Genomic DNA, 55,686 nt, shown 5'->3' with positions numbered 1-55,686 from the left:
TCTGTGCCGCCTCGAAGTCCGTCTTGTCCTTGCGCAGCGAGTCGGGGTCGTCGACGATCTTCAGCAACTCGGCCAGCCGCCCCCCGTTGGCCGCGCTTTCCGCCTGCCGGCGCACCTCCTCCTGGTGGGGGCGGCTGTGGAAGCGGCGGAAGGCCGGCTCCAGCAGCGAGCGCATCCACTGGCAGAGGTGTGGCAGGGGCTCGGTGCCGGTGCGCGCCTGGACATCGGCCAGGATGGTCAGCATGGCGATGGTGCGGCGCATCGGTTCGGTGTTGGGCGCGATCTGCGTGTAGAGCAGATCCTCCGTGCGCCGGTGGCGGCAGGCGAAGAAGGCGGCGATGTGCCGGTCCATCGGCTCGCGCGCCCGGTCGCCGCCCGACCCCGCCCAGTCCAGCGCCCGCAGCACGTCCTGCGGCGTGATGGGGTACTGGCGGACCACCAGCGGGCTGACGCAGGGCATGGTCGGGTTCATCTCGTACAGCACGCGCTCGATGCCCAGGCTGGGGGTGCTGCGATCGAGGAAGCCGCGGAGCTGGTCGAAGGTGTGCACCAGCGGCACGAACTCCGGCTTGAAGTCGTGCTGCACGTTCACCCAGAACATCGGCAGCTGGTTGCCCAGGATCTCGGCGATGGACTGCGGCGACTCGTTGCGCAGGAACGCCTCCGCCAGCGCCGGGCCCAGCCCGTCGGGCATCACCGCGCGGCTGCGGTAGCGGATCGGGGCCGGCGGGTCGAGCGCCATGCACACCCGCGCCACCAGCCGGTCGGACGCGGTGCCGCCCTTGCCGGCCGCACTCGCCGTCTGCACGGCGGTGGCGACGGCGTCGGCGCGTGCGTCGTCACCCATGCTGCGGCGCAGCCACTTGTCCAGCTCGCCGCTCTCGATCACCGGGGCCGCGGCGGCCGGGTAGCGGCCGATGGCGCGGGCCAGGGTGCGGCAGTGCCAGTATTCCTGTCCCTGGAACTCCAACGGCCGGGCGGCGCGGCGCGGCACCTGCGGCTGCTTGGGGCTGAGACGGCGGCCCGACAGCCACAGGTCGAGGTCGTTCAGGGTCCAGCGCTGCTTGGGGTCGTCCACCAGCAGGCCGCGGATCACCTCGGTGATGCCGAGCGGCAGACGTGTCTGGCCGATCAGCGCCGGGTAGGAGCCGCGCTCGATCTTCGCCTGCAGGATCTGCTCGTCGTCATAGGCCGCCACCGGGTTGCGGCCCAGCAGCAGGAACACCAGCGAGACGCCCAGCGAATAGAGGTCGTCGGCGGTGGTGCCCTGGCCGCGCCCGCCGGGGGCCGCCATGCCGCGCTCCACCGTCTCCAGCACCGCCGGCTGGCCGTAGCCGGGGGTGCTGGAGACGCACTCGCCCAGCATCAGCACGCCCGACGTCAGGTCGCGGTAGAACATGTTGGTCGGCCGGATCGCCCCGTGCACCAGGCCGCGGCTCGCCATCTCCTTCAGCGCGCCGACGATGGGGTGGAGGATCTGCCGGGTCAGCGTGTCCTCCGGCATCGGATCCATGGTGTCGCTGAGCGAACTCATGATCCGGCGGCCGGCCGGCTTCTCGAAGATCAACGCGAAGCGCCGCATCCGGTCGGGCGCCCAGTCGATGACGCCGTAGTCGAGCAGCCGCATCACCGTGGTGTTGTCCATGTTGGACACGGTGGCGATGACGTCGGTGCGCGGCAGCACGGTGCCGGAGCAGATCAGCGCGAAAGGTTCGGTGCGCTTGTCGCGCAGGGCACGGGCGGTGAAGGCGGCGCCGGCGGCGGCGTTCAGGTGCGGCAGCGCGCCGCCCGGAAGCACCTCGTACCGCTCGCCGAGCCGCACCGGCTCGGATGAGGCCGACGCCCGATCCGTCGTGGCGGTCTGTGCATCGGACGGCATGGCGGTCGGTCTTCCCTTGCAGTGCACACGCGCACGAACCGTTCATGGCCGTGGAATGGCAAAGAAAGCCTTAATATCTCCCTCTCCCGCCTCCGGCGGGAGAGGGAAGGAACGTCAATCCGCGAACGGGTCGTGCATCAGGATGGTGTCGTCGCGCTCGGGGCTGGTGGACAAGAGCGCCACCGGGGCCTCGATCAGCTCCTCCACCCGGCGCACATACTTCACCGCGGTGGCCGGCAGCTGGGCCCAGGAGCGCGCACCCTGCGTGCTGTCCTTCCAACCTTCGAAGCTCTCGTAGATCGGCTCCACCCGCGCCTGCGCGCTGGCGGCCGCGGGCAGGTGGTGCAGCTCGCGGCCATCCAGCCGGTAACCGACGCAGACCTTGATCTCGTCGAAGCCGTCCAGCACGTCCAGCTTGGTCAGCGCGATGCCGTCGATGCCGCCGGTCTTGATGGCTTGGCGCACCATCACCGCGTCGAACCAGCCGCAGCGGCGCTTACGGCCGGTGACCACGCCGAACTCCTTGCCGCGCTGGCCGATCAGTTCGCCGATGTCGTCCTTCAGCTCGGTGGGGAAGGGGCCGGAGCCGACGCGCGTGGTGTAGGCCTTGCAGATGCCCAGCACATAGCCCACCGCCCGCGGCCCCATGCCGGACCCGGTGGCGGCGTTGCCGGCGATGGTGTTGGAGGAGGTGACGAAGGGATAAGTGCCGTGATCGACGTCGAGCATGGCGCCCTGCGCGCCCTCGAACAGGATGCGCTTGCCGGCGCGGCGCAGCTCGTCCAGCCGCTGCCAGACCACCGAGGCATAGGGCAGGATCTTCGGGGCCACCTCGCGCAGCGGCTCCAGCAGCTCGGCCGGCGTCACCTCGGCCGCACCCAGGCCGCGCAGCACCGCGTTGTGGTGGAACAGCAGGTCGTCGACCTTCTCCGCCAGCACCGCGGGGTCTGACAGGTCGCACAGCCGGATGGCGCGGCGCGCCACCTTGTCCTCGTAGGCGGGGCCGATGCCGCGGCCGGTGGTGCCGATCTTGGCGGCCCCGCGGGCCTCCTCCCGCGCGCGGTCCACCGCGCCGTGCACCGGCAGGATCAGCGGCACATTCTCCGCGATCAGCAGATTCTCCGGCGTGATCTCCACGCCCTTTTCGCGGATGCCCTCGACCTCCTTCAGGAAGGCCCAGGGGTCGAACACCACGCCGTTGCCCAGGATCGACAGCTTGCCCGGACGGACCACGCCGGACGGCAGCAGGCTCAGCTTGTAGGTGACGCCGCCGATGACCAGCGTGTGGCCGGCGTTGTGGCCGCCCTGGAAGCGCACCACCACGTCGGCCCGGCTGGACAGCCAGTCGACGATCTTGCCCTTGCCCTCGTCGCCCCACTGGGCGCCGACCACCGCAACGTTGGTCATCTCGACCTCTCCTCAGGGAAATCCCCGCCTTGTGGCGGGGGTGCAGCGTGAAACCGGAATTCAGGAAACCGCGTGGGTGGCGCCGCCGGCCAGCCGGTGGCCGCAGCGCAGGCGCCGGGCCTCAGCCGCCTCGTCGTCGGCGTGGGCGAGCCCGGCCACCGTCACCCAGCCCTCGCCGCGCAGCCGCGCGGCCACGTCCGTCGGGGTGCCGTGCGGCAGGAACAGCCGGCGCGGCGGCGGAGTCATCGGAACGGCGCGCAGCACCGTGTCCATGAACAGGGTGAAGCCGGTGGCCGGCTCCCCCGCGTCCTCGCCGCCGGTCCCGGTGCGGTAGCGCCCGCCCGCCCCCAGCTCACCGCGCACGCCGCGCGCGAACAGGGTGAAGGACAGGCCGCTGTGGTATTCGAAGCCGCGGTATTCCACGAGGTCGATGGTGACCGTAAGGTCCGGCTGCGCGGCGCGCAGCAGCGCCATCACGGCGCGCAGGCGGCGCCGGTCCTTCTCCGCGGCGTCCGGCAGCTCCAGTGCTTCCAGCGCCCGCATGGCACGTTCTGCAGGCCCGGAGGCGGCGATCAGCCGTTCCAGCAGCGGGGCGGCCGGGCCGCCGACCGCGGTCACCGCGGCGATGTCCTTGCGGTCGAGGGCCGCGCGCAGCGTGGCGGTGTCCTCGTCGGAGATGCCTAGCGCGCGGCAGATCAGTGGCACCATGGTCGGCACGCAGAGGTCGACCGTCGGCCGGCGCACCCCCACCACCTCCAGCGCGCGGGCCGCCAGCAGCACCACCTCGGCGTCGGCCTCCGGCTCCAGGGCGCCGATCAGCTCGACGCCGGCCTGGGCGAACTGCCGTTCGTGGCGGAGCTGGGTGCCCTTTACCCGCAGCACCTGCCCGGCGTAGCACAGGCGCAGGGGCCGCGGTGCCTTGGTCAGCCGGGAGGTGGCGATGCGCGCCACCTGCGGCGTGATGTCCGCCCGCACCGCCATGGTCTTCTGCGACAGCGGGTCCATCAGGCGGAAGGTCTGCTGCGTCATGGCGGCACCCGAGGCGGCCAGCAGGCTCTCCTCGAACTCGACCAGCGGCGGCTTGACCCGCTCGTAGCCGTGGCCGGCGAACTCGGCCATCAGCCGTTCGACGGCCGCCGCCTCGTGCGCCGCGTCGGGCGGCAGCACATCGTGCAGGCCGGCGGGCAGCAGGGCGGTGTTGGCGGGTTCCGGCATGGCGCGTCGATCCGTGGAGGCCGCCCGGACGGCGGCCATACGGTGCGGGTGTGTAGCCCAGCGGCCCCCACCATGCAAACGAAAAGGCCGCCGCCCTGCGGTCAGGCCGCCACGAAGGCCCCGTGGAAGCCGAGCGGAAGGGCCGAGTCCAGCCACGCCTGCGCCAACGGCCCGTCCGACGGCCGCCGTGCGTCGAGCACGGACAGGCCGGTGCGCCGCTTCGCCACATCAAGAACGGTGCCGACCAGCCAGCCGTCGCCCTCCACCGCGGATCCCGGCCGCGGCACGAAAACATGCTCCTCCGCCGCCGTCATGGAGCCGTAGTCGAAACGGTCCTCCGCACCGGATTCGAGATCGCGGCGCACCACCGCGGTCAGGCCGGGGGAGGTCCCGGGGTGGACGAGGTGGAACAGCGCGCGGTTGCGGCGGCCCACCACGCGCGGGTCGACCCGCGGGAACTCGGCCGCTTCCGGCCCCAGCAGGGCGGTCTCGACCCGCCCGTCGGGGCGCAGCGTCACCAGCGTCGCCCGCGGCGGCGGCACGTCCAGCCGGTCGCCGCGCATGATGGCGCGGAAGCCGTGCAGCACGATGCGGGCGTCGGCCGCCCAGGCGACGTCGAAACGGATGGTGCCGTCCGCCTCCTCCCACGCGTTGCCGGTGTGGAAGCCGAAACCGGCGGGCAACTCCCACACCCGCTGCCGGGCGAGGTCGGCCTTGTCCACCGCCACCACCCGTGTGGGTGCCGCGCCGTCCCAGCGGTGCGCGTCGAGGAAGGAGCCGCGCCCCCAGGCCGATGGCTCGATGGTCAGCGGCGGCAGCACGAAGACCAGATGCCGCTCGGTCACCGCGAAGTCGTGCAGCATCCCCCGGAACCGCTCGGCCAGGAAGGTGAGGTCGCGCATGGTGCCATCGGGGCCGAGGCGCCAGACCAGGAGCCGCCCGTCCTCGAAATTCGACCCGAAGTTCCACACCGTGCCGTCCGGCTCCACCTTCGGGTGGGCGGAGAAGGGCAGGCCGGCGAGGTCCGGGCGGAAGGCGTGCTCCCCCGCCGTGTCCAGCGTGAGGGGATCGAGCGCGTAGGGGGCGCCGCCCTCCCACAGCGCCAGCAGGCGGCCACCCAGCGGCAGCACACTGGTGTTGGCGACGTTCATGCCGCCGGCCGCCACCACCGGCGGCACGCCGTCCGGCACCGTGCCGAAGGCGGGGACCAGCGGCCGGCCGGCCCGCTCCTCCGCCACGAACTTGCGGGTCCGGACGAAGCGGCCGCGGTACGTCACCCCCTCCGCCGACAGACCCCAGCGGTGGACCATGCCGTCGCCGTCGAACCAGTGGTGGTAGCGCTGGCCGCCAACCACCTGCCGGGCCGGCCCGTTGCGGTAGAGGCTGCCGGCCAGCCCGGCGGGGATGCGGCCGGTGACGGTGAGGGGCGGGGCGTCGCGCTCCACCCCGTCGCCCTTCCAGCCGAGCAGCCAGGGGTCATCGGCCAACGCGGCGTCGAAGGCGGCGGCCCAGTCGTCGGGCGGGGCGGGGCGGGTGTCGGCCAGGGCGGTCGCATGCGGCAGGGTGGCGGCGGCGAGCGCGCCGGCCGATGCGGTCAGGAAGGCACGGCGTTGCATGGCGGCCCTCACGGCGTCAGGGTGATGACGGTGGCGACGGGGGCGGCGCCCAGCTCCAGCGCCATCTCCTCGAAGGCCGGCGGGCCGAAGCGCGCGACCGCGTCGCGGCTGAAGCCGTAGGGCTCGGTCGGCATGCCTAGGATGGACCGGTCCAGCGACTCGTTTCCGTTCAAATCCTGGTAGACGGCGACGACGTAGCGCCCGGCTGGCAGGTCGGTGAAGACGGCGGTCACCTCCGCCGCCGCGGGCACCAGCATCTGCCCGACCAGACGACGGTCCTTCCGGAAGCCGTCGGCGGTGTCGAACACGCCCACCATCACGCGCCCCTGTTCGGGCTTGACGTTGCGGACGGTTGCGCGAAGCTCCCCCGCGGATGCCGGAGCGGCTGTGCCGAACAGGACGAGCGCCACCATCAGGGATACGGTCTTCATCGATGCCTCCTTGCAGGAAACCGCCGAGCGGCTCGCTTCCTGATTGCCGTACGCGTTCCCGTACGCTCCAGCGCCCGTACGCGGAGTGCGGGCGCCGGCTTCGTGAATCGACGGACGGGGCGTTTCACGATGCGTGAAGCGTCGCACGTGGCCGCACCCGGCAGGCCTGCGGCGCCTTTCCGCCGGCGCCTGCTGCGGCAACGCTTGCCCGTGATCCTCGCGGCGGTGCTGGTGCTGACGGTGATCGGCCCCTTCGGCACCTTCCAGGACCTGCGGCCCCTGCCGCGTCTGGCCTATTGGGGCGGGTTGATCCTGGCCGGCTTCGCCGCCTTCGAGCTGCTGGTGTGGATCGCCCTGCGGGTCGCGCGCGGCGACGCGCGCCGCTGGGGGCGGGTGGTGGGTGCGGCGGCGCTCGGCGTGACGGCGCTGGAGACTGTGGCCGTCGCCGCCGTGGAATGGAGCGTGCGCGGCCACGATTTCTTCAGCGTGACCGGCCTGCTGGAGCTGGCGCTGTACGTCGGCACCATCACCGTGCTGGTCGCCGCGGTCCCCGTCCTGCTGGAGCTGCGCGAGCGGGGGCTGGTCGGAGTCGCACCGCCGCCGTCGCTGTCCACCGCCGCACCGCCTCCCGGACCGGCCGGTGAACCGCGGCTCCACGCCCGCATCCCCGCACGGCTCGGCCGCGACCTGCTGGCGCTGGCGATGGAGGACCATTACGTGCGCGTTCACACCGCGCTCGGCAGCGACCTGATCCTGATGCGGCTCCGCGACGCGGTGGCCGAGCTGGACGGGGTGCCGGGCCTGCAGGTGCACCGTTCCCACTGGGTCGCCGCGCACGCCGTCACCGCGGTGGAGCGCCGGCCGGACGGCAAGATGACGCTGCTGCTCATCAACGGCCTGCGCGTGCCCGTCAGCCGCTCCTACGCCGCGGATGTCCGGGCGGCCGGCTGGCTGGAGCGGGCCTGAGCGCCGTTCCCAAGCCGGCGGCTTTGCGGCACAATCCAAGCCCGAGCCGGTGAGGAGGAGGTCCATGGCCGAGCCTGCGGAGCGCATCGACCCCGTCAGCCTGGAGGAGTTCCAGGCCATGCATTTCGGCGACCGCCGGGCCGAACTGATCGACGGCGTGATCGTGGTGGCGCAGGCCTTCCCGACCGCGCGGCACGCCGACATCACCGGCGGCGTGCTGGTGGCGCTGGCCAACGCCATCCGTGCGCGGCGCCTTCCTTGCCGAGCCCAGACGGGGGCGGGCCTTCCGGTGCGTCTCGACCGCGATTTCGTGCTCGGTCCCGACGTGCTGGTCCATTGCGGCGGCACGCGCGAGCGGCCGGGCGATCCGCTGGTGGCGGTGGAGGTGCTCTCCCCGTCCAACCGCGCCACGGAGCTGATGCGCAAGCTGCACGCCTACCAGTCGGTGCCCAGCCTGACCGACATCCTGCTCATCGAACAGGACGCGTACAGAGTCGAACACTGGACGCGCACGGAGCGCGGTTCCTGGACGTTGTCCGACCCGCTGTCCGGGCCGGACGCGGTTCTGGCCTTGCCACGGCTTGGCGGCGCGTGGCGGCTGGAGGAGCTGTACGGGGATGATTGACGCGGCCACGGGGGCATCATGAGCGTGTGGATCGTCCGGCTGGGCACGCCGCGTCTGCCACGGGAGGGCACGCGGATCGGCACCGTGCGGCGACCGCCGCGTGGCGTTCGCAAGGAGCGCTACGCCGTGGACGACTGGTTCGACGTGTGGTTTCCGGAATTGGCACCCAGCGCCGATCTCATGGCCCGCGGCAAGGCGGCGGAAACGGAGGAGGAGTGGGCCGCCTTCGTCCGCGCCTACCGGGCGGAGATGGACGAGCCGCCGGTCCGCCGCACGCTCGACCTGTTGGCCGCCCTGTCCAAGGGGGCCGACTTTTCCGTCGGCTGTTATTGCGAGCGGGAGGAACGCTGCCACCGCTCGGTGCTGCGCAGCCTGCTCACCGAGCGTGGGGCGGCGGTCGGCTGACCGCCGCCTTCGTCGATCGAGCGGCGCCGTCCCCGCAGGAACGGCGCCCCGCCCGTCACGCCGCCAGATTGCGCAGCACGAAGGGCAGCACGCCACCGTGGCGGTAGTATTCCACCTCGTCCAGCGTGTCGATGCGGCAGAGCAGCGGCACCACCTGCGTTGACCCGTCGGCGCGGGTGATGGTGAGCGTCACGTCCATGCGGGGGCGGATGCCGGCCTCGACACCGGTCACGTCGAAGGTCTCGGACCCGTCGAGCTTCAGGTCCTGGCGGGTCATGCCGTCCTTGAACTGGAGAGGCAGCACGCCCATGCCGACGAGGTTGGACCGGTGGATGCGCTCGAAGCTCTCGGCGATCACCGCGCGGATGCCCAGCAGCATGGTGCCCTTGGCCGCCCAGTCGCGGGACGAGCCGGTGCCGTACTCCTTGCCGGCCACCACGATCAGCGGCACGCCCGCCGCCTTGTACTCCATGGCGGCGGTGTAGATCGGCATGCGCGTACCGTCCGGCATGTGCCTGGTCTCGCCGCCCTCCACGCCCGGCAGCAGCTCGTTCTTGATCCGGATATTGGCGAAGGTGCCGCGCATCATCACCTCGTGGTTGCCGCGGCGGGCGCCGTAGGAGTTGAAGTCCTGCGGGCGCACCTGCCAGCTCAGCAGATACTCGCCGGCCGGGCTGGTCTTCTTGATCGAGCCGGCGGGGGAGATGTGGTCGGTGGTGATGCTGTCGCCGAGGATGGCGAGCAGCCGCGCGCCCTTCACGTCGGTCACCGCGGCCGGGGTGCGCGGCATGCCGGTGAACAGCGGCGGCAGCTTGACGTAGGTGGAGTTGTCCGCCCAGGCGTAGGTCTGCCCCTCCGCCGTGGCGATGCCACGCCACTGCTCCGGCCCGTGGAAGACGTCGCCGTAGCGGCTGCGGAACATCTCCGGCGTCAGCGACGCCTCGATGGCCGCGTTCACCTCCTGGCTGGTCGGCCAGATGTCCTTCAGATACACGGGCTGGCCGTCGCTGTCGGTGCCGATCGGGTCCTTGGTCAGGTCGATCCGCATGTTGCCGGCCAGTGCATACGCGACGCACAGCGGTGGGCTGGCAAGGTAGTTGGCGCGGGTGTGCGGGTTCACCCGCCCCTCGAAGTTGCGATTGCCGGACAGCACGGCGGCGACCACCAGGTCGCCCTCCTCGACCGCCGCGGCGATGGAATCGGGCAGGGGGCCGGAATTGCCGATGCAGGTGGTGCAGCCGTAGCCCACCGTGTTGAAGCCGAGCTTGTCCAGATAGGGTGTCAGCCCCGCCTTGTTCAGATAGTCGGTGACCACCTGGGAGCCCGGCGCCAGCGAGGTCTTGACCCAGGGCTTGCTGCTCAGCCCCTTCTCCACCGCCTTCTTGGCCAGGAGGCCGGCGGCCACCAGCACCGCGGGGTTGGAGGTGTTGGTGCAGGACGTGATGGCGGCGATCACCACCGCCCCATGGGCGAGGTCGTAATCGCTGCCGGCCACCAGGATCTCCCGGCTCGGGTCGGCGGCCTTGAAGGTGCCGGTCAGGTCGGTGGTGAAGGACTGCGCGGCGCCGGAGAGCGGCACCCGGTCCTGCGGCCGCTTCGGCCCGGCCAGCGACGGCTCCACCGTGCCCATGTCCAGCTCCAGCACGTCGGTGAAGACCGGATCGGGGCTGTCGGCGTCGCGCCACATGCCCTGCGCCTTGGCGTAGGCCTCGACCAGGGCGATGCGCTCCGGATCGCGGCCGGAGAAGGTCAGGTAGCGGATGGTCTCGGCGTCGATCGGGAAGATGCCGCAGGTGGCGCCGTATTCGGGGGCCATGTTGCCGATGGTGGCGCGGTCGGCCAGCGTCATGCCGTCCAGCCCCGGCCCGAAGAACTCCACGAACTTGCCGACCACGCCCTTCTTGCGCAGCATCTGGGTGACGGTCAGCACGAGGTCGGTGGCGGTGGTGCCCTCGCGCATCTTGCCGGTCAGCTTGAAGCCGATGACCTCCGGGATCAGCATGGAGATGGGCTGGCCCAGCATGGCCGCCTCCGCCTCGATGCCGCCCACGCCCCAGCCGAGCACGGCCAGTCCGTTGACCATGGTGGTGTGGCTGTCGGTGCCGACCAGCGTGTCGGGGTAGGCGACGGTGGTGCCGTTGGGATCGGCGTCGGTCCACACGACCTGCGACAGGTATTCCAGATTGACCTGATGGCAGATGCCGGTGCCCGGCGGCACCACGCGGAAATTGTCGAAGGCCTTCTGCCCCCAGCGCAGGAAGGCGTAGCGTTCCAGGTTGCGCTGGAACTCCAGGTCGACATTCTTCTCGAAAGCGTTCGTGGTGCCGAAGAAATCCACCATCACCGAATGGTCGATGACCAGATCCACCGGCACCAGCGGGTTGATCTTCTTCGGATCACCACCCAGCTCGGCCATCGCCTCGCGCATTGCCGCGAGGTCGCAGACGGCCGGCACGCCGGTGAAGTCCTGCATCAGCACCCGCGCCGGGCGGTAGGCGATCTCGCGGTCGCTGCGCCGGTCGACCAGCCATTTGGCGACCGCCTTCACGTCGTCCACGGTCACCGTCCGGCCGTCCTCGAAGCGCAGCAGATTCTCCAGCAGCACCTTCATCGAGAAGGGCAACCGCGACAGATCGCCGAGCCCCGCCTCCTCCGCCGCCTTCAGGCTGAAATAGTCCACGGTGCGCCCGGTGGCGGTGAGCGGACGGCGGGTCTTGAGCGTGTCGTGTCCGGTGAAGGTGGTCACGGGGGTCTCCGCTTCTGTCGTTGGTCTCTTCGTGGAACATTGGATGGCGGCCCCGTGCTTCCAAGGCACAGCGCGGCATCGCGACACGGTGTTGCGCTTTCGGGGTCGCGGAACGCTCTTGATCATGGACATTCTTGCGCGCGCTGGCCAGGATTCGGCGACCCATCGAAACGCGCGACGAGTGACAACCCATGACCTTCGACAGCACCTGCGACCTCTACGACCGCTTCGAGGCGACCGCCCGCGTCACCGATCCCGTCTTCCGCGATTTCGGGGCGCGGATGAAGTTCTCCGGTGCCGCGGTGACCGTGAAGTGCTTCGAGGACAACTCCAAGGTCAAGGAGCTGCTGGCGACGCCCGGGGCCGGCAAGGTGCTGGTGGTGGATGGCGGCGGCAGCCTGCGCGGGGCGCTGATGGGCGACCTGATCGCCAAGAGCGCCGTGGACAACGGCTGGGAGGGCGTGGTCATCCACGGCTGCGTGCGCGACGCGGCGGTGCTCGCCACGCTCGACCTCGGCATCAAGGCGCTGGCCGCTACCCCCCGCAAGACCGTGCGCCGCGGCGAGGGGCAGACCGGCCTGTCCATCAGCCTTGCCGGCATCCGCGTCGCCCCCGGCGACCTCGTCTTCGCCGACGCCGACGGGGTGCTGGTGCTGGACGCCGGCGCGCTGGACGCATGACAGTCCGGCCGAACCGCCGCGGTCTGGCTGCCCTCGCGCTGGCCGTGCCGCTTCTGCTGCCGGCCGGCGGCGCGTTCGCCCAGTTCAAGGATCAGTACGACCATCTGGACGCGATCGGTCGCCAGGGGCGGACCGTGTTCGTTTCCGGCTTCACCGTCGCCGCGATCAGCGTCCAGGGTGCCTGCCGGACCTTCGACGGCGCCATGTGCGCCACGCAGGACGCGATCGTGCGCTGCTGGGAGGCGCTGTCGGCGGAGCCGGGATCGCGCTTCGTCGAGATGGGCGTGGCCCACCTTGAAGACCTGATCGGCCGTAAGGACTTCTCCATCCCGGTCGGCGCCGCGCTCATCGACACCTACGCGTCGGCCTGCCGCGGTGGGGCACCGTCCCGGTGACGCGCCCCCAACGTGGGATCGACCCGCGCCTTACTCCGGGACCTGGCCCCGGATCTTCCGCGTGGTGGTGTAGGTGCCACCCACGATGAAGCGGACGAGGTAGGTGGGGACCATCACCTCCACCATGGTCGGCTGCGCGACGCCCAGATCGGCCAGGCCGGGCAGGGTGCCGGACGGCACGTTGTCGCGGCGCAGCAGCTCCACCTGGTCACGGGTCAGCGGCGGGGCGATCAGCGGGATCTTCTCCAGCAGCCCGCCCAGCGACTCCGCCATGTTCCAGGGAACCGGCACCAGCCAGCGGTTGCGCCTGATCTCACGGAGCGTGATCCGCATCAGCTCCTCGAAGCTGTAGACCTTCGGTCCCCCCAGCTCGTAGGTGCGGCCCTTGCTGGCCGGATCGCCGGCGGCGTTGGCGATGGCCTCCGCCACGTCGCCGACATAGACGGGCTGGAAGCGCGTCTTGCCGCCGCCGATCAACGGCAGGAAGGGCGACACCTGCGCCATCGCGGCGAAGCGGTTGAAGAACTGGTCCTCCGGCCCGAAGACGATGCTGGGGCGCAGGATGGTCGCCTCGGGGAAGGCGTCCAGCACCGCCTGCTCGCCGGCGGCCTTGCTGCGCGCGTACTCCGCCGTGCCATTGGCGTCGGCACCGATCGCCGAGACGTGGATCAGCCGCTCCACCCCCTCGGCCTTGGCGACGAGGGCGATGCGCGCGGGGGCGTCCACATGGGCGGTGGCGAAATCCCAGCCGCCCTGCGGGTGCAGGATGCCGATCAGGTTGATGACCACGTCGGATTCGCGGATCACCCGGGCGACCGAATCGTCGCGTCGCACATCCACCGCCAGCGGCACGATCTGCCCGACGGCGCCGGCGGTCTTGAGGAAGGCGGCCTTGCTCGGATGGCGCGTGGCGATGCGGACAACGGCGCCGGAACGCGCCAGGCGCCGGATCAGATGGCGGCCGATGAAGCCCGACCCGCCGAACACCGTGATCACCCGATTGCGATAGGACATCGACCTTCTCCCGTGCCGTTCGCGAAACGCATGCGCCCCCGCCGGCCGCAGGACGGCCGGCTTCGGCGGTTGCTTATAGCGAAAGCCGCGCGCGGGGGCTAGGTCCGCCACGCCCGTGCGGCGTTTTCCCCCTTCGGAGGAGGGCATACGATTTTGTTGCAAGCCGATGAAAAAACCCGTTGACACGGCCCGGCCGCCTGAATAAAACACCGCTCACCAACACCGAGCCCAGGTGGCGGAATTGGTAGACGCGCAGGTTTCAGGTACCTGTGGCAGAAATGTCGTGGAAGTTCGAGTCTTCTCCTGGGCACCAAATTCTACCCGGCTTCGCCGCATGCTTCGGCCCTCCCGAAAGGGAGGGGACAAGCACTGCGGCGTTTGTCGTTTCCGGGGTATGAGTTGCGACAATCCCCCGGCCAACACTTGACCGGGGATCATCGGATACAACGCTGACGGCGCGGAGGCCGGCGATGCCCATCGATCTTCACGACGGCGATCTTCCCGACGGCCTCGACCTCAAGTCCATGGCGCGCGGCGGCTGCGTCGCCATCGACAGCGAGACGATGGGGCTGAACCCCGCCCGCGACCGCCTCTGCCTCGTGCAGCTCAGCGCTGGCGACGGCGCCAGCCACCTCGTGCAGTTCCGCCGCGACCGCTACGACGCGCCGAACCTGAAGCGCCTGCTCACCGATCCGGAGGTGACGAAGCTCTTCCACTTCGCGCGCTTCGACGTCGCCGTCTTCCAGGCCTATCTCGGCGTCACCTGCCAACCCATCTATTGCACCAAGATCGCGTCCAAGCTGGTGCGCACCTTCACCGACAAGCACGGGTTGAAGGATCTGTGCAAGGACCTGCTGGGTGTGGAGATGTCCAAGCAGCAGCAGTCGTCCGACTGGGGGGCGGAGGAGCTGTCGCCCGACCAGCTCCGCTACGCGGCCTCGGACGTGCTGCACCTGCACGATCTGAAGGAGCGGCTGGACGCGCTGCTGGCGCGCGAGGAGCGCACCGCCCTGGCCGAGGCCTGCTTCCGCTTCCTGCCGGCGCGCGCGGCCCTCGACCTCGGCGGCTGGGACGAGCCGGACATCCTCGCACACTGATGCGCCGGACCGAGAGGGGGCATGGCCCTCCGGTCGCGGGTTTGACCCGGTTCCGGTGCGTGGGCATACTGCCCGGCGAACATCCGGGCTCCCCCGGACCGCAGACCTGATGGGACGCGATTGCCCTTGAGCGACGTCATCGACCGTGATCCCGGCGCCACGGTGCCTGTGGGGACCACCCAACTGAGCACCGCCGCCGACGACCTGGACAGCGCGCGGCGCGTGCTGCGCATGGAGGCGGACGCGCTGCGGTCGCTGGCCGACGGGCTGGACGCCGCCTTCTGCGGCGCGCTCGACCTGCTGGCGCGGGCGACCGGCCGCGTCGTGGTGACCGGCATGGGCAAGAGCGGGCATGTCGGCTGCAAGATCGCGGCGACGCTGGCGTCCACCGGCACCCCGGCCCAGTTCGTCCACCCCGGCGAGGCCAGCCACGGCGACCTCGGTATGATCACGCGGGCGGACGCGGTGCTGGCCCTGTCGAACTCCGGCGAGACCAGCGAGCTGAGCGACATCGTCGCCCACACCCGGCGTTTCGGCATCCCGCTGGTCGGCGTCACCGGCCGCGCCGGGTCGACGCTCGCCGAGCAGTCCGATGTGGCGCTGGTGCTGCCCAAGGCGCCGGAGGCCTGTCCGCACGGGCTGGCGCCCACCACCTCCACCACCATGATGCTGGCGTTGGGCGATGCGCTCGCGATCGCGCTGCTGGAGCGGCGTGGCTTCTCCGAGTCCGATTTCCGGCAGCTCCATCCCGGTGGGCAACTCGGCCGCCGGCTGCTCTCGGTCAACGACCTGATGCATCATGGCGATGCGATGCCCATATGCCGCATCGACACGCCCATCGCCGACGTCATCCTGGAAATGACCGCCAAGCGGCTGGGATGCGTCGGCGTGGTGCAGGACGACGGGACGCTCGCCGGTATCATCACCGACGGCGACCTGCGGCGACATCTTAAGCCGGAGCTGCTGGCGGAGCGGGCGGAGCGCATCATGTCGCCGCGCCCCAAGACGATCCGGCCGAAGGCGCTGGCGGTGGAGGCTTTGCGCGTGATGAACGAGAAGCAGATCACCACCCTGTTCGTGGTGGAGGCGGGACGGCCGCTCGGTGTCGTGCACATCCACGACTGCCTGCGCGCCGGCGTGGCCTGAGGCGCCGATGGCCCGCAGCGAACCCATCCTCGTCGAGCGCCGGCCGGCCGAAGCCCGGCCCGCCGACCCTACAACCGCCGGTCCTTCGCCGGGCCTGCGGCCGCTGCCGGCCGAGCTGCCGGTGCTGCGCGTCCACCAGCGCCGGGCGACACGGCCGGTCAGCCGCGGCTACAGCCGCTTCGTGACGCTGCTGAAGTTCGTGCTGCCGGCGCTGGCACTCGCCATGCTGGCGCTGGTGGCGGCCTGGCCGACGCTGACCGAGCTGCCGAGCGCCCGCATCGCGGCGGACAAGGGCCAGCTCGAAATGATCAAGCCGCGCTATTTCAGCGCGGACGAGCAGAACCAGCCCTATTCCCTCACCGCCTCCCGCGCCGACCAGTCGGAGGAGCAGCCGGGCCTCGTGGCGCTCGACAAGCCGGAGGCGGAGATGACGGAGACGGGGGGCACCTGGGTGACGCTCCGTTCCGACCGCGGCTGGTACGACCGCACCACCGGCATCCTGCGCATGGTCGGCGGTGTCCGGGTGCTGCGCGACGACGGCAGCGAGTTCACCACCGACGAGGCCTATTCCGACGTGCGCGCCGGCACCGCCTGGGGCGACCACCATGTGGTGGGGCAGGGGCCGCAGGGGGAGATCGACGCCATCGGCTTCCGCATGTCCGACCGCGGCAAGACCATGGTGTTCCTGAACGACTCGAAGGCCAATGTGGCGCCCGGCGCGCAGGCGCCGGGGGTGACCCCGGCCGCGCCGCGTCCTGCCCTGTTGCCGCCGGTGGCACCCCCGCCACCGGCGCTGGCCGCGGCCCCGGTCACGCCCGCCCCCGCGGCCGGTCTGGCACCACCGGCCACCCCGGTGCCGCCGCTGCCCCGGGTGACGGTGCTGCAGTCGGCCGAGGTCCCGCCTGACGCGCCCGCCGGCGTTGCGCTGGTCAAGCCGCCCCCCCGCAAGCCAGCCGTTCCCGCCGCGAAAGGAGGCAAGCCATGAGCGTGCGAGCGCCGCGTGTCCCGCTTGCGTCCCTGCTGGTCGCCGTGGCCCTCGCGCTGGCCGTGCCGGCATGGGCGCAGCAGCAGCTTCCCGGCGGCTCCGACGGCCGGCCGGTGGAGATCAACGCCGACAACGCCATCGAGTGGCACCAGACCGAACGCGCCTACGTCGCCCGCGGCCACGCCTCGGCCAAGCGCGGCGAGACGACCGTCTTCGCCGACGTGCTGACCGCCTATTACCGCGAGGTGCCGGACAAGGGCACCGAGATCTTCCAGCTGGTGGCGCAAGGCAACGTGCACATCGTCAGCCCGCAGCAGGAGGTGTTCGGCGACCGAGCCGTCTACGACACCGACCGGCAACTCGGCGTGGTGACCGGCAAGGAGCTGCGGCTCGTCACCAAGAACGATCTGGTGACGGCGCGCGACACGCTGGAGTATTACGACGCGCAGAACTTCGCGGTCGCCCGCGGCGACGCGGTGGCGGTGCGCAACCAGGACCGGATGCGGGCCGACGTGCTGATCGGCACCTTCGTGAAGGGGCCGAACGGCGCGTCGGAGCTGACCCGCATCGACGGGTCGGGCAACGTGGTGGTCACCACCCCGACCGACGTCGCCACGTCGGACAAGCTGGTCTATTCGGTCAAGGACGAGGTGGCGGTGCTGATCGGCGACGTGAAGATCACCCGCGGTGACAACCAGATCGTCGGCGAGGCGGCGGAGATGAACACCCGCACCAAGGTCAACCGGGTGATCGCGGGCAAGGACGCGAGCGGGCGGGTGAGGGGGCTGCTGATCCCCGGATCCCAGCCGCCGGGCACCGCCCAGGCAACAGGCGCCGCAGCGCCGGCCGCAAGGTGACGACGGGCAGGATGGCGGTCGATTTGGACAGCGTTCACACACAGGGCGACGGTGCCGCACTGGCGCCGCCGGGACCAGAACAGGGGCTGATCGCCCGCAACCTCGGCAAGTCCTTCAAGAAGCGTCCGGTGGTGCGCGACGTGTCGGTGTCGGTGCAGCGCGGCGAGGCGGTGGGGCTGCTCGGCCCCAACGGCGCCGGCAAGACCACCTGCTTCTACATGATCACCGGGCTGATCGTGGCCGACGTGGGCACCATCCTGCTGGACGGGCAGGACATCACGGCGCTGCCGATGTACCGCCGCGCGCGACTCGGCATCGGCTACCTCCCGCAGGAGGCGTCGATCTTCCGCGGCATGAGCGTGGAGAACAACATCCGCTCGGTGCTGGAGGTGGTGGAGAGCGACCGCGACGCGCGCGAGCAGATGCTGGACGAGCTGCTGGCGGAGTTCTCGATCACCCATCTGCGCCGGGCCCCGGCCCTGGCGCTGTCGGGCGGCGAGCGGCGGCGTGTCGAGATCGCCCGCGCCCTGGCCTCGCAGCCGCACTTCATCCTGCTGGACGAGCCGCTGGCCGGCATCGACCCGATCGCCGTCAACGACATCCGCGAGCTGGTGGGGCATCTGCGCGACCGCGGCATCGGCGTGCTGATCACCGACCACAATGTGCGTGAAACTTTGGACCTCGTCGATCGGGCATATATTTTGCACGACGGTATGGTACTAATGGAGGGCGAGCCGGCGGAGATCGTGGCGCACGAAGATGTGCGTCGGGTCTACCTCGGCGATCGGTTCAGCCTCTAACGAATTCTTTCCCGGCCCATGGCGCTCACCCAACGTCTCGACCTACGGCAGACGCAATCCCTTGTGATGACGCCGCAGTTGCAGCAGGCGATCAAGCTGCTGCAGCTGTCGAACATGGAATTGTCGGACTTCATCGATCGCGAGATCGAGCAGAACCCGCTTCTGGAGCGGGACGAGAGCGACCGGGATGGCGGCGACCGCGAGCTGGGCGAGCGCGCCGCGGCCGCTAACAGCGAGGCGCCCGAGCCTCCGGGTGAGGATGGTCCTCCGCCGCCGATGGACACGCGGACCCGCGACACGGTGGACCTCACCACGTCCGACACCATGGGGTCGGAGACCCCGCTCGACACCGATTACGAGAACGTCTACGGCGACGACCGCTTCTCCGACGGGACGGAGGGCTCGTCCGACATCTATGGAGCCTATGGGGAGCGCGGCGGGCGCGGGTCGTTCGAGGACGACGACTCCAACCTGGAAGCGACGCTCTCCGGTGCCGTGTCCCTGCGCGACCACCTGATCGGCCAGCTCAATGTGGATCTTCCGGACGGTGGCGACCGGCTGATCGGGCTGGCGCTGATCGATATGGTGGACGAGGCCGGCTATCTCTCCGCCGATCTCGTTGGGCTTGCGGAACAATTGGCGTGCGGTCTTGATCGTATCGAAGCCGTTCTGGCCCGCGTCCAGCGCTTCGACCCGTCCGGCATCTTCGCCCGCTCCCTCAAGGAGTGCTTGGCGATCCAGCTCAGGGAGCGCAACCGGCTGGACCCGGCGATGGCGGCCCTGCTCGACAACCTGGATCTGCTGGCGGCCCGCAATCTGGCCGGGCTGATGAAGGTCTGCGGCGTCGATGCCGAGGACATCGCCGACATGGTGTCGGAGATTCGGACGCTGAATCCCAAACCGGCGCTCGCCTTCGACCACAGCCCGGCGCAGCTCGTCACCCCCGACATCCTGATGCGGCCCAGCCCGGGTGGCGGCTGGCTGATCGACCTGAACCCGGACACATTGCCGCGGGTGCTGGTCAACCAGCGCTATTTCGCCCGCATCTCCACCGAGGTGCGCTCCAAGGCGGAGAAGGAATACGTCAGTGAACGTTTCCAGTCCGCCAACTGGCTGGTCAAGTCCCTGCACCAGCGCGCCACCACGATCCTCAAGGTGGCGGGCGAAATCGTGCGCCAGCAGGATGCCTTCTTCATCCACGGCGTCTCGCATCTGCGCCCGCTCATCCTGCGCGACATCGCCGAGGCCATCGGCATGCACGAGAGCACGGTGAGCCGCGTCACCACCAACAAGTTCATCGCGACGCCGCGCGGGGTGTTCGAGCTGAAGTATTTCTTCACCTCCGCCATCCAGGGCGCCGATGGACAGGCCGCCCATTCCGCCGAAGCCGTGCGGCACCGCATCAAGACGATGATCGACCAGGAACCTCCCACCGATGTGCTTTCCGACGACAAAATTGTCGAAATTTTGCGTGGGGAGGGGATCGACATTGCGCGGCGGACGGTCGCGAAGTATCGTGAAGCGATGCGAATACCGTCATCGGTGCAGCGGCGTCGCGCGAAGACGTCCGGCATGTAGTGCGGTACTCGCGAACCGGGCGGTCGTTGACAGCCTTGACGGCCCCCACTAAGGTCCCCGCCCGCACGGTGTGGGCGGGCCCCGTCCACGAAAGTCCGTTGCGGGCCACTTTTGGAACCTTTTGAACATGCAGCTCACCGTCAAAGGCAAGCAGCTTGACGTCGGCGACGCTCTGCGCACCCACGTCGCGGACAGCCTGAACACCGTCGTCGGCAAGTACTTCACGAACTCGCTGGAGGCGAACGTCGTCTTCTCGCGCGAGGCCAGCCTGTTCAAGGCCGACATCCAGGTCCATGTGGGCCGCAACATCGTGTTGCAGAGCGTCGCGGAGGCCCACGAGCCTTACCCCGCTTTCGACACCGCCTGCGAAAAGCTCGGCAAGCGGCTGCGTCGGTACAAGCGCCGTCTGCGCGATCATCACAACGGTGATGCCCAGCATGAGCCGGTGCCGGCCCGCTACCAGATCCTGGAAGCCGAGCCCGACGACCACCATGTGGAGGCCGAAGATGCAGCGCCGGACGCTGCCCAGCCCATCGTGGTCGCCGAAATGCAGACCAGCATCGACACCCTGACGGTCAGCGAGGCGGTGATGCGGATGGAACTGGCCGAGCTGCCGGCGCTGATGTTCCGCAACCGCGCCCATGGCGGGTTGAATCTGGTCTACCGCCGCAAGGACGGCAATGTGGGCTGGGTCGATCCGACGGGCGTGCAGAACACCGCCGCCTGACCGGGCGGCGGTTTTCGCAACCATCCGAAGCGTCATGCTCGATCTCATCACCCCGCACGCCATCCTTCCGAACCTGAAGGCCGGCAGCAAGAAGCAGGCCCTTCAGGAGATCGCCCGCAGGGCGGCGGAGCTGACGGGCCAGCACGAGCGCGCCATCTTCGACGTCCTGCTGGAGCGCGAGCGGCTGGGGACCACCGGCGTCGGGCACGGCATCGCGATTCCGCACGGCAAGCTCGCCAGTCTGGATCGCGTGCACGGCCTGTTCGCCCGGTTGGAGCGACCCATCGACTTCGACGCCATCGACGAGCAGCCGGTCGACCTGATCTTCCTGCTGCTTGCCCCGGAGCACGCGGGCGCCGACCATCTGAAGGCGCTCGCCCGCGTGTCCCGCCTGCTGCGCGACCAGTCCATCTGCGAGAAGCTGCGCGGCTCGGAAAGCGCCGACGCCATCTACGCGCTGCTGACGCAGCACGAGGCCAATCAGGCGGCGTGAATCCACGCCACTCCGGCCGTCTTTAAACCGATCTTACCGTCTTGCCGGGCGGCCGACGTTGAGCCTGCGGCTTTGCCTGGGCCCAACGTCAGCGGCATCACGCGTCAATGCGCGGTGCCGCTGCCCTGACGCGCCGGCGGCGGGTCGAGCGGCACGTCGCGCAGGACCTGACCGACGGCACCCATGGGCGGGCCGTCCACCCCGTCGGTGACGACGATCAGGCCGCCGGCGTTGCCGGTGCGCACGCGGATGCCCGGCTTGTCGGGCACGCGGTAGACATCGCCCGGCCGCAGCACGCGGGTAAACAGCAGCTCGTTGGTGCTGGTGTCGCGCACCTGGATCCAGCTGTCCTGGGTGGCGCGGAGCTGGATTCGCGCCTGCGCCGTGGTGTTGCCGAAGACGCGGGTGGGCGCCGCGGCCGTCTCGGGCGGGCGGGCGGCCGGGGCTGCCGCGGGGGCTGGCGGGGTGAGCGGCGTCGGCTCCTGGGTCGCGGCGTCCGGCTCGTCGTCCTCGGGTGGGGGGAGGGTGGCCGTCTGCGGCTGTGCCGCCGGTGGGGCGACGGCCGGTGCCGGTGCCGGTGCGGGTGCGGGTGCCGGTGGGGCGGAGCGCGCGGGCGCGGCGGTGGTGGCCTGTGGCGGGACGGCTGGCGGCGGCGAGGCGGGTGCGGCCGGGGTCGCTGCGACGGGAGGTGGCGCGGTCGCTGCGACGGGAGGTGGCGCGGTCGCCGCTACGGGCGGCGGCACCGCCTTGGGGGCCGCGGCCGGCGGGGCCGTCGGCGCGGTGGCCGCGGGCGGCGGGGCGACCGGCACCGTCACCGACGGTGCCTCCGCCGTCTGTGTCGCGGCGTTCCCGGACCAGGGCAGGGCGTCGAGCAGCGACACCAGCCGGTCGGGCAGGGCGGGCACGTAATCCACCATCGAGCGGTCGGTGGCGGAGAGATAGTACCAGCCGCCATAGGCGATTCCGGCCAGCACCAGCGTGCCCAGCAGGATCGTCCCGCCCGGCATGCGCCCTTCCGGCACGGGGGTCGGGAAATACAGCTCCGGCCGGCGGCCGACTCCCGACGCCTCGTCCTTGAAGCGGCGCAGCACCATGTCGGCGTCGAGTTCCAGATGCTCCGCGTAGGAGCGCAGGAAGCCCGCGGCGTAGGCGTTGCCGGGAAGGTCGGAGAAGCGGCCGTCCTCGATCGCCTGCAGATAGACGAACCGGATCCGCAGGGTGTTCGCCACCGTCCGCAGATCCTCCCCGCGGCTGAGCCGCGCGTTGCGGAGAATCGTGCTGACGCCAGGACCGTCCGGCGCAACCGTCGCCTCGCGGTCGAAGGACTCGGATACCTTGCGCATGCGCTCGCCCATGGAAATCAACCGTCTCGTCGCCTGCGGCATCGGGGCTGCCGGCGTCCGCGCCGGCTCCCCCTAGGTACGCCGAACGCTTCGCCGGTGCAATCGGGGGGCTGCCGTCCGCCCTGTTTTATACGCACACGTGGCCGCACCGGGTGACAAAGCGTGGAGCGGCTCAGATGAGGATGCCATGGTCGAGCGCGAAGGCGCGCAGTTTCGGCCGTAGGCTGTGGTCCCCGCCCTGGGTGAGCTGGACCAGATATTTGCGCAGCGCCGCCACGTCCAGGCTACGCAGCATGGTCTTCACCGGGCCGACCGACTGCGGCGCCATGGACAGGGAGCGGAAGCCCAACCCGATCAGCGTCATGGCGTCCAGCGGCCGGCCGGCCATCTCGCCGCACACGCCGATCGGCTTGCCGGCATCGCGGCTGGCCTCGACCAGCCGGCGCAGCAGGGTGAGCATCGGCGGCGACAGCGGGTCGTATCGGTTGGCCGTGCGCGGGTTGCCGCGATCGCTGGCGAACACGTACTGCATCAGGTCGTTGGACCCGACCGACAGGAAATCAACCCGCTGCAGCAGCGCCGGAAGCTGCCACAGCAGCGACGGCACCTCGATCATGGTGCCGACCCGGACGCGCGACGGCGGCTCCGCCCCGCGCCGCTCCAGCCAGCGCAGCTCCAGATCCAGGATGGCACGGGCGGCGTCGAACTCCGCCACCTCGGCGATCATCGGGAACATCACCGACAGCGGCCGCCCGGCCGCCGCCCGCAGCAGGGCGCGGAGTTGCTGGCGCAGCAACGATGGGTGGTCCAGTCCGATGCGGATGGCGCGCCAGCCGAGCGCCGGATTCTCCTGCGCCCCGGCGGAGATGTAGGACAGCATCTTGTCGCCGCCGACGTCCAGGGTGCGGAACAGCACCGGCTTGTCGCCCGCCTCGTCGAGGACGCGGGCGTACAGCTCGGTCTGCTGCTGTACGTCGGGGTGGGTGTGGCGGACCATGAAGGGGATCTCGGTCCGGTACAGCCCGATCCCCTCCGCCCCGCTGGCCGCCAGATGCGGCAGGTCGATCAGCAGGCCACAGTTGAGCTGGATCGAGATCGGCACCCCGTCGCGCGTCACCGACGGCAGGGAGCGGGTGGCCGCGTATTCCTGCTCGCGCCGCGAGCGGGTCGCCATGCTCTCGGTGAAGGCCATCTGGATGTCTTCGGCCGGGCGCACGAAGACGGCGCCATGGTCGCCATCGACGATCAGATGGTCCAGCGGCTCGATGCGGGTCAGCGCGTCGGCGCATTGCACCACCGGGATGTCCAGCGCGCGGGCGACGATGCAGACATGGCTGGACGGCGATCCCTCCTCCAGGATCAGCGCACGCAGCCGCTTGCGGTCGTAGTCCAGCAGCTCCGCCGGTCCCATGGAGCGGGCGACCAGAACCAGATCCTCCGGCAGGGTGCCGCCGTCCGCCTCCGACCGCTTGCCGGCCAGATGCTGGAGCAGCCGGTTGGACAGATCCTCCAGATCCAGCAGCCGCTCGCGGATGTAGGGATCGGTCAGATGGCTCATGCGGGCGCGGGTGTCGTTCTGCACCTGCTGCACCGCGGCCTCCGCCGTCAGGCCCATGTGGATCGCCTCGCGGATGCGCGACAGCCAGCCGCGGTCCTCGGCGAACATCCGGTAGGTCTCCAGGATGTCGCGCGGCTCGCCCAGCCCGGCCAGGGCTGCGGCGGCCAGCAGATCGTCGATGGCGCTGTGCATGGCGCTGAGCGCCCCGGCCAGCCGCTCCAGCTCGCGTTCCGCATCGTCGGCGACCATCTGCCGGATGGTGAGCTGCGGCCGGTGCACCAGCGCGTGGCCCATCGCCAGCCCGGCGTTCAGCGGCACCCCCGACAGCCGTGCCGGCAGCAGGGCCGCGTCGCCAGTGGAGAACACCTCCTGCGGGTCGACCAGCTCGCCCTGCGCCACCAGCTCGGCGACGATCATGGCGATGGTCTGGAGGGTCTCGACCTCCTCCTCGGTGTAGTGGCGGCGGTCGGCGTGCTGGATGACGAGCACGCCGCGCACCTTGCCGCCGCGCAGGATCGGCACACCCGCCAGCGACTGGAAGGGGTCCTCCCCGGTTTCGGGGCGGTAGGCGAAGTTGGGGTGGGACGGCGCGTTGTCCAGCGCGATCGGCCGCGCGTGCGCCGCGATGTCGCCGACCAGACCCTCGCCGACGCGCAGCCGGGTCTTGTGCACCGCGTCCTTGTTCAGGCCGAGGGTGGAGAACAGCTCCAGCACCTCGCCCGCCCGCATGACGTAGCAGGAACAGACATCGGCCACCATCTCGGCCGCGATCAGCATGACGATCTTGTCGAGCCGGTCCTGCCCCGTGCCCGATCCCGCCATCACGTCGCGCAGCCGGGCCAGCAGCCTGCGCGAGGCCGCTCCGGTGCTGCTCAGGGTGGTGTGCATGCCTTCCATGAGCCCGGTCATTCCCATGGGGCGGGGGGAATTGCAAGGGGTGTTGTGCGGCGCGGCTTGGCCCTGGTTAGCGGCGTGTGCTAAACTGTCGTCATAACGGACGATTGGTGGTGCCAATGGAGCAGGTTCGACAGGTCGTAACCGCCCACACTCCCTATGGCGGTCTCCCCTACGCCGACCGCGTGCGCGAGGTGGAGGCGGCGCGGGTCTTCCACTGGCTGGCGGCGGGTTGGGCCGACATGCGGGCCGCCGGCTGGGTCAGCCCGGCCTATGGGCTGATGTTCGTGGCGATCGGACTGGGGCTGACCGCCGGTCTGGCCTGGGCGGAGATGTCGTACCTGATCGCGCCGATGATCGGCGCCTTCCTGCTGGTGGCGCCGCTTCTGGCGCTCGGCCTCTACCGCATCTCCTGGGACGTGGCGGAGGGGCGGCGGCCGGGCTTCGGGCGGGCGCTGACGGCGTGGCGCCGCAACCCCTACCACATCCTGACCGCCGGCCTGATCCTGATGCTGTACGTCATGATCTGGGCGCGGATGAACGTGATCGCCTTCGCGCTGTTCTTTCCCTACGTGTCGATGAGCCTCGCCAGCTTCCTGCAGCAGACGCTGACGCTGGACGGCATGGTGTTCACTCTGTTCGTGACGGTGCTCGGGCTCGGATTCGCCACGGTGGCCTTCATCAGCAACGTGACGGCGCTGCCGATGATGCTGGAGCGCAAGGTGGACATCTTCGCCGCCGTGCTCGCCTCCGCCATGGCGGTGGCGCGCAACCCGCGGACGATGGCGCTGTGGGCGGCGCTGATCGTGCTGGTGACCGGCGTCGGGCTGCTCAGCGTGGTCGGGCTGGCGGTCACCCTGCCGCTGATCGGCCACGCGAGCTGGCACGCCTACCGCGATCTGGTGAAGGCCGACGACGAACCCTGACCCGCCGCTACTCCTCCGACACCACGCGGCAGGGCTTGGCGGTGAATTTCCGGCAGGTTGCCAGCGCCGCGTCGCGCGCCTCGTTCAGGGTGCGCAGGCCGGAGCGCCAGCCGAAGGCGCCGTCCTCCGCGGTGGCGAAGGCCTTGTGCGGCACGCCGCGCTGAAAGGCCGGGAAGCTGTCCAGCGCCTTGCCCACCAGACCCGCCGGCACCGCCGCTGAGGGCCGGGGCGGGATGGGGGTGGCCCTCGCCTGCAGGCCGTTGGCGGCCAGGAACCGCTCGACCGTCGGCAGCCAAGCCGACGGTTCGCCGCGGGAGAACAGGAAATGGCCGTCCTCGCCGAAGGGCGGCATCATCACCAGCTCCGCCCGTCCACCCCCCGCGGTGAAGGCCGCGTGCAGGCGTCGCGCCAGCGCCGGCCCGAAGAAGCGGTCGTTCTCCGCATACATCCACAGCATCGGCACCCGCGCGCCGCGCGTGGCGTAGAACTCGAAGGCGTCGGCCAACCGGTCGGGCTGGCACACGTCGTCCGCCGCGCGCGAGCCGCGACCGCCGGCGAAGCTGATCACCGCCTTCAGCCCCGGCGGCGGCTCCATCGCCAGCGCCACGCTGGCGAAGCCCCCGGCCGACTGCCCCACCGCCACGACCCGCCGCGCGTCCACCGATGGCAGGGTCCCGGCGAAGCGCACGACCTCCCGCAGATCCTCCGCACTCTCCAGCCCGGCGCCGATGTATTCCCGCTGCTCGCACGGGCCGGAATACTCGGCGTACGCCCCCCCCGACAGACCATACCCCCGCCGCATGGGCACGATCACCGCCCAGCCCCGCCGCGCGAACTCCAGCGCCTGCGGCAGCATGCCCGTCGGCATCATGGTCTTGCGCGCGTCGGCCTCCCGCGGCGTTCCGTGGCTGAGGACCAGCAGCGGGAACGGCCCCCCCGAATCGGGCCGCGCGATGACCGCCTCCAGCGTGACGCCTACCACGCCCTTCGGCGTGGAAAACCGCGCGGGAATGTCGATGTGCTCCCACGTCACGGACTCGGCGTGTACGGGGAGGGCGAGGAGGAGTGAGAGCAGGAACAGCAGGGCGGGCATGGAGGTGTCCACGGTCGGCGAAGGGAGCCGGGCGGATGCCGGCGCCATACCCCGAAGGTATTACGCTGCGCCGCGCCGCTCCAGCGCCGTCACCGCCTGGGCCATCAGTTCGCCGATGATCTCCGCCACCGGCTGCTCCCGGGTGACCAGACCCACGCTCTGGCCGGCCATCAGGGAGCCGTTCTCGACGTCGCCGTCCACCACCGCGCGCCGCAGCGCGCCGGCCCAGTAATGCTCGATCTCGAGCTGGGCCTCCTCGCGGGTCATCTCGCCCAGGTCGACCTTGTTGATCAGGACGCGCTGGGCTTCCAGGAAGCGCTTGGTGCCCTCGTTGGTCAGCGCTCGCACGGGGATGACGGGGAAGCGCGGGTCGATCTGGACCGAGGGCTGGGCGTCGCGGGCGGCGGCGCGGATGAAGGCCTGCTTGAAGCGGGGGTGCGCGACGCACTCGGTGGCGCAGACGAAGCGGGTGCCGATCTGCACGCCCGCCGCCCCCAACTCCAGGAAGGACAGGATGGCCTCGCCCCGGCCGATGCCGCCGGCGACGAAGACCGGGACCTCCGTGATCTCCGGCAGGATCTCCTGGGCCAGCACCGAGGTGGTGACAGGGCCGATGTGGCCGCCGGCCTCCGCCCCCTCGATCACCAGCGCGTCCACGCCGTTGCGCAGCAGCCGCTTCGCGGCGACCAGCGCCGGGGCGAAGGCCATCACCTTCGCCCCATGGTCCTTGATGCGCTTGACGGTGGCGCCGGACGGCATGCCTCCGGCCACCACCACATGACCCACCGCGTGCCGGCCGCAGACATCGACCAGAGCGTCCAGATCCGGGTGCATGTTGATGAGGTTGACGCCGAAGGGGCGGTCGGTCAGCGCCCGCGTCGCCACGATCTCCGCCGCCAGCCGCTCCGGGTCCATGGAGCCGCAGGCGAGAACGCCGAAGCCGCCGGCGTTGGAGATGGCCGACACCAGATGCCGCTCCGACACCCAGGTCATCGCCCCGCCCATGATGGCGGTGGGGGTGCCCAGGAACGCGCACCCCCGCTGCCAGAGCCGGTCGAGCCGCGCCGCGCCGTCGCTCATGCCCGGCTCTCCCCTCAGTTCGGTCGGACCGCGGTCAGGCCGCGTCGAGCCCGTAGGCGGTGTGCAGCGCGCGCAGGGCCAGCTCGGCATACTCCTCGGCGATCAGCACGCTGATCTTGATCTCGGAAGTCGAGATGACCTGGATGTTGATGCCCTTGTCGGCCAGCGCCTTGAACATGCGCTGGGCGACGCCGGCGTGGCTGCGCATGCCCACACCGATCACCGACACCTTCACCACGTTGCTGTCCGACACCAGCCGGCGGTACTTCACCATGTCCTGCGCCTCCTCCAGCACCTTGACGGCGCGGGCGAGGTCGGCCTTGCCGACGGTGAAGGTCATGTCGGTGGACTTGCCGTCCTCCGACACGTTCTGGACGATCATGTCCACGTTGATGGCGCCGTCCGTCAGCGGGCCGAAGATGGCGGCGGCCACGCCCGGCCGGTCCTCGACGCCGATCAGCGTCACCTTCGCCTCGTCGCGGCTGTAGGCGATGCCGCTCACAACTTCCTTTTCCACGATCTCGTCCTCGTCGACCACAAGTGTTCCCGGAAGCTCGCTGCCCGCCGCCTTCTCGAAGGTGGAGAGCACCTGCACGCGCACCCGGTGGTTCATCGCCATTTCCACCGACCGGGTCTGCAGAACCTTGGCGCCCTGGGAGGCCAGCTCCAGCATCTCCTCGTAGGTGATCTTGGACAGCTTGCGCGCCTTGGTCACGATGCGCGGGTCGGTGGTGTAGACGCCGTCCACGTCGGTGTAGATGTCGCAGCGGTCGGCCTTCAGCGCCGCCGCCAGCGCCACCGCCGAGGTGTCGGAGCCGCCGCGGCCCAGCGTGCTGATGCGCCCGCGTTCCGACAGGCCCTGGAAGCCGGCGACCACGGCGACCTCGCCGGTGTTCATGCGCTTCTCGATCTCGGTCGTGTCGATGGACACGATGCGCGCCTTGGCATGGGTGTCGTCGGTGCGGATCGGAAGCTGCCACCCCTGCCAGGAGCGGGCCGGGATGCCGATCGACTGCAGCGCGATCGCCAGCAGGCCGGTGGTCACCTGCTCGCCGGTGGCGACGACGGCGTCGTATTCGCGCGCGTCGTGCAGCTTGTCGATCTCGGTGCAGTACTTCACGAGCTGGTTGGTCACGCCGGACATCGCCGACACCACGACCGCCACCTGGTGGCCGGCCTTGACCTCCTGCTCGATTTTGCGCGCCACGTTCTTGATCCGGTCGATGTCGCCGACCGACGTGCCGCCGAATTTCAGAACAATACGCGCCATTCCTTACACCATCCGTCTTGCGGCCGGTCCCTTGCCGGCCGTTTCCCATGCCTTTGGCGGTTGCCGCCGCAAGGCCGCGTATCCATACTTCCAAAGGTCGGGCGAGGCAAGGATGCCCGGATCCGGATCGTCATGCCCGCGTCACGGAACCACAAGAATCAACGGAACTCGGAACGCCCCCATGACCGCCGCCCACACCGCAGCCTCCGCTTCCGCAGCCCCCGCGTCCGGCGCCCATTCATCCGGGACCGTGGACCGCGACGAGGTCGCCCGTTTCTCCGCCATCGCCGCCGAGTGGTGGGACCCGGCCGGCAAGTTCAAGCCGCTGCACCGGCTGAACCCGCTGCGGCTGGGCTACATCCGCGACACCGCCTGCCGCCGGCTGGGCCGCGACCCGCTGTCGCGGGCGCCGCTGTCGGGGCTCAGCCTCGTCGATATCGGCTGCGGCGGCGGGCTCCTGTCGGAGCCGCTGGCCCGCATGGGGGCGGACGTGACCGGCGTCGATGCGGCGGAGCGCAACGTGAAGACCGCCGCGGCGCACGCGGCGGAGAGCGGCGTGCCGGTGGACTACAGCGCCACCACGGCCGAGGACCTCGCCGCGGCGGGGGAGCGTTTCGACATCGTGCTGGCCATGGAGGTGATCGAGCATGTGGCCGACGTGCCGCTGTTCGTGAAATCCTGCGCGGCGCTGCTGGCACCCGGCGGGGTGCTGTTCCTGTCCACCATCAACCGCACGCCCAAGGCCTTCGCGCTCGCCATCGTGGGCGCGGAGTATGTGCTGCGCTGGCTGCCCCGCGGCACCCACGACTGGCGCAAGTTCCTGCGCCCGTCGGAGGTGGGGGCCGCGTTGCGGGCCGAGGGACTGGCGTTCCGCGACGTGACCGGCGTGACCTACAACCCGCTGACCGACGAGTTCCGCGTCAACCCGCGCGACCTGGATGTGAACTACATGGGCTGGGCGGAGCGGGTGTGAGGCTCCACGCGGCCGCCATCCCTCACGGCGCCAGCGCGGCGACCGCCTCGGCGAACAGTTCCAGCTCGGCCTCGGTGTTGTAGTAGTGGGGGGAGGCGCGGACGACGGCGGCCAGACCGCGGGCGTCCATGTCGAAGCGGGTGCTTGACGCGCGGGAGACGGAGACGTTGAAGCCCTTCGCCCCGACCGCCGCCTTCACCGCGTCGGGGTCCACCCCGTCCAGGGTGAAGGTGACGATGCCGCAGCGCTCCGCTCCGAGGTCGCGCAGCGTGACACCGGGGACGGCGTCCAGCAACGTGCGCAGCCAGCCGCCCAGGCTCCACACCCGCTCGCGGATCGCCTCCAGCCCCCAGTCGAGCGCGTAGTCCACCGCCACGCCCAATCCGATGCGGGCGGCGACGTTGCTTTCCCAATACTCGAAGCGGCGGGCGTCGGGGCGGGGTTCGTAGCGGTCGGGGCCGGCCAGCGTGGCGCCATGCAGGTCGAGCACGCGCGGCTCCATCCCTTCCAGCCGCTCCCGCCGGACGTAGAGGAAGCCGGTGCCGCGCGGGCCGCGCAGGAACTTGCGGCCGGTGGCGGTCAGGAAATCGCAGCCCAGCTCGTTGACGTCCAGCGGCATCTGCCCGGCCGCCTGGCAGGCGTCGAGCAGGTAGGGGATGCCGTGCATCCGGGCGATCCCGCCCACCGACGCGGCGGGGTTGACCAGACCGCCATTGGTCGGGATGTGGGTCAGCGCGATCAGCTTCACCCGCCCGTCGATCATGGCGTCGAGCGCCATCACGTCGGTCTGCCCGTCCGCGTCGTCCGGGATCACCTCGATCTCCGCGCCGCTGCGCCGGGCGGCCTGCAGGAAGGCGATGACGTTGGATGCGTATTCCGCCGTGCCGGTCAGGATGCGGTCGCCCGGCTGGAACTCCAGCGTCTGGAAGGCGAGCGCCCAGGCCACCGTGGCGCTCTCAACCAGCGCCACCTCGTCGGTCCCGCAACCCAGAAGGCGGGCCACGGCGGCGTAGGTCCGCTCCACCCCTCCGGCGTTGCGCGCCGCCGCCTCGTAGCCGCCGATCTCCTCCTCCAGCGCCAGATGCGCGAAGACCGCCTCCGTCACCGGCTGCGGCGGCAGGGCGGAGCCGGCGTTGTTGAGGTGGACGACGTGGGCGGTGCCCGGTGTTTCGGCGCGTGCGCGGGCGACATCGATGCTCATGGTGCCTCGGGACCGGGAGGGAGATGGACGGCGAGCCAGATGGTGGCCGCCTCCCGATCCGTCCAGGCCACACGGTGTCGCACATGCGCGGGGATGTGCGCCCAGTCGCCGGGGTCCAGCCGGCGCACCGGTTCTCCCTCGATCTCCAGCCCGGCCGCACCGGACGTCACCAGCACGAACTCGTCCCAGCCCTGGTCGTACCAGAAGCCGGGCGGGCTGGCCTGCCCGGTGGAGACGATGCGCTCCACCCGCACCCCCTCCGCGGCGATCAGCGTGTCGAAGCGCTCGTCATGTTGCGGCAGGTCGGGGATGCCGGCGGACAGCCGGCCGAAACGGGCGCCCCTCATCCCCACAGCTCCGGTTCCGGCGGGTGGACCAGCGCACCGTCGTAGCGCAGCGCCGGCACCCGGTCCGCGGCCAGCAGCAGCGGCCCGTCGAGGTCGACATAACGCACGCCCTGCGCGGCGAGGCAGGCCGGCGCCATGGCGAGCGAGGTTGCCACCATGCAGCCGACCATCACGTCGAAGCCGGCCGCGCGCGCCGCCGCGGTCAGCGCCAGGGCACCGGTCAGTCCGCCGGTCTTGTCGAGCTTGACATTGACCACCTGGTACAGGCCCTTGAGCCGCTCCAGCGATTCCGGCCCGTGGCAGGACTCGTCGGCGCCCAGCGGCACCGGGCAGGCCACCCCGCGCAGCGCCTCGTCGGCGTCGGCGGGCAGCGGCTGCTCGATCATCTCCACCCCCAGATCCGCGAAGGCGGGGGCGAAGCGACGCAGGTGGTCCAGCGTCCAGCCCTCGTTGGCGTCGACGATCAGCCGCGCGTCCGGGGCGGCGGCGCGCACCGCGCCCACCCGCTCCAGATCGCCGTCGCCGGTCAGCTTCATCTTGAGCAGCGGGTGGCGGGCGGCGACTGAGCGGGCGGCCTCTGCCATCGCCGCCGGCTCATCGACGCTGAGGGTGTAGGCGGTGACCAGCGGCACCGGCGGTCCGGCCAGCCCGGCGAGGCGCCAGGCGGGGACGCCGCTGCGCTTGGCCTCCAGGTCCCACAGCGCGCAGTCCAGCGCGTTGCGGGCGGCCCCCGGTTCCATGGCCGATTGCAGCACCGCGCGGTCCAGCCCGGCGGCGACGGCGCCGGCCATCGCCTCCAGCGCCGCGACGACCGCCGGCACGCTCTCGCCGTAGCGGGCGTAGGGCACGCATTCGCCGCGCCCGCTGGCGCCGTCTTCCTCAATCACCGCGACCACGACCTCGGCCTCCGTCTTGGCGCCGCGGGCGATGCGGAAGGACCCGCGGATGGGAAAGCGCTCGGCGCGGACGGTCAGGTGGCGGCTCATGGTGAATCCGAAATGGGGGTGGACGATATCCGCGGTCTTGACGCGGTCGGGGGATGTGTCACGATGTCACATCGGGTTCAACAATGGAAAGGAGGTGATCCAATGTCTCATGGAGCCAAACCGGTGGCAGCCCTGCTGCTCGGTCTCGCCGTTCTCCTGAGTGCCGGGATCGCCAGCGCGTGCCCGGCCCACGAGAGCCATAGTGCCGAGGTGACGGGCCAGACCACGGCCTCGCCGCGCGGCTGACCTCCGGTCGCACCATGTTCCGGACGGGCCGTCCCCTCGTGGGGGCGGCCCGTTCCGCGTTTCAGGGGCCGCATTTCGGGGGAGGTGCTCAGGGGTATGGCGCCTCGCAGCCGGACACCGGGACCAGCTCCGCACCGAGTCCCAGCCGTTCCAGGGTGCCGGCGATCTCCGCCAGATACTCCGGGTTCATCACCAGCACCGTGTCCGGCGGTGACGCCGCCAGCGCCTCCGGCGGAAGCGTCCGCTGCCCGGTGCCGGGGATGTGGGTCCCCGCCTTGCGCGGGTTCACGTCCACCGCGACGTCCAGTCCCGACCCCGCCCGCAGCCCGAGCATGTTGAGGAAGGTGACGCCCTTCGACCCCGCCCCCCACAGAGCGAGCCGCAACCCCTGCCGCAGCCGCCGCTCCACGAACCCCCGCCACCCCTCCAGCATGGCACGGTGGCGCCGGGGGTAGGCGGCGAAGGCGTCCAGCAACTCGCCATCCGGCAGCACGGCGTCGGCGGGACCGGAGGTGGCCTCCGTCCACAGGAACTGCCCGCCGAACGCCGACCGCGGCGGCGTGCCCCGCAGCCCAGCCAGCGCCAGAGCCGTGGACAGCGAGGGCGGGGTGAACAGGGACACATGCTCGTAGACGAGGTCCCATATCCCCAGCCGCTCCACCGTGAAGCGGCCGTCGGGGACCTCCAGATAGAGGGCCGCATTGCGCCCTTCCCCGACCATCACCAGGAAGCCGACGGGGTCCGTCAGATGCTCCAGCACATGGCGGGCGCTGAGCAGCCGCGCCTCCGGCACGTCACCGGCCCGGAAGGCCCGGCCATGGACGGTCAGGGTGCCGGCCGCCACCGGCTCTCCCCGGATGTCCGGCCGGCCGGGGTCGAATCCGATGCCGTGGGCCACCCCCGCCTCGCACAGCCGCCGCAGGAATCCCGCCAGCCCGCAGCCGATGTCCACCACTGTGCCCCCGGCCAGCGCGTAGCGCTCCACCAGCCGCTCCACGGTGCGGTCCTGGTGTTCCCGGAAGCGGGGCGAGAAGTCCAGCGCGTTCTCGTACCGTTCGTCATAGCCGAGCCGGTCGGCCTCGAACGCGGCGTTGAACACATGGCCGCAGTCGCGGCAGGCCGTCAGCGCGATGTCGCCCCGCGGCACGCCCAGCGCCTCCGCCTCCGAGGCGGCCGGCACATTGCAGGCCAGCGGCAGGTCGCGCAGCCGTGCCAGCTCGGTCAGATCCGCCCCGCCGCAGACGAGGCAGCGCGGGGTGTCGGTGCGGGGGTCGGGCATGGTGTCTCGCCTCTCGCGGCAGTGTCCGCGGGCAGGATAGGCGGGCAATCCAGGGCATTCCCGCTGCCAACCGGGGCAGAGCCTCGGGCTCCCGGATTACCCGTTCCGCGGCGTTGCGGTGGCCCGCCGCCCGCCGCGACAGTGCGGTCATGCCGCCCATGGACCACCGCTACGACCGATCCGCCCATCCCGCCCGCACCGTCCGGGACGTGGAGGGGGTGGTCACGGTCCGTGACGGCGCGCTGCGCATCGCGCCGCTCGCCAGGCCGGGCTGGGGGCGGGCCGGTGTCCACCTTGACGCGGTTCCGGCCGCGGACGGGCTGGTGCTGGCCGTGGGGCTGCTCAACGGCCACAACGGCTCCGCCCCCTTCCGTCAGCGCGACCTGCTCCGTCAGGTCCGGCGCTGGGTGCTCGGCAGCGGCATCGATCCGCTGGCCACCCGCCTGCGCCGCTGGCCGAGCCGCCCCGTGCGGGAAAGCGTGCTGCGCCGGCTGGCCTGCTGGACCCGCGCCCTGCTGCCCGGTCCGGACGCCGACGCTCTCGGCGGCAACGCCGCCGTCGGCTGGTACCCCGAGCCGATGCCCGACGATCCCACCCGCTGCGGTCATGGCTTCGTGATCCGCGGGGCGGAGGCCCGGAACGGCACGCTGCTGGCCCGCGTGGACGGCCGGCTTTTGCCGGTCGCCGAGGATCTGCCGAACATCCCGCTGCTCCTCGTGGTGGCCTTGCGGCCGGAGGGGGCCGTCTATCTGATGGCCGACGCCGAGGATCCGGGTTGGCTGCGTCCGCTCGCGGTGGACCCGGCGGTCACGACCGGGCCGCAGGTCCCCGCCTTCCAGCAGAGCGTGCTTGGCCAGATCGGGTTCAGCACGGACACGGTGCTGTACGGGATGACGGTCGCCCGCTGTCCCGGCCTGCCGCCGGGCGTCACGCCCACCGAGCCCTGCGGCCTGATCAGCGCCGAGCTGGAGGTTCTGCGGGCGGGCGCCGTAGCCTCCCTGGTCTGGCGCAGCCTGGACGCCGGCAACCATGTCCGCCTCGACCTCCGCCCCGAGGGGCTGCGGCTCCATGTCCGGAACGGGGGAACCGACCGGCTGGCGGCCAGCGTGCCGAACGCCCTGACACCGGGCCGCCACAGCGTCCAGCTCCGTGACGACGGCCGGCGGATCGCGGTGGCGGTGGATGGGCAGCGGCTCGACGGGCTTTCCATCGATGATCCCGTCCACGCCGGCGGCGGCTGCCTCGGCTACCCCGACGCGGCGGCGGCCGGCATGGCGGTCCGGCGGTTCACCGCGTACCCGCGCCGCATCCCGGTGCCGGCCGCTCTGGCGGTGCCACTGCCCTGGGTCCCGCAGGGCTCGGTCTCCCTGGTCGCCGAGCGCTTTGCGGGCCCGTGCGCCGACCTCGACGGGCAGCCGTTGGCCGGTGGTGGGGCGTGGCGCAGGCTGGTGGGCGAGGGCGGCATCGGGTCGGACGGGAGTGGGGCCATCGTCCAGGCCGGACCGGACCGTCCGGCCCCGGGCCGCACGCTGTACGGCATCGACTGGCCCGATCCGGACTTCGCCGATCTCGAAGCCGTCATCGTGCCCCCGCCGCTGACCGGGCGGGGCGGGGCGAACAGCCGGGCCGGGGTGGTGTTCTGGCAGGATCCGGCGAACCACGTCGTCTGCAACCTCTGGCTCAACGGCGGCGACCGCAGCATGCCGGAGACCTATGGCTCGGTGTCCTGCTTCTTCTACCGCAACGGGTTCGAGGACGTGTACGACGCGGTGTGGACCAACGTGGGCGGGCGGCTGCGCCATGGCGAGCCCGCCACGCTGCGGGTGGCCTGCGACGGGCGGCGCTTCACGGCGTGGCTCGACGGGCGCGCCGTCCTCCACCGCGCCTTCGGCGACGTCTACGCGGACTTTCCGTCCCTGGCCATCCGCCGCGTCGGCATCGGGGTGAACTGGGAATGGGGCACCGACACCGGCAGCCGGTTCCGCAGCTTCACCGCGCGTCGCCGCTGACCGTGCCCAGGCCGTGCAGCACGGCCCAGCCGCCGGCGGGGTAGGCGGCAGGCAGGGTGTCCACCCCATAGCCGTGCGCCGCCAAGGCCGCGGAGAGATCGGCGAAGCGCCGTTCGGCCTCGTCGCGGGTCGGGGCGTCCACCTCGAACAGGATGGCGGGGTGGTGGCGGGCGATGGTGCCCCGCATCCCGTTCAACGCCTCGGCCTCGCTTCCCTCGACGTCGATCTTGATCAGGCCGGGAGGCGGCAGGCGGTTGCCGGCCAGCAGCGTGTCCACGGTCACCACCGGCACGGTGATCCGCCCGCAGGCGTCCGGCGGGACCGGCGCGGTCGACAGGGCGGCACCGCCGTTGTGGCGCGCCAGCACCAGCTCCCCCGCCCCGTCGACGGCGCCGGCCGCCGCCTCCACCACCGTCACCCGCGGCAACCGGTTGAGGGCGGCGTTGGCGCGGATCAGGGCGGCGTTCGCCGGCACCGGCTCCACCGCCAGGACCCAGCCGTCCGGCCCGACCGCAAGGCCGGCCAGCAGGGAGAAGAAACCGATGTTGGCTCCCACATCGACGAAGCCGTCACCGGGCCGGAGCCGCTGCGCCAGGGCCATCTGCACCGGCTCCTCGTAGCGGCCCGACAGCATGGCGCGCGGGGCGCCGTCGAGCCGAAGCCGCAGGCCCGCGGCCGGGCCGTGGCGGATCCGGCCGGTCAGCGGCACGCCAATGCCGGCGGCGGCAGCGGCGGCGAACTTCAGGATCCTGCCGCGGCCTGCCATGACTGCTCCTCGCTCAAATTCGCGACAATTTTTCCACAGGCACTGATACGGCTGACAACGGGGCTTCCGGCATGCCCGGCGTTCCGCCGGGGCACCACCATCGTCGGCCGGATCCGACGGGATGGGTCGTTGAAGGCGTCCGGTTGCGGTTCCTAGGTTGTGGACGGGTTCCACGGCGGGAGGTGTGCGATGACGCGCTCGGGAAACACCGCCGCCACGCGCTCCGGCCTTCCGTTCGCGGCGTCGGCCGTGCTCGACGGCGGTTTCGCCCTGTACCACCGGCTGCTGCTGGCCCGGCCGCGGGACCCGGAGGTTCCGGCGGCGGATGTCCCGGCCCTAGTCCTCGCCCCGCATCCGGACGACGAGACGCTCGGCTGCGGCGCGCTGATCGCCCGCAAGGCGGCGGCCGGGGCGCCGGTCACCGTGGTCTTCGCCTGCGACGGGCGGCACTCGCACCGGTCCGGGCTCGTCCCCCCCGACGCGCTGGCCGCACTCCGCCGCCGCGAGGCGCTGGCCGCCTGCGCCCGGCTCGGCGTCGGGGCGGAGCGCGTGGGCTTCCTCGACCATGAGGACGGGCGTCTCGCCGACGCCGGCGGCGCCCTTGCCCGGCGGATCGCCGGGCTGGCCGAAGCCTGCGGCGCGCGGGAGCTGTTCGCCCCCTCCGCACAGGACGGGCACCCCGACCACCGGGCGCTCAGCGCGGCGGCACGGGCGGCGCTGGCGGGCCTGTCCCGGCACCCCGTCCTCTACGAGTACCCGGTCTGGTTCTGGGACGCGCGCGCCTGGGTGGAACCGGGGGCGCCGCGCTGGCGGCAGGCGGCGCAGCTCGCGGTCCGGCCGCTCGCCTTCCTGGCCGGTGCCCGGCCGGCGGTGGTGGCGGCCGGGCCCTTCCTCGACGCCAAGCGGCGGGCGCTCGCCGAGCACCGCAGCCAAGTGGAGAACCTGACGGGGGAGCCCGGCTGGGCCACGCTTCCTTCCGGCTTCCTGCGCCACCTGATGGCGGCGGAAGAGATCTTCTTCCGGATCCCCGGTCCCAGCCCCGGCGCTCCGCCATGACCGCCGCGACGCTGCGCGTTCTTCATCTTCTGCCCGACCTGGCCATGGGTGGCGGGCAGCGGGTGCTGCTGCGGCTGCTGGAGGAATTCGCCGGCCGCGGGGCGGAACACGCGGTCGCCGCCCTTGCCGGCGGCCCGATGGAGGATGCCTTCCGCGCCACCGGGATGCCCCTGCTGATCACCGGCCGCTTCGGGCAACTGCGCGCCTTCACCCGGCGGTTCGGGGCCGATATCCTGCACACCAACGGCACCCCCTACGACCGCGCCTTCGGTCAGCTCGTCGCGGCGACCTTGCGGCTGCCGGTCGTCAACACCTTCCACGGCATGCCGCCGGGCCGCATCCCGTGGCCCCGGCGGCCGGGCGACGCCGCACCCTTCCTGCGCAACCGGGTCATGCACTGCGCCAACCGGCTGCTCACCGGTCTCAATCTGGCCGAGGCGGTGGCGGTCTCCACCCCGGTCGCCGACGCCTACCGGCTCTGGCTCGGCCTGCCGGAGGAGCGGGTCACGGTCATCCACAACGGGTTGCCGCCCGCGGCCTTCGCCGTGCCGTCCGAGGCGGAGAAGCAGCGGCTGCGGGCCGGGCTGGCCATCACCGGCTGCGCGCCGGTGCTGATCGCCGTGGCGCGGCTGGTCGAGGGCAAGGGTCATGCCCTGTTGCTGGACGCGCTGGCCGGCCTGCTCGACCGCCGGCCCGGCGCGGTCCTGGTGCTGGTCGGCGACGGGCCGCTGCGCGGCGCCATCACGGAGCGGGCCGCCGACCTCGGCATCGGCGGGCAACTGCGGCTGCCGGGCACCCGCACCGACGTGCCGGCGCTGCTCTCGCTGGCGGACGTGGCGCTCAGCGCCTCGGCCTTCGAGGGGTTCGGGCTGGCGGTGCTGGAGGCCATGGCCCAGGGGCGCCCGACCGTCTCCTTCGATCTTCCGTCGCTGCGCGCCTTCGTCGAGGACGGGCGGAGCGGCATCCTGCTGCCACCTGGCGACGGGCGGAGCATCGCCGCCGCGGTGGACGCGCTGCTCGACGCCCCCGACCGGGCCGCGGCGATCGGCAGGGCCGCCCGCGAGCGTGCCGCGGCCTTCACCGTGGCGCGTCAGGCCGACGCGCTGGAGGCGGTCTACGCCCGCGCCGCCGCCCGCCGCCGTCAGCGGGCGGGATGACCGATCAGCAGCCGCTTCACCCGCTTCTTCATCAGGCTCAGCGGCGTCTTCATGTGCCAGCGCATGGTCCGCGCCATGGCGACCACGTCGAGCCGGTCGGGCAGATGCAGCGTCATGTCGTGGGTGCACAGCACCGGCTTGTGGGAGAGGCGGGCGATCTGCCGCGCCTGCTCCGGCTCGCTCTCGTAGAAGAGCGGGGCCCCGGTCTCCATGTAGACCCTGGCCTTGTGGACGACGTGGGCGCCCTGCCGCCGGCGCTCCTCGGCGGTGGGCAGGTTCACCAGATGCAGGGTGCCGTACTCGATGCCGTTGGCGGCCAGCCAGGCTTCGGTCTCCGGCCGGTAGCGCTCCAGCCGGGCGGACACGATGTGGGCGATCCGCCGGGTGGGGCGGACGTGCGGACGGGCGCAGCCGAGGAAGGCGCGGTAGCGCTCGCCGTCGTCGTTCTCCTCCTCCGTCGGGTCGGCGCAGAGGATGCCGTCCATGTCGAAGCAGGCGCCTTCGACCAGCACATGGTGGAAGGCGTTCCACTCGAACAGCCGCGGCAGCGGCATGATCGAGAAGTAGAGGTCGACCTTGTCGGTCGCCTCCGGCACCACGATGGCCGCGCATTCGGTGATGCGGCCGGTGTAGCCGGCGTCCCGCAGGCGCTTGACCGCGCTGCGGATGGACCCGCCCATCAGCGCGCTGTCGTCCACCAGCAGGATCGAGCGCGCCTGCATGGGCGATGGCGGCACCGCCACCGCCGGCCGCGTGCTGCCATGCCCGATCGGCTGGTCCACCAGGAAGCCTTCGAGATCGACCACCACGCGGTTGAGATAAAGCCCGATCATGTAGGCCGGTATCATCCCGCTGCGCGGAATGCCGACGATCAGGTCGACGTCCCCCGGCACCCGATGGACGTTCTCGCGGATCATCTCCGCGAGCCCGGCGAACGACACGAATCCCATCATCCCTCTGCCCCCGTGCCCCGTACGGTGCCTTTGCACCGCACGTTGGCCGCCGCCCGCCGCCCGGGCAAGCGTGGGAATGGGGTAGAGGCCGGGGGCTTTCGGTGAAGCCGCGGCGGCGCAACCGGTCACCGCCCGAGCCAGCGCCGCTCCGGCCCGGTGTCGAGATGGACGAAGCGGCGGCGCAGATAGCCGCCGACACCGCCCGGTCCGGAGGCGAGCGCCGCCCGGTACAGGGTGCGCGCGGGCACGCCCGGCGCCCGGATGTCTACCGCGCGGGCCTCCATGTGCAGGCTGCGCGGCGAGGCGCCGATGCCGGAGGCGACCAGTCGGCGGTTGGTCTCCGCCGTCCGGTAGCCCGACAGCACCTCGATGGGGCCGTGGGCGGGCAGCCGGGCCTGCAGGTCGGACAGCCGGTGCAGCAGGTCCACATCCATGCGGGCGCAGCGGTCGCAATGATGGTCGCGCAACAGCCAGTCGATGCTGGCCAGCGCGTCCGGCACCGGCCGGCCGCCATCCCAATAGAGGTCGTCGAAACGCTCGCCGGTCACCGTGTTGTGGAGGCGCAGCCACCGCTGGGTTGCCGGTGCCGGGATCGGTGCCGCCGCGGCGCCGGTTCCCCGAACCGCCGTGACGGCACCGATCCCGGCACCGAGCGCCAGCCGCAGCAGGCCACGCCGCGCCAGTGGCGGTCCGGAGCCGTGGGTGTGTGATGGAATGACGCGTTGGTTCATGGTCCCGCTCGCGGTGATGTCGCGGGCGATAACCCGGAGCACCACGGATCGGACCACCGCCTTCCCCATCGGAACAGGCGGAATTAGCGGGATGCGCGGAGGAGGCACCATCTTTGGTGGCACGCCGACGCCCAAAGGCGGCGTCGCCGCAACCCGTGCAACATCGTGCGACGGTTTTCGCGCGACACGCCGGATGTCGCACGCCGGAGAAGGGGTGATTCGCGTACTGGATCAGAGGCTTGGGCGATACCGGCCGGATCGTCCGTGCGACACCTGTGTCGCACGGACGCGGGGCGGCGGAGCGCACCGTCCGATCCCCCCGCCAACCGGCGCGTCGGCGGATCCCTGGTGATTTAAGCTATAATTCCTATCATGACCCGCACACGCCCGCAAGCGCCTGGGCAAAGCCATCGCCAGGGCAAGGGGGTGTCGGCGTGTCCGGATGGGCGGCTGCATTCCGCGACCCCACGGCACCCGTCCAGTCAGCTTCCCCCTTCCACCGTGCGCGTCGCCGTCACGCCTTCCGGGCGGCCGACGATGACCGTCAGCAACCGGGCGGGATCAAGCAGGCGGGCGGCGACGCGGCGCACGTCCTCGTTGGTCACGGCGTTGATGAGGGCGTCGCGGCGGTCGAGATAGTCGATGCCCAGCCGGTCGCGGCGGACCTGCAGCAGGATGCGCGCGATGGCGTTGGTGGAGGTGAACTGGAGCGGGAAGGAACCGGTGAGGTAGGTGCGCGCGTCCGCCAGCTCTGTGTCGGTCACGCCCTCACGCGCCATGCGGGCCCATTCCGCCCGGATGATGTCCAGCGCCTGCCCGGCCTTGGCGTTCACGGTGGAGCCGCTGGCGATCACCAGGGCGGTGTGGTCGAGCGCCACGAGGTAGCTGTAGACGCCGTAGCTGAGGCCGCGCTTCTCCCGCACCTCCTCCATCAGGCGCGAGGTGAAGCCGCCGCCGCCGAGGATGTAGTTCATCACGCTGGCGGCGAACCAGTCGGGGTCGGAGCGGGGGATGCCGCGCTGGCCCATCAGCATGACGCTCTGCGCCGTCGGCCGCGGCACCATCACCGTTTCCCCGGCGCCCGCCATCGCCACGTCGGGCAGCGGCGCGGATGCGGAGGTGGCGGGCAGGGCGCCGAAGATGCGGTCCAGCGCCGGGGCCAGCTCCTCCGGCGAGATGGCGCCGGCGGCGGTCACCACCAGCCGGTCCCGGCCGAGCTGCTTGCGGGTGAAGCCGCGCAGGTCGTCGGGCGTGATGGCGGCCAGCGATTCGGGTGTGCCGCGCAGCTCCTCGCCATAGGGGTGGCCGGGGTAGGCGGTGCTGTAGAAGACGCGGCGGGCGACGTAGTTGGGGTCGGACTGATCGCGCCGGAGACCGGCCAGCACCGAGGCGCGCATGCGCTCCACCGGCTCCGCGTCGAAGCGGGGCTCGGCGTGGGCGAGGCGGGTCAGTTCGAACGCCTCGTCACGCGTCTCGCGCAGCGTGCGCAGGCTGCCGGTGAAGGCGTCGCGGCCGGCGTCGAACCCCAGGCTGATGGCGTTGTCGCGCAGACGGTTCTGGAACGCCTGCGAATCATAGGGGCCGGCGCCCTCGTCCATGCTGCGCGCGGCGAGGTTGGCGAGGCCGGCCTTGCCCTCCGGATCGCGGGCGCCGGCACCCTCGAAGGCCCATTCCAGCGCGATGACGGGGATCTTCTGGTCCTCGACCAGCCACGCCTCGATGCCGCCGGGACTGATGACCCGCTTGATGTCGATGGCGTGCGCGGGCAGGGCGGGGATCAGGAACGCGACGAGAAGCAGGGCGATCCTGCGGAACGGAGCGGTCATCGTCAGCTGTCCTTCCCGGGCTTCGGCAGCAGCAGGCCGGTCACATGGTTGGTCTGGCCGAGCACGGCGCGTGCGGCGGCGTCCACATCGGCCTTGGTGACGGAGTCGATGCGCACCGGCCAGCTCTCCACATCATCGATGCTCTGGCCGGTGGCGAGCGCCGAGCCCAGCGCCTGTGCCGGGCCGGACAGGCTGTCGAGCGCGAAGGCGGCGGACGCCAGCATGCGCTTGCGCGCGGTTGCGACTTCCTCCTCCGTCACGCCGTCCTCCAGCAGGCGGAGGATCTGCGCCTCGAAGGCGCGCTCCAGCGTGTCCATCTCCACCCCCGGCGCCGGCACGGCGCCGCCGGTGATGGACGTGCGGTCCCAGGCCGACGGGCCGTAGCCGAGGAAGGCGGAGGTCGCCAGCCGTCCCTCCACCACCAGCGCGCGGTACAGGCGCGAATCGGATCCGCCGCTCATGATCTCCGACAGGACCTGGAGGGCGTACGCCTCCTTCCCCGTCGCGGTGCGGTAGGAGGGGGCGAGCCAGGAGCGGCGGAAGGAGGGCTGCCGCACCTCGGCGTTGGCCAGGATCACCCGGCGGGCGGCCGACATCGGCGGCTCGGTCACGCGGACGCGCTCGGGCACCGGGCGGGCGGGGATGACGCCGTAATACTTCTCGGCCAGCGGGCGCAGCTCCTCGGCGCTGACGTCACCGGCCACGATCAGGATGGCGTTGTTGGGCGCGTACCAGGTCCGGTAGAAGCTCTCGGCGTCGGCGCGGGTCAGCCTGGACATCTCCGGCCCCCAGCCGATCACCGGGGTGCCGTAGGGGTGGTGCACGTACAGGGTGGCGTTCACCTGCTCGCCCAGCCGGTCGGCCGGCTCGTTCTCCGTACGCTGGCGCCGCTCCTCGATGATGACGTCGCGTTCGGGCAGCACCACCGCGTCGGTCAGCCGCAGGTTCGCCATGCGGTCTGCCTCCATCGACATCACCAGCTCCAGCCGGTCGCGGGCGACGTTCTGGAAATAGGCGGTGTAGTCGTAGGAGGTGAAGGCGTTGTCGCGCCCGCCGTTCTTGGCGACGATGCGGCTGAAGGCGCCGGGGGCCAGTTTGTCGGTCGCCTTGAACATCAGGTGTTCGAGGAAATGGGCGATGCCCGACACCCCGCGCGGTTCGTCGGCCGAGCCCACCCGGTACCACACCATGTGGGTGACGACGGGCACCCGCCGGTTGGTCACGACCACGACCTGCATGCCGTTGCCGAGCGTGAAGGTCTCCGGAAAAAACACCCCCTTCTCCACCGCGGACGCGGCACCCGCGGTGAGCGTCAGCATGGCGGTCAGGAGGAGGGCGAGGGTGACGCGGAACGGGCGGGCGGCGTGCATCGGCCGGCGGACTCCCTGGGCACGGGCGCCCTCGTGAAGCATGGCGGGCGCCGGATACGAAAAGGGCGCGCCGGTGAGCGGCGCGCCCCACAAAGGGTGGTGCGGAACCCCGGTCAGAACAAGTCTTCCAGGGGGGCCTTGCGCTTGCGTTCGATGGTCGGGACGGTGCCGTCGTTGAGCGGCTTGCCCTGCGCCTCGGCTTGACGGAGGCGCTGCTGCTCCTTGGCCGGGTCGACGACGGTGTAGGGCGCCTCCTGCTTCTGCCAGAACAGCAGCGTGTCGATCCAGCGGCGGTCGGCGATGATGAGGTCGGTCGTCTCCTGGTCCACCTTGGTGCGGATGCCGGGCTCGATGCCGCCCTTGGCGCCGGCCTGGGCAATCAGAGCCTGCTCGCCGGCCGTGCGTCCCGCGGCCGATGCGCGCGGGGCGCTGCCGAAGACCGACGCGGCGGCCGTTTGGGTGGCCGTGCGCTCCTGCGGGCGCGCCGCACCGGGGCGCGGCGGCGGCAGTGCTGCCATGTTGGGCGGCAGCGTCAGCGGCGCCCGCGACACGACGGCGAACTCGTCCGGGCTGGTGCGGTCGAGACCGATGGCGCGCCGGGTCTCGCCGCAGCCGGACAGGGCGATGCCCGCGAGCGCCAGCGCCAGAAGGGGCCGCAGTGCGGGGTAGAAGGAATTGGTGCTCATCACGATGCCGGTCCCGTGTCTGTCCATGGCCGCGAAAGAACCGCCCGCGGCCCGTCGCAGCGGTCTTTTACGCCGAATCGCTTCCGCGGAACAGCCCGTCTATGACGAGGAGTATGACTCCGACGCTGATCCCGCTGTCGGCGATGTTGAACGCCCAGAAGTGGAAGCCGAAGGCGTGGAAATCCAGGAAGTCCGCCACCGCTCCGTAGAGCAGCCGGTCCACCACGTTGCCCATCGCCCCGCCGATCACCAGCCCCAGGCACAGCGCCACGAAGCGGCTGTCGGCGCGGCGCAGCCAGCCCAGAAGGAACACGGTGATGACCACCGACACCGCGCTCAGCACATAGGGCATGTACTCCGCCTCGTGCGCGAACATGCCGAAGCTGACGCCCGGGTTCCAGGTGAGGACGAGGTTGAAGAAGGGCGCCACCTCGACGACCCGCGGGAAGGGCTGCATGACCGTGTTCAGGATCCACCATTTGGTGAGCTGATCCAGAACGACCACCACGGCCGCGACCGCGAGGCCGAGCGCCAGATGGGAGCGGGTGCGCCGCATGGCGAAATCCGTCATCGCCTCAGAACCCCGGCATGCCGTCGACCGCGTCGGCGCAGCGCCGGCAGAGCGTCGGGTGCGCCGCCACCGTGCCGACCTCCGGCAGGATCTTCCAGCAGCGCTCGCACTTGCCGCCCTCGGCCAGCCCCGGCACCACGCCCACACCCGCCACGTCGGGCAGGGTGAAGGCGCCGTCGGGGGCCGTACCCTCGGTCACCGTGATCTGCGAGGTGATGCAGACGTCCGCGAAATCGACGTCCGCCAGCAGCGCCTTGACCTCGGCCGGCACATACACCGTCGGGTTGGCCTGGAGGGAGGAGCCGATGCGCTTGCTGGCGCGCTCCAGCTCCAGCGCTCCAGTCACCACGCGGCGCACGTCGCGCACGCCGGCCCACTTCGCCGCCAGCGCGTCGTCCCGCCAGGACTCCGGGATGCCTGGGAACAGGCGGAGGTGCACGCTCTCGGCCGACCAGTCGGGCTCGCCGCGCAGGCTCTCCGGCCGTTGCAGCCACGCCTCCTCCGCGGTGAAGCACAGGACCGGGGCCAGCCACGCGGTCAGCGCCGACAGCAGATGCTCCATCACCGTGCGCACGGCGCGGCGGCGGTCGCTGCCCGGCGCGTCGCAGTACAGGCTGTCCTTGCGGACGTCGAAATAGAAGGACGACAGTTCGACCGCGCAGAAATTGTGGATGGCGGAGAAGGCGGCGTGGAAGTCGTACGCTTCCACCGTACGCCGTACGTGCGCGTCCATCTCCACCAGCCGGTGCAGCACCCAGCGCTCCAGCTCCGGCATCGCCGCCGGTTCCAGCCGCTCGGCCGGGCTGTAATCGGCGAGCGCGCCCAGCAGGTAGCGCAGGGTGTTGCGCAGGCGGCGGTAGAGGTCGGCCTGGTACTTGATGATCTCCGGCCCGATGCGCTGGTCCTCGGTGTAGTCGGTGCCGACCACCCACAGCCGCAGGATGTCGGCGCCGTACTGGTCGCAGACCTGCTGCGGAGCCACCACGTTGCCCAGCGACTTGGACATCTTGCGGCCCTGCTCGTCGAGCGTGAAGCCGTGCGTCAGCACCGCGTCGTAGGGCGCGCGTCCCCGCGTGCCGCAGCTCTCCAGCAGGGAGGAATGGAACCAGCCGCGGTGCTGGTCGGAGCCTTCCAGATACAGCGAGGCCGGCCATTGCAGCTCGGGCCGCTGCTCCAGCACGAAGGCGTGGGTGGAGCCCGACTCGAACCACACCTCCACGATGTCGCGCACCTGCTCGAAATCGGCGGCGTCGTAGGCGTTGCCCAGGAAATCCTGCGCCGGCCGCGCGAACCACGCGTCCGACCCTTCGGTCTGGAAGATGCCGGCGATGCGCTCGAACACCGCCGGGTCCTTCAGGATCTCGCCGTCGGACTTGCGCACGAACAGGGCGATGGGCACACCCCAGGCGCGCTGCCGGCTGATGCACCAATCCGGCCGCGTCTCGACCATCGAGCGGATGCGGTTCTCGCCCTGCGGCGGCACCCACTGGGTGTTGCCGATGGCCTCCAGCGCCGTGGCGCGCAGGCCGTTCGTCTCCATGGAGATGAACCACTGCGGCGTGGCGCGGAAGATCAGCGGCGCCTTGGAGCGCCAGGAATGGGGGTAGCTGTGGCGCAGCCGGTCGCGGTGCAGCAGCCCGCCCGCCTCCTGGATGGCGGCGATCACCGCGTTGTTGGCGTCGCCCGGCTTGCCCTCGTCCGTGTAGACTCGGCGGCCGGCGAACAGCGGCACGCAGTCGTAATAGGAGCCGTCCTCGCCCACCGTGCGCGGCACCTCGATGCCGTGCGCCATGCCGAGGTGGAAGTCGTCCTCGCCGTGGCCGGGGGCGATGTGGACGAAGCCGGTGCCGGCCTCCGTCGTCACGAACTCGCCGGGCAGCATCGGCACGCGGAAGTCGTAGCCCTTGCCGAACAGCGGGTGGCGGCACAGCGTGCCGTTCAGCTTGGCGCCGGGGAACTTGTGCAGAAGCGTCCAGGAACCGATCTTCGCCTGCTCGCGCACGGATTCGGCCAGCGCGGTCGCCAGCACCAGCCGCTCACCGGGCACCGCCAGGCTGCCCTCGGCCACCGCGCCCACCTTGTAGACGCCGTACTCGATCTCGTCGCCATAGGCGATGGCGCGGTTGCCCGGCATGGTCCAGGGGGTGGTGGTCCAGATGACCACCGTCGCCTCGTCGATCTCCGGCGTGGCGGCGCCATAGACCGGGAAGCGCACGAAGATGGTGGAGGAGGTGTGGTCGTGGTACTCGACCTCCGCATCCGCCAGCGCCGTCTTCTCCACCACCGACCACAGCACCGGCTTGACGCCCTTGTAGAGGCCGCCGTTGCTGGCGAACTTGTGGATCTCGCGGGCGATCTGCGCCTCGGCGGGGAAGGTCATGGTGGTGTAGGGGCGCTTCCAGTCGCCCTCGACGCCCAGCCGCTTGAACTCCTCGGTCTGCACACCGACCCAATGCTCGGCGAACTGCCGGCACTCGCCGCGGAACTGGACGATCGGCACCTCGTCCTTGTTCTTGCCGGCGGCGCGGTACTTCTCCTCGATCTTCCACTCGATGGGCAGGCCGTGGCAATCCCAGCCCGGCACGTAGTTGGAGTCGAACCCCATCATCTGCCGCGAACGGACGATCACGTCCTTCAGGATTTTGTTGAGCGCGTGACCGATGTGGATGTTGCCGTTGGCGTAGGGCGGGCCGTCGTGCAGGATGAACTTCGGCCGTCCGGCGGACTCCGCGCGCATACGGGCGAACAGGTCGAGTTCGGCCCAGCGCTTCAGCAGCTCGGGCTCCTTGGTCGGCAGGCCGCCGCGCATGGGAAAGTCGGTGCGCGGCAGGAAGACGGTCGGCTTGTAGTCGCGGGTCATCGCTGGTCCTTGTGGCGGCAGGGTCCGGGCACCCGTGTCAGGGTGCCCGGCGCAGGCGGACGCATCCCGGCCCCCCTCAGGGTGCCGGGCCGATAATTCGCGCCGGTTGCGCCGGAAAGCGGAGCGTGCGTGCCATGGCCGCGGATAATAGCCGAGGGGGGCGGCAGGTCAAGGGAGCCGCCGCCGGACCCTGCCGTCAGTGCTCAGTCGAAGCTGCTCTTGCCCCCGTGCGCGGCGGACCAGCCGACGGGATCGTTGAGGAAGGCCTCGACGGTCGTCAGCGTGTTCTCGTCGAAGGTGCCCTTGGCGCGGGCGACCTTCAGCACGTCCCACCAGGTGCACAGCGCGTGCAGGCGCACGCCGATGGAGGCCATGGTCTGTTCCGACTGCGGGAAGATGCCGTAGTGGAAGAAGACGAAGGTGTCGGTCACCTGTGCGCCGGCCTCGCGCAGGGCGTTGACGAAGTTCACCTTGCTCTTGCTGTCGGTGGCCAGATCCTCGACCAGCAGCACCCGGTCGCCGTCGCGGAAGGTGCCCTCGATCTGCGCGTTGCGGCCGAAGCCCTTGGGCTTCTTGCGGACGTAGAGCATGGGCAGATCCATGCGGTCGGCGATCCAGGCGGCGAAGGGGATGCCGGCGGTCTCGCCGCCGGCCACCGCGTCCACCGCCTCGTAACCGGCCTCGCGCTGGATGGTGGACACCGCGAAGTCGGTCAGTGCGCGCCGCGCGTTCACGAAGCTGATGATGCGCCGGCAGTCGGTGTAGACCGGGCTCGCCCAGCCCGAGGTGAAGATGAAGGGCGTCTCGGCGTTGAAATGGACCGCCTTGATCTCCAACAGGATGGACGCGGCGGCGGCGGCGATCGCCTCCTTCTCGGGGCTGGCGCTGGCGGGGGCGTTGGTCATGGCGGAGTCCTGCGGCAGGGGCGGCGTGTCGCCGCCCTGAATAGCCCCCGCCCCCCGCCTTTGGCAACCCGAAGCGTTCACTCCAGCCCGTGCCGGTTCACCGGCCAGAAGCGGTCGTCGCGGAGTTGGGCGAGGTCGTAGGGGCAATGGTCGGGGAGGGTGTCGGCCGGCAAGCCGTCGAAAAGCTCAAGGCCGCTGCTCGCGACCTTGCGCGCTTCCTTCCACGCCGCCGGCAGGAGGTCGGGGAACTTCCGGCGGAGCGTGCCGCTGTCGTCCAGGGTGGTTTCGATCCGGCTTCGATGTTCGATGACGCTGGCCTGCCACTTGCGTCTCGGATCGGCGGCCGGGGAATGTTCCAGCTTCAGCAGATGCTCGATGACGCGCACCAGATCGCTGCGCAGGGCGGACGCTTCGCTGCGGCCCAAGGACTCGACCTCCTCCGCCAGATTCTCCAGGTCGAGTTCGGTGTTGGCGCGGGCGTCGGCCATGCGCCGCAGGGCCGCCGCCTGCTCTTGCGTCCAGGCGTACCAGTCCGTCTCGTAGAGGGGGCCGTCGGGCATGGCACAATGCTCCCTGTGACCAACGGAAAGCATAACGCAGGCGCGCCCTACGCCGCCAGCGCCCGCTTGGCCGCCTCGGCGTCCAGCTTGATCTGGGCCTTCAGCGCGTCCAGCCCGTCGAATTTGCGTTCCGGGCGGATGAACTCCAGAAGCTGCACGCGCAGGTGCCGGTCATAGAGGTCGCCGTCGAAGTCGAAGAGATGCGCCTCCAGCCGCTCCACCAGCCCACCGACGGTCGGGCGGCGGCCGAGGTTGGCGACGCCGTCGTGCCAGAGGGTGGACAGCCCCTCGTCCACCCCCGCCCGCACGGCGTAGACGCCGAAGGCCGGGCGCAGGTAATCGGCCAGCTCCACGTTGGCGGTTGGGAAGCCTATGGTGCGGCCGAGCCGGGCGCCGTGCTCCACCCGCCCCTCGATCTCCCACGGGCGGCCGAGCAGCCGGGCGGCGCCGCGCGGGTCGCCGCGCAGCAGCGCGTCGCGCACGCGGGTGGAGGAGTAGACCCCATCGTCGCTGTCCGTCACCGGCTCCACAGCGGTGACGCCGAAGCCGAACCCGGCACCAAGCGTGGTCAGCGCCGCGACGTCGCCGGTGCGGCCATGGCCGAACACGAAGTCGCTGCCGCACACCGCGTGGCGGATGCCGAGCCCGGCCACCAACTCGTGCTCGACGAAGTCGCGCGCGGAGGTCTGGCTGAAGGCGGTGTCGAAATGCCGGACGAACAGCAGGTCCACCCCCAGCGCCTCGACATGGCGGGCCTTCACCCGGAAGGGTGACAGGCGGAAGGGCGGGTCGTCGGGACGGAACAGGCTGCGCGGGTGCGGCTCGAAGGTGAGCACGGCCGACGGGGCGCCGAACTCGCGCGCGATGCGCTGCGCTTCCCCGATCACCGCGCGGTGACCGCGGTGCACGCCGTCGAAATTCCCCAAGGCCACCACGGAGCCGCATGCTTCGGCCGGCAGATCCGTCGTGTGTCGGTAAAGTCGCATGCCCGCTGTTCCCGCCCGCACTCGGGCCTTGCCCCCGGAAAACGAAGCGGCCCGCCGACCGGGCGGGCCTCACCGCTCGACCGGCGCAGCCGCCTCGGCCGGCTGGAATATAGGGCGGCGGCGCGGCGCGGTAAACGCGCCGCAGCACACAACAGGGATCAGCCGCGCGACGGAACCATCAGCAGCGCCTCGCCCTCCAGCACCACGGTGTCGCCGGTGGTGCAGACGGTCCTGATGACGCAGCGCTTCTTCTCGCGGATCACCTCGGTGATGGTGGCGCGCGCGGTCACCGTGTCGCCGGAGCGGACGGGGGCCTTGAACTTGAGCGTCTGGCTCATGTAGATGCAGCCCGGTCCCGGCAGCTTGGTGCCCAGCACCGCGGAGATCAGGCCCGCCGTCAGCATGCCGTGCGCGATGCGACCCTGGAACATGGTGCCGCTGGCGTATTCCTGGTTGATGTGCACCGGGTTGGTGTCGCCCGAAATGCCCGCGTACAGAACGATGTCGGCGTCGGTGATCGTCTTGGCGAAGCTGGCCGTCATGCCGACCGTGAGATCCTCGATGCAATAGCCCTGCATGTCCCTCTGGATCTGTCGAACATCGTCCATACACTGGTCCCTTCGTCTTCGCGCCACCGTGGCCGTGGTGGCGTGCGATATGGTGCGGTGCGGTATGTGCGCCGCGGCGGCATCATGGCAAGGCCGCGGACGAAAGAAAACGGGAATCTTCGTCGCGGGTTCCGCAGCATTCGGGGCGGCTCCTGGTATTACCAGAAGCTGGCGGTAAGCATTGGTTCAACAAGCCGTTCTGTTTCTATGCCGATACTTGGCGTCGCATTGCCGCTGTTGGGTGGTGATGGTTGCCAGCTCCGGACGCAAGGGGATCATACGCGCACGTTTCATTCGGGTCGGCAGTCCCGCGCGCGTACCGTGCATGACGTGCATGCTGTGCGTACGCGACTTACGGATACGCGACGCTGCCGCAATTTCCGCGCTGCGTCAATGGCCTTTCGATCTATGCCCGATTTGCCCCATGTGGACAGGTGCGGTCCGATGCCTTGACCCCGCGGCGGGGCGCACGACCGTCATTCCGGCTTCGCCGCCTCTCCAACGCAAGGCCCGATCCGTCATGTCCCATCGTTTCGCCCTCGTCACCGGAGCCAGCTCGGGGATCGGCGCGTGCTTCGCGCGCGCCCTGCCGAGGACCACGGACCTGCTGCTGACCGCACGCAACGCCGAGGCGCTGACCCGCATGCGCGACCAGCTGGCGGCCCCCGGCCGCGTGGTGGAGGTGATCGCCGCGGATCTGTCCACCGACGACGGGCGCACGGCGGTGATCGCCAAGGCCGAGGCGTTGGGGATCGACCTGCTGATCAACAACGCCGGGGTGGGTCCCTTCGGCGCCGTCCTGGAGAACGACCCCGGCTTCGAGCGCGCGACGGTGGAGCTCAACGTGGTCACTCCGGTGGTGCTGACCCGCGCGCTGCTGCCCGGCATGCTCGACCGCGCGGCGGTGTCGGGCGGCCGGGCCGGGTTGATCCTGCTGTCGAGCCAGCTCGCCTTCCAGCCGGTGCCCTTCGTCACCACCTATGGCGCCAGCAAGTCCTTCCTGCTGGCCTATGGCGAGGGTTTGGCGGCGGAGCTGAAGGGGCGGATGGCCGACGTGCTCGTCCTCTGCCCGGGGGCGACGCGCACCGGCTTCGGCCGGCGGGCGGGATTCGAATTCGGATCGCTGCCGGGGGCGGCGGACCCGATGGAGGTGGCGCAAGCCGGGCTGGCGGCGCTGGGCCGCCGGACGGTGCATGTTCACGGGATGGCGCCGCGCGCCGCGCTGGCGCCGTTGCTGTGGTCGCGGCGCACGGCCGCGGGCGGACTGGGCGCGGTGCTGACAGCCTTCCGGCGGATGCCGCGGGCGCGGTGATCTCAGCCCAGCAGAGCCGTCGCCGCCGCGTAGAACCCGTAGGCCATGCCGCCCAGCAGCACCCAGGACGCCGCGGCGAGCGACACCCACAGCAGCACCAGCTTCGGCCCGCGGATGCGCGCCACCTGCGGCTCGGCCAGCCGGATCGGCGCATCCGCCACAAGGCGAAGCTGCGGCCTCCCGGTTGCGCCCGGCGTCGCGCCGGCGCCAAGCAGATCGGCGGAGGAGGTCACACGGTCGGGATCGAGCGACGCGACGTTGGGCATGACGGTTCGTACCTCATGGAGAACACCACCACTTTAACCCAGGATCACGAGGGGTACTCGCGCTATTAATAGGTACCCGTCCGACCGGAGCTCTGCCGTAGGGCCTATGGCCTTGCGGGCGGGCTTCAGGGTGTTGGAAGCACGCCCGCGAACGCTATAGTGGGCGCCGTAAACAGTCGGTGAAGGACGGGGGCGCGCGGGTGGATGGCGCTGTGACAACAATGGGGTGCCTCGGCGTCGCCACGGCATCGCGAACGGATCGACCCGCCTTCGACACCCTGGCTGCGGCGGACGGCACGCCGCTGCGCACCGCGCGCTGGTCGCGGCCGGGGGCGGAGCGCGGCTCGGTCGTGCTGCTGAACGGCCGGACGGAATTCATCGAGAAGTACCAGGAGACCGCGGAGGCCCTGCTCGATCGCGGCTTCGCGGTGGAGACGCTGGATTGGCGCGGCCAGGGCCTGTCCGGCGGGCGGATGGACGACAACCCGCACAAGCACCATCTGGCCGATTTCGGTCTGCTCGCCGACGACCTCGACCGCTTCGTGGAGCGGGTGGTGCTGCCGCGGGCGGCGGGGCCGCTCCTCCTTCTGGCCCATTCCATGGGCGGGATGCTCGCCACCCTGCATCTGGCGCGGCGGCCGGCGCTGTACCGCGCCGCCATCCTGTCCGCCCCGATGCACGACATCCACACCGGAGCCATGCCGCGCTGGCTGGTGCGGCTGATCGCCGGCGCCGCCTGCCGCCTCGGCCGGGCGACCGATTACGCCCCGACCCAGCGCGATTACGACCCGGAACGCGACGGCCCGTTCCTGCCGGCGAACGCCATCACCAGCAACCGCGCCCGCTGGCGCGTCTATCACGACGCCTTCCGCGACCGGCCGGAGCTTCGGCTGGGCGGCGTCACCTACGGCTGGCTGCGCGCGGCGCTGGCGGCGTCCGACCAGGTGCAGGGCACGCTGCCGCTGGCGGCGGTCGAGACACCGGTGCTTCTGCTGAGCGCCCCCGGCGACCAGGTGGTGAACGCCGCCGCCCACGAGCTGGTGATCCGCCGCTTCCCCAACGGCACCATCCGCCGCTACCCGGACTCCAGGCACGAGCCGCTGATGGAGCGCGACTCCATCCGCGACGCGGTGTGGGCGGACATCGACGCCTTCCTGGCGCGGGCGGAGGTGTGAGGCCGCTTCTTGCCGACCACGCGGGCGTCTGGCGACGTTGATGGAACCGTCATCCCCGCGCCGCCGACGTCTCTTCGACCATCCGCGGGCTCGGGGAAATCGCCTGATCCGTCACACCGCGGTCGTGAAGACGCCGGCGGAGTGGCGGTGGCGGGCGTTTGGGGGATCGCAGCACGTCGTCACGTTGCCGATCTCTGCAGGAATGGGTCTGGACTGGAACTTGCCGGGCGATCCAGCGATACTGGAGCATGCAGATCAAGCATCTTCGAACGTTCACAGCCGTGGCGTCGGCGCTCAACGTTACCCGCGCCGCCGAGCGGCTCCACCTCGCCCAGTCGAGCGTAACCGAGCAGATCCAGGCTCTGGAGGCTGACCTCGGTGCCATTCTTTTCGACCGGTCGAAGCGGCGCCTGCGGCTGACCGATGCCGGTCGACGTCTGCTGGACCATGCTACCGATCTTCTCTCCCTCGCCGACGAGGCGCGGTCAGCGGTCGCCGAATTGGCTGACCAGCCGTCCGGTAGCCTGACGGTCGGTGGTCTGGAGACGCTGTGCAGCAGCCTTCTGCCACCGGTGCTGACGACCTTCTGCACGGCCCATCCCGCGGTTGCGGTACGGATGGCAGCCGCCGGAAGCGGGGAACTGCGCAGCGGCGTCCGGGCCGGCGACATCGACGTGGCCTTCGTCTTTGGCGACGGGCCACCGGAAGACGGCGTCGAGCGCGCAACGGTCGCGCGGGAACGCCTGTCCATCATCGCGCCGCCGGGACACCGGCTGGCGGGGCGCAACGCCGTTGCGCGGGACGACCTCGCGGACGAGCCCTTCCTGGTGACCGTGACGGGCTGCGTGTACCGCCGGATGTTCGATGAGGCGTTTCCCGTCGCTGGCGTCGGCCGACCACGCCTGGCCGGGGAGTTCGGCAGCATCGGGGCGATCCGTGCGCTCGTCGCGGCGGGGCTCGGTTGCGCGCTCGTCCCGGAGTGCGCGGCCGCCGCGGCCACCGGGCTCACGGTGCTGCCCTGGGTCGGGGAAGCCGACCATGTCCCGGTGTCCATGCTGTGGCGCCGCCGGCGCGTGCAGCCTCCGGGCCTGCGCCTGTTCCTGGCGACCGTGCGGGGCGGCATCGGCGCGATCAGACCAGACGGTGGCCACCGTCGATGTGCAGAACGGACCCGGTGACAAAGCCATTGCGCATCAGAAAACGGATGGCCGAAGCGATGTCATCCGGTTGCCCGACCCGGCCGACCGGCAACCGCTTCGCCATGGCGGCCAGCGTCGCGGCCTTGGCGTCGCCGGCAACATGCTTCCATATCGGCGAATCGACCCAGCCCGGCGAGACCGCGTTGACCCGGATCGGGCCGAGTTCGACCGCGAGCGCGTAGGTGAGCGACTCCAGGGCTCCGTTGATCGCCGCGACCACCGATCCTCGCGCGGTTGGCCGGTAGGCCGCAATGCCCGATGTGAAGGTGATGGATCCCTGCTGCGACAGCGCTGGCGCACCATGCTTGGCGAGCAGCAGCGGGCCGATGAACTTCGAATCGACGACCCGGCGGGCCGCGGTGAGGTCGAGCGATGGGAGAAGCTGGTAAGCCCCTTCGATATCCGCTGCCGTGGTGACGATGTGATCGAGCG

52 protein-coding genes and 1 tRNA gene (2 of these 53 only partly in view) are annotated in these 55,686 nt (G+C 71.0%); 23 read left to right on the top strand and 30 right to left on the bottom strand.

All coding sequences use genetic code 11. The features are described from left to right. From HL658_RS27370 to HL658_RS27350, 5 genes are all read right to left on the bottom strand, one after another. Positions 1 to 1,879, bottom strand: the 5' portion of a protein-coding gene (locus tag HL658_RS27370) for a serine/threonine-protein kinase (protein WP_180285543.1). It extends 161 nt beyond the left edge of the window; only the first 1,879 of its 2,040 coding nucleotides appear in the window; the start codon lies at positions 1,877 to 1,879; its stop codon lies beyond the left edge, outside the window. Positions 1,880 to 1,993: 114 nt separating this feature from the next. Then, positions 1,994 to 3,286, bottom strand: a complete 1,293-nt coding sequence (locus HL658_RS27365; protein ID WP_180285542.1) for an adenylosuccinate synthase — start codon at positions 3,284 to 3,286, stop codon at positions 1,994 to 1,996. Positions 3,287 to 3,346: 60 nt separating this feature from the next. Next, positions 3,347 to 4,501, bottom strand: coding sequence for an ATP phosphoribosyltransferase regulatory subunit (locus tag HL658_RS27360; RefSeq protein ID WP_180285541.1), 1,155 nt, complete (start codon positions 4,499 to 4,501; stop codon positions 3,347 to 3,349). A 101-nt stretch (positions 4,502 to 4,602) separates the two neighbouring features. After that, entirely contained in the window at positions 4,603 to 6,117 is a 1,515-nt protein-coding gene (locus HL658_RS27355) for a carotenoid oxygenase family protein (protein ID WP_180285540.1), read from the bottom strand. 8 nt (positions 6,118 to 6,125) lie between these two features. After that, complete coding sequence (locus HL658_RS27350) at positions 6,126 to 6,548, bottom strand: DUF2141 domain-containing protein (protein ID WP_211109862.1); 423 nt, start codon at positions 6,546 to 6,548, stop codon at positions 6,126 to 6,128. 210 nt (positions 6,549 to 6,758) lie between these two features. Here HL658_RS27350 and HL658_RS27345 point away from each other — a divergent pair, with 210 nt between their 5' ends. From HL658_RS27345 to HL658_RS27335, 3 genes are all read left to right on the top strand, one after another. Beyond that, positions 6,759 to 7,514, top strand: coding sequence for a LytTR family DNA-binding domain-containing protein (locus tag HL658_RS27345; protein WP_343055372.1), 756 nt, complete (start codon positions 6,759 to 6,761; stop codon positions 7,512 to 7,514). Between the two features lie 64 nt (positions 7,515 to 7,578). Further along, on the top strand, positions 7,579 to 8,139 hold the full coding sequence (locus HL658_RS27340) for a Uma2 family endonuclease (RefSeq protein ID WP_180285538.1): 561 nt from the start codon (positions 7,579 to 7,581) through the stop codon (positions 8,137 to 8,139). Positions 8,140 to 8,157: 18 nt separating this feature from the next. Then, positions 8,158 to 8,544, top strand: a complete 387-nt coding sequence (locus HL658_RS27335) for a DUF488 domain-containing protein (RefSeq protein ID WP_180285537.1) — start codon at positions 8,158 to 8,160, stop codon at positions 8,542 to 8,544. 55 nt (positions 8,545 to 8,599) lie between these two features. Here the strand turns inward: HL658_RS27335 and acnA are convergent, their stop codons facing one another. Beyond that, a complete protein-coding gene (gene acnA / locus HL658_RS27330; protein WP_180285536.1) occupies positions 8,600 to 11,290 on the bottom strand; it encodes an aconitate hydratase AcnA in 2,691 nt (896 codons plus the stop codon). Between the two features lie 191 nt (positions 11,291 to 11,481). Between acnA and rraA the strand changes: the two genes are divergently transcribed. Both rraA and HL658_RS27320 read left to right on the top strand, forming a co-directional pair. Beyond that, entirely contained in the window at positions 11,482 to 11,970 is a 489-nt protein-coding gene (rraA, locus tag HL658_RS27325; RefSeq protein ID WP_180285535.1) for a ribonuclease E activity regulator RraA, read from the top strand. Then, a complete protein-coding gene (locus HL658_RS27320; protein WP_180285534.1) occupies positions 11,967 to 12,365 on the top strand; it encodes a hypothetical protein in 399 nt (132 codons plus the stop codon). The genes rraA and HL658_RS27320 overlap by 4 nt, the downstream gene beginning before the upstream one ends. Before the next feature lie 30 nt (positions 12,366 to 12,395). On the opposite strand, the gene HL658_RS27315 is transcribed toward HL658_RS27320, so the two are convergent. After that, positions 12,396 to 13,379, bottom strand: a complete 984-nt coding sequence (locus HL658_RS27315) for a complex I NDUFA9 subunit family protein (protein ID WP_180285533.1) — start codon at positions 13,377 to 13,379, stop codon at positions 12,396 to 12,398. Positions 13,380 to 13,605: 226 nt separating this feature from the next. On the opposite strand from HL658_RS27315, the gene HL658_RS27310 reads away from it, so the two are divergent. From HL658_RS27310 to ptsN, 9 genes are all read left to right on the top strand, one after another. After that, a tRNA-Leu gene (locus tag HL658_RS27310) sits at positions 13,606 to 13,692 on the top strand. Positions 13,693 to 13,849: 157 nt separating this feature from the next. Further along, positions 13,850 to 14,476: a ribonuclease D gene (locus HL658_RS27305; protein WP_180285532.1), complete on the top strand. Its 627-nt coding sequence runs from the start codon at positions 13,850 to 13,852 to the stop codon at positions 14,474 to 14,476. A 231-nt stretch (positions 14,477 to 14,707) separates the two neighbouring features. Further along, positions 14,708 to 15,622: a KpsF/GutQ family sugar-phosphate isomerase gene (locus HL658_RS27300; RefSeq protein WP_180285593.1), complete on the top strand. Its 915-nt coding sequence runs from the start codon at positions 14,708 to 14,710 to the stop codon at positions 15,620 to 15,622. A 7-nt stretch (positions 15,623 to 15,629) separates the two neighbouring features. Continuing rightward, positions 15,630 to 16,607 carry an LPS export ABC transporter periplasmic protein LptC gene (gene lptC / locus HL658_RS27295; protein ID WP_180285531.1) on the top strand — a complete coding sequence of 326 codons (978 nt, stop codon included), beginning with the start codon at positions 15,630 to 15,632 and terminating at the stop codon, positions 16,605 to 16,607. Further along, positions 16,604 to 17,464 (top strand): LptA/OstA family protein, encoded by an 861-nt coding sequence (locus tag HL658_RS27290; protein ID WP_180285530.1) that lies wholly within the window; start codon positions 16,604 to 16,606, stop codon positions 17,462 to 17,464. The genes lptC and HL658_RS27290 overlap by 4 nt, the downstream gene beginning before the upstream one ends. An 11-nt stretch (positions 17,465 to 17,475) precedes the next feature. Beyond that, a complete protein-coding gene (gene lptB / locus HL658_RS27285) occupies positions 17,476 to 18,264 on the top strand; it encodes an LPS export ABC transporter ATP-binding protein (protein WP_180285529.1) in 789 nt (262 codons plus the stop codon). Between the two features lie 18 nt (positions 18,265 to 18,282). After that, the gene (gene rpoN, locus HL658_RS27280) at positions 18,283 to 19,842 is read left to right on the top strand and encodes an RNA polymerase factor sigma-54 (RefSeq protein WP_180285528.1); all 1,560 of its coding nucleotides are present in this window, start codon (positions 18,283 to 18,285) and stop codon (positions 19,840 to 19,842) included. A gap of 127 nt (positions 19,843 to 19,969) precedes the next feature. Next, complete coding sequence (gene hpf / locus HL658_RS27275; RefSeq protein ID WP_180285527.1) at positions 19,970 to 20,569, top strand: ribosome hibernation-promoting factor, HPF/YfiA family; 600 nt, start codon at positions 19,970 to 19,972, stop codon at positions 20,567 to 20,569. Between the two features lie 34 nt (positions 20,570 to 20,603). Continuing rightward, positions 20,604 to 21,062, top strand: a complete 459-nt coding sequence (gene ptsN, locus HL658_RS27270) for a PTS IIA-like nitrogen regulatory protein PtsN (protein ID WP_180285526.1) — start codon at positions 20,604 to 20,606, stop codon at positions 21,060 to 21,062. A 104-nt stretch (positions 21,063 to 21,166) separates the two neighbouring features. Here ptsN and HL658_RS27265 read toward each other — a convergent pair whose 3' ends face one another. Further along, the gene (locus HL658_RS27265) at positions 21,167 to 22,405 is read right to left on the bottom strand and encodes a helix-turn-helix domain-containing protein (RefSeq protein WP_246337936.1); all 1,239 of its coding nucleotides are present in this window, start codon (positions 22,403 to 22,405) and stop codon (positions 21,167 to 21,169) included. 172 nt (positions 22,406 to 22,577) lie between these two features. Then, positions 22,578 to 24,860, bottom strand: coding sequence for a phosphoenolpyruvate--protein phosphotransferase (ptsP, locus tag HL658_RS27260; RefSeq protein WP_246337934.1), 2,283 nt, complete (start codon positions 24,858 to 24,860; stop codon positions 22,578 to 22,580). Positions 24,861 to 24,976: 116 nt separating this feature from the next. Between ptsP and HL658_RS27255 the strand changes: the two genes are divergently transcribed. Next, on the top strand, positions 24,977 to 25,783 hold the full coding sequence (locus tag HL658_RS27255; RefSeq protein WP_180285524.1) for a DUF2189 domain-containing protein: 807 nt from the start codon (positions 24,977 to 24,979) through the stop codon (positions 25,781 to 25,783). A gap of 7 nt (positions 25,784 to 25,790) precedes the next feature. On the opposite strand, the gene HL658_RS27250 is transcribed toward HL658_RS27255, so the two are convergent. Genes HL658_RS27250 through HL658_RS27240 form a run of 3 tightly spaced genes read right to left on the bottom strand, consistent with a single transcriptional unit; the run spans position 25,791 to position 29,226 of the window. Further along, the gene (locus tag HL658_RS27250; protein WP_180285523.1) at positions 25,791 to 26,876 is read right to left on the bottom strand and encodes an alpha/beta hydrolase family protein; all 1,086 of its coding nucleotides are present in this window, start codon (positions 26,874 to 26,876) and stop codon (positions 25,791 to 25,793) included. A gap of 60 nt (positions 26,877 to 26,936) precedes the next feature. Continuing rightward, complete coding sequence (locus HL658_RS27245) at positions 26,937 to 27,956, bottom strand: NAD(P)H-dependent flavin oxidoreductase (protein WP_246337933.1); 1,020 nt, start codon at positions 27,954 to 27,956, stop codon at positions 26,937 to 26,939. A 34-nt stretch (positions 27,957 to 27,990) separates the two neighbouring features. Continuing rightward, entirely contained in the window at positions 27,991 to 29,226 is a 1,236-nt protein-coding gene (locus tag HL658_RS27240) for an aspartate kinase (protein ID WP_180285521.1), read from the bottom strand. 181 nt (positions 29,227 to 29,407) lie between these two features. Between HL658_RS27240 and ubiG the strand changes: the two genes are divergently transcribed. Next, positions 29,408 to 30,199, top strand: a complete 792-nt coding sequence (gene ubiG / locus HL658_RS27235; protein ID WP_180285520.1) for a bifunctional 2-polyprenyl-6-hydroxyphenol methylase/3-demethylubiquinol 3-O-methyltransferase UbiG — start codon at positions 29,408 to 29,410, stop codon at positions 30,197 to 30,199. Positions 30,200 to 30,221: 22 nt separating this feature from the next. Here ubiG and HL658_RS27230 read toward each other — a convergent pair whose 3' ends face one another. Genes HL658_RS27230 through dgcA form a run of 3 tightly spaced genes read right to left on the bottom strand, consistent with a single transcriptional unit; the run spans position 30,222 to position 32,733 of the window. Then, positions 30,222 to 31,400: an aminotransferase class V-fold PLP-dependent enzyme gene (locus HL658_RS27230; protein WP_180285519.1), complete on the bottom strand. Its 1,179-nt coding sequence runs from the start codon at positions 31,398 to 31,400 to the stop codon at positions 30,222 to 30,224. After that, entirely contained in the window at positions 31,397 to 31,747 is a 351-nt protein-coding gene (locus tag HL658_RS27225) for a cupin domain-containing protein (protein ID WP_180285518.1), read from the bottom strand. Before HL658_RS27225 ends, HL658_RS27230 begins: the two co-directional genes overlap by 4 nt. Continuing rightward, the gene (dgcA, locus tag HL658_RS27220; protein WP_180285517.1) at positions 31,744 to 32,733 is read right to left on the bottom strand and encodes an N-acetyl-D-Glu racemase DgcA; all 990 of its coding nucleotides are present in this window, start codon (positions 32,731 to 32,733) and stop codon (positions 31,744 to 31,746) included. Before dgcA ends, HL658_RS27225 begins: the two co-directional genes overlap by 4 nt. 102 nt (positions 32,734 to 32,835) lie before the next feature. Here dgcA and HL658_RS27215 point away from each other — a divergent pair, with 102 nt between their 5' ends. Then, positions 32,836 to 32,979, top strand: coding sequence for a hypothetical protein (locus HL658_RS27215; protein WP_180285516.1), 144 nt, complete (start codon positions 32,836 to 32,838; stop codon positions 32,977 to 32,979). 88 nt (positions 32,980 to 33,067) lie between these two features. Here HL658_RS27215 and HL658_RS27210 read toward each other — a convergent pair whose 3' ends face one another. Next, positions 33,068 to 34,258, bottom strand: coding sequence for a class I SAM-dependent methyltransferase (locus tag HL658_RS27210; protein ID WP_180285515.1), 1,191 nt, complete (start codon positions 34,256 to 34,258; stop codon positions 33,068 to 33,070). A 149-nt stretch (positions 34,259 to 34,407) separates the two neighbouring features. Between HL658_RS27210 and HL658_RS27205 the strand changes: the two genes are divergently transcribed. Next, positions 34,408 to 36,267, top strand: coding sequence for a hypothetical protein (locus tag HL658_RS27205; protein WP_180285514.1), 1,860 nt, complete (start codon positions 34,408 to 34,410; stop codon positions 36,265 to 36,267). On the opposite strand, the gene HL658_RS27200 is transcribed toward HL658_RS27205, so the two are convergent. Further along, positions 36,248 to 37,033 (bottom strand): FkbM family methyltransferase, encoded by a 786-nt coding sequence (locus tag HL658_RS27200; protein WP_180285513.1) that lies wholly within the window; start codon positions 37,031 to 37,033, stop codon positions 36,248 to 36,250. The two genes, HL658_RS27205 and HL658_RS27200, sit on opposite strands and share 20 nt — an antisense overlap. A 189-nt stretch (positions 37,034 to 37,222) precedes the next feature. Between HL658_RS27200 and HL658_RS27195 the strand changes: the two genes are divergently transcribed. Then, complete coding sequence (locus HL658_RS27195; protein ID WP_180285512.1) at positions 37,223 to 38,089, top strand: PIG-L deacetylase family protein; 867 nt, start codon at positions 37,223 to 37,225, stop codon at positions 38,087 to 38,089. After that, positions 38,086 to 39,246, top strand: a complete 1,161-nt coding sequence (locus HL658_RS27190) for a glycosyltransferase (protein WP_180285511.1) — start codon at positions 38,086 to 38,088, stop codon at positions 39,244 to 39,246. The genes HL658_RS27195 and HL658_RS27190 overlap by 4 nt, the downstream gene beginning before the upstream one ends. Here HL658_RS27190 and HL658_RS27185 read toward each other — a convergent pair. The 11 genes from HL658_RS27185 to HL658_RS27135 all read right to left on the bottom strand — a co-directional run bounded on the left by HL658_RS27185 (position 39,231) and on the right by HL658_RS27135 (position 51,302). Continuing rightward, the gene (locus tag HL658_RS27185) at positions 39,231 to 40,199 is read right to left on the bottom strand and encodes a phosphoribosyltransferase family protein (RefSeq protein WP_180285510.1); all 969 of its coding nucleotides are present in this window, start codon (positions 40,197 to 40,199) and stop codon (positions 39,231 to 39,233) included. The two genes, HL658_RS27190 and HL658_RS27185, sit on opposite strands and share 16 nt — an antisense overlap. Positions 40,200 to 40,324: 125 nt before the next feature. Then, a complete protein-coding gene (locus HL658_RS27180) occupies positions 40,325 to 40,930 on the bottom strand; it encodes a YcbK family protein (RefSeq protein WP_180285509.1) in 606 nt (201 codons plus the stop codon). A gap of 482 nt (positions 40,931 to 41,412) precedes the next feature. After that, positions 41,413 to 42,756, bottom strand: coding sequence for a M16 family metallopeptidase (locus tag HL658_RS27175; protein ID WP_180285508.1), 1,344 nt, complete (start codon positions 42,754 to 42,756; stop codon positions 41,413 to 41,415). 2 nt (positions 42,757 to 42,758) lie between these two features. Continuing rightward, positions 42,759 to 44,126: an insulinase family protein gene (locus HL658_RS27170; RefSeq protein ID WP_180285507.1), complete on the bottom strand. Its 1,368-nt coding sequence runs from the start codon at positions 44,124 to 44,126 to the stop codon at positions 42,759 to 42,761. 113 nt (positions 44,127 to 44,239) lie between these two features. Beyond that, complete coding sequence (locus HL658_RS27165; RefSeq protein WP_246337931.1) at positions 44,240 to 44,812, bottom strand: DUF3035 domain-containing protein; 573 nt, start codon at positions 44,810 to 44,812, stop codon at positions 44,240 to 44,242. Positions 44,813 to 44,879: 67 nt separating this feature from the next. After that, a complete protein-coding gene (gene lspA, locus HL658_RS27160) occupies positions 44,880 to 45,383 on the bottom strand; it encodes a signal peptidase II (protein WP_180285505.1) in 504 nt (167 codons plus the stop codon). A 4-nt stretch (positions 45,384 to 45,387) separates the two neighbouring features. Next, a complete protein-coding gene (ileS, locus tag HL658_RS27155) occupies positions 45,388 to 48,243 on the bottom strand; it encodes an isoleucine--tRNA ligase (protein ID WP_180285504.1) in 2,856 nt (951 codons plus the stop codon). A gap of 203 nt (positions 48,244 to 48,446) precedes the next feature. After that, positions 48,447 to 49,148: an orotate phosphoribosyltransferase gene (locus HL658_RS27150; protein WP_180285503.1), complete on the bottom strand. Its 702-nt coding sequence runs from the start codon at positions 49,146 to 49,148 to the stop codon at positions 48,447 to 48,449. A 77-nt stretch (positions 49,149 to 49,225) separates the two neighbouring features. Continuing rightward, complete coding sequence (locus tag HL658_RS27145; protein ID WP_180285502.1) at positions 49,226 to 49,708, bottom strand: DUF29 domain-containing protein; 483 nt, start codon at positions 49,706 to 49,708, stop codon at positions 49,226 to 49,228. A 47-nt stretch (positions 49,709 to 49,755) separates the two neighbouring features. Then, positions 49,756 to 50,694: a bifunctional riboflavin kinase/FAD synthetase gene (locus HL658_RS27140; protein ID WP_180285501.1), complete on the bottom strand. Its 939-nt coding sequence runs from the start codon at positions 50,692 to 50,694 to the stop codon at positions 49,756 to 49,758. Between the two features lie 158 nt (positions 50,695 to 50,852). Further along, positions 50,853 to 51,302 (bottom strand): MaoC family dehydratase, encoded by a 450-nt coding sequence (locus tag HL658_RS27135; protein ID WP_180285500.1) that lies wholly within the window; start codon positions 51,300 to 51,302, stop codon positions 50,853 to 50,855. 520 nt (positions 51,303 to 51,822) lie between these two features. On the opposite strand from HL658_RS27135, the gene HL658_RS27130 reads away from it, so the two are divergent. Next, positions 51,823 to 52,614 carry an SDR family NAD(P)-dependent oxidoreductase gene (locus tag HL658_RS27130; RefSeq protein ID WP_180285499.1) on the top strand — a complete coding sequence of 264 codons (792 nt, stop codon included), beginning with the start codon at positions 51,823 to 51,825 and terminating at the stop codon, positions 52,612 to 52,614. Positions 52,615 to 52,616: 2 nt separating this feature from the next. Here HL658_RS27130 and HL658_RS27125 read toward each other — a convergent pair whose 3' ends face one another. Next, on the bottom strand, positions 52,617 to 52,880 hold the full coding sequence (locus HL658_RS27125; RefSeq protein WP_180285498.1) for a hypothetical protein: 264 nt from the start codon (positions 52,878 to 52,880) through the stop codon (positions 52,617 to 52,619). Positions 52,881 to 53,101: 221 nt separating this feature from the next. On the opposite strand from HL658_RS27125, the gene HL658_RS27120 reads away from it, so the two are divergent. Together HL658_RS27120 and HL658_RS27115 are read left to right on the top strand one after the other, a co-directional pair. After that, a complete protein-coding gene (locus HL658_RS27120) occupies positions 53,102 to 54,055 on the top strand; it encodes an alpha/beta fold hydrolase (RefSeq protein ID WP_180285591.1) in 954 nt (317 codons plus the stop codon). A 248-nt stretch (positions 54,056 to 54,303) separates the two neighbouring features. Beyond that, positions 54,304 to 55,233, top strand: coding sequence for a LysR family transcriptional regulator (locus tag HL658_RS27115; protein ID WP_180285497.1), 930 nt, complete (start codon positions 54,304 to 54,306; stop codon positions 55,231 to 55,233). Here the strand turns inward: HL658_RS27115 and HL658_RS27110 are convergent. Next, on the bottom strand, positions 55,187 to 55,686 hold the 3' portion of the coding sequence (locus tag HL658_RS27110; RefSeq protein ID WP_180285496.1) for an SDR family oxidoreductase. 244 nt of this gene lie beyond the right edge of the window; 500 of the gene's 744 nt are visible here — the last part of the coding sequence; its start codon lies beyond the right edge, outside the window; it ends in the stop codon at positions 55,187 to 55,189. The two genes, HL658_RS27115 and HL658_RS27110, sit on opposite strands and share 47 nt — an antisense overlap.

This window comes from Azospirillum oleiclasticum (genome assembly GCF_013423485.1).
Classification (GTDB): Bacteria; Pseudomonadota; Alphaproteobacteria; order Azospirillales; family Azospirillaceae; genus Azospirillum; species Azospirillum oleiclasticum.
This window is presented reverse-complemented; position numbering and strand designations above follow the sequence as displayed.

Coding starts and splice junctions, on each gene's coding strand:
- HL658_RS27365 (WP_180285542.1), bottom strand. CDS start 3,286: ATGACCAACGTTGCGGTGGTCGGCGCCCAGTGGGGCGACGAGGGCAAG.
- HL658_RS27360 (WP_180285541.1), bottom strand. CDS start 4,501: ATGCCGGAACCCGCCAACACCGCCCTGCTGCCCGCCGGCCTGCACGAT.
- HL658_RS27355 (WP_180285540.1), bottom strand. CDS start 6,117: ATGCAACGCCGTGCCTTCCTGACCGCATCGGCCGGCGCGCTCGCCGCC.
- HL658_RS27350 (WP_211109862.1), bottom strand. CDS start 6,548: ATGAAGACCGTATCCCTGATGGTGGCGCTCGTCCTGTTCGGCACAGCC.
- HL658_RS27340 (WP_180285538.1), top strand. CDS start 7,579: ATGGCCGAGCCTGCGGAGCGCATCGACCCCGTCAGCCTGGAGGAGTTC.
- HL658_RS27335 (WP_180285537.1), top strand. CDS start 8,158: ATGAGCGTGTGGATCGTCCGGCTGGGCACGCCGCGTCTGCCACGGGAG.
- rraA (WP_180285535.1), top strand. CDS start 11,482: ATGACCTTCGACAGCACCTGCGACCTCTACGACCGCTTCGAGGCGACC.
- HL658_RS27320 (WP_180285534.1), top strand. CDS start 11,967: ATGACAGTCCGGCCGAACCGCCGCGGTCTGGCTGCCCTCGCGCTGGCC.
- HL658_RS27315 (WP_180285533.1), bottom strand. CDS start 13,379: ATGTCCTATCGCAATCGGGTGATCACGGTGTTCGGCGGGTCGGGCTTC.
- HL658_RS27305 (WP_180285532.1), top strand. CDS start 13,850: ATGCCCATCGATCTTCACGACGGCGATCTTCCCGACGGCCTCGACCTC.
- HL658_RS27300 (WP_180285593.1), top strand. CDS start 14,708: ATGGAGGCGGACGCGCTGCGGTCGCTGGCCGACGGGCTGGACGCCGCC.
- lptC (WP_180285531.1), top strand. CDS start 15,630: ATGGCCCGCAGCGAACCCATCCTCGTCGAGCGCCGGCCGGCCGAAGCC.
- HL658_RS27290 (WP_180285530.1), top strand. CDS start 16,604: ATGAGCGTGCGAGCGCCGCGTGTCCCGCTTGCGTCCCTGCTGGTCGCC.
- lptB (WP_180285529.1), top strand. CDS start 17,476: ATGGCGGTCGATTTGGACAGCGTTCACACACAGGGCGACGGTGCCGCA.
- rpoN (WP_180285528.1), top strand. CDS start 18,283: ATGGCGCTCACCCAACGTCTCGACCTACGGCAGACGCAATCCCTTGTG.
- hpf (WP_180285527.1), top strand. CDS start 19,970: ATGCAGCTCACCGTCAAAGGCAAGCAGCTTGACGTCGGCGACGCTCTG.
- ptsN (WP_180285526.1), top strand. CDS start 20,604: ATGCTCGATCTCATCACCCCGCACGCCATCCTTCCGAACCTGAAGGCC.
- HL658_RS27265 (WP_246337936.1), bottom strand. CDS start 22,405: ATGCGCAAGGTATCCGAGTCCTTCGACCGCGAGGCGACGGTTGCGCCG.
- ptsP (WP_246337934.1), bottom strand. CDS start 24,860: ATGGAAGGCATGCACACCACCCTGAGCAGCACCGGAGCGGCCTCGCGC.
- HL658_RS27255 (WP_180285524.1), top strand. CDS start 24,977: ATGGAGCAGGTTCGACAGGTCGTAACCGCCCACACTCCCTATGGCGGT.
- HL658_RS27250 (WP_180285523.1), bottom strand. CDS start 26,876: ATGCCCGCCCTGCTGTTCCTGCTCTCACTCCTCCTCGCCCTCCCCGTA.
- HL658_RS27245 (WP_246337933.1), bottom strand. CDS start 27,956: ATGAGCGACGGCGCGGCGCGGCTCGACCGGCTCTGGCAGCGGGGGTGC.
- HL658_RS27240 (WP_180285521.1), bottom strand. CDS start 29,226: ATGGCGCGTATTGTTCTGAAATTCGGCGGCACGTCGGTCGGCGACATC.
- ubiG (WP_180285520.1), top strand. CDS start 29,408: ATGACCGCCGCCCACACCGCAGCCTCCGCTTCCGCAGCCCCCGCGTCC.
- HL658_RS27230 (WP_180285519.1), bottom strand. CDS start 31,400: ATGAGCATCGATGTCGCCCGCGCACGCGCCGAAACACCGGGCACCGCC.
- HL658_RS27225 (WP_180285518.1), bottom strand. CDS start 31,747: ATGAGGGGCGCCCGTTTCGGCCGGCTGTCCGCCGGCATCCCCGACCTG.
- dgcA (WP_180285517.1), bottom strand. CDS start 32,733: ATGAGCCGCCACCTGACCGTCCGCGCCGAGCGCTTTCCCATCCGCGGG.
- HL658_RS27215 (WP_180285516.1), top strand. CDS start 32,836: ATGTCTCATGGAGCCAAACCGGTGGCAGCCCTGCTGCTCGGTCTCGCC.
- HL658_RS27210 (WP_180285515.1), bottom strand. CDS start 34,258: ATGCCCGACCCCCGCACCGACACCCCGCGCTGCCTCGTCTGCGGCGGG.
- HL658_RS27205 (WP_180285514.1), top strand. CDS start 34,408: ATGCCGCCCATGGACCACCGCTACGACCGATCCGCCCATCCCGCCCGC.
- HL658_RS27200 (WP_180285513.1), bottom strand. CDS start 37,033: ATGGCAGGCCGCGGCAGGATCCTGAAGTTCGCCGCCGCTGCCGCCGCC.
- HL658_RS27195 (WP_180285512.1), top strand. CDS start 37,223: ATGACGCGCTCGGGAAACACCGCCGCCACGCGCTCCGGCCTTCCGTTC.
- HL658_RS27190 (WP_180285511.1), top strand. CDS start 38,086: ATGACCGCCGCGACGCTGCGCGTTCTTCATCTTCTGCCCGACCTGGCC.
- HL658_RS27185 (WP_180285510.1), bottom strand. CDS start 40,199: ATGATGGGATTCGTGTCGTTCGCCGGGCTCGCGGAGATGATCCGCGAG.
- HL658_RS27180 (WP_180285509.1), bottom strand. CDS start 40,930: ATGAACCAACGCGTCATTCCATCACACACCCACGGCTCCGGACCGCCA.
- HL658_RS27175 (WP_180285508.1), bottom strand. CDS start 42,756: ATGACCGCTCCGTTCCGCAGGATCGCCCTGCTTCTCGTCGCGTTCCTG.
- HL658_RS27170 (WP_180285507.1), bottom strand. CDS start 44,126: ATGCACGCCGCCCGCCCGTTCCGCGTCACCCTCGCCCTCCTCCTGACC.
- HL658_RS27165 (WP_246337931.1), bottom strand. CDS start 44,812: ATGAGCACCAATTCCTTCTACCCCGCACTGCGGCCCCTTCTGGCGCTG.
- lspA (WP_180285505.1), bottom strand. CDS start 45,383: ATGACGGATTTCGCCATGCGGCGCACCCGCTCCCATCTGGCGCTCGGC.
- ileS (WP_180285504.1), bottom strand. CDS start 48,243: ATGACCCGCGACTACAAGCCGACCGTCTTCCTGCCGCGCACCGACTTT.
- HL658_RS27150 (WP_180285503.1), bottom strand. CDS start 49,148: ATGACCAACGCCCCCGCCAGCGCCAGCCCCGAGAAGGAGGCGATCGCC.
- HL658_RS27145 (WP_180285502.1), bottom strand. CDS start 49,708: ATGCCCGACGGCCCCCTCTACGAGACGGACTGGTACGCCTGGACGCAA.
- HL658_RS27140 (WP_180285501.1), bottom strand. CDS start 50,694: ATGCGACTTTACCGACACACGACGGATCTGCCGGCCGAAGCATGCGGC.
- HL658_RS27135 (WP_180285500.1), bottom strand. CDS start 51,302: ATGGACGATGTTCGACAGATCCAGAGGGACATGCAGGGCTATTGCATC.
- HL658_RS27130 (WP_180285499.1), top strand. CDS start 51,823: ATGTCCCATCGTTTCGCCCTCGTCACCGGAGCCAGCTCGGGGATCGGC.
- HL658_RS27125 (WP_180285498.1), bottom strand. CDS start 52,880: ATGCCCAACGTCGCGTCGCTCGATCCCGACCGTGTGACCTCCTCCGCC.
- HL658_RS27120 (WP_180285591.1), top strand. CDS start 53,102: ATGGGGTGCCTCGGCGTCGCCACGGCATCGCGAACGGATCGACCCGCC.
- HL658_RS27115 (WP_180285497.1), top strand. CDS start 54,304: ATGCAGATCAAGCATCTTCGAACGTTCACAGCCGTGGCGTCGGCGCTC.